At 74.6% G+C, this 55,483-nt stretch carries 51 protein-coding genes (2 of these 51 only partly in view); 27 read left to right on the forward strand and 24 right to left on the reverse strand.

Translation table 11 applies throughout. From position 1 onward, the window contains the following. Nucleotides 1–244, reverse strand: partial view of a PP2C family protein-serine/threonine phosphatase gene (locus OG553_RS31385; RefSeq protein ID WP_405982219.1) — the 5' end (the start) only. The gene continues 1,181 nt to the left of window position 1, outside the view; the window shows 244 of its 1,425 coding nt (coding positions 1–244); its start codon is at nt 242–244; the stop codon falls past the left edge of the window. A gap of 282 nt (nt 245–526) precedes the next feature. Continuing rightward, nucleotides 527–745, reverse strand: coding sequence for an SCO4226 family nickel-binding protein (locus OG553_RS31390; RefSeq protein ID WP_405982220.1), 219 nt, complete (start codon nt 743–745; stop codon nt 527–529). Between the two features lie 257 nt (nt 746–1,002). Between OG553_RS31390 and OG553_RS31395 the strand changes: the two genes are divergently transcribed. Then, nucleotides 1,003–3,234 carry a molybdopterin cofactor-binding domain-containing protein gene (locus OG553_RS31395; RefSeq protein ID WP_405982221.1) on the forward strand — a complete coding sequence of 744 codons (2,232 nt, stop codon included), beginning with the start codon at nt 1,003–1,005 and terminating at the stop codon, nt 3,232–3,234. A 17-nt stretch (nt 3,235–3,251) separates the two neighbouring features. Continuing rightward, nucleotides 3,252–3,707 (forward strand): (2Fe-2S)-binding protein, encoded by a 456-nt coding sequence (locus OG553_RS31400; protein WP_405982222.1) that lies wholly within the window; start codon nt 3,252–3,254, stop codon nt 3,705–3,707. Between the two features lie 30 nt (nt 3,708–3,737). On the opposite strand, the gene OG553_RS31405 is transcribed toward OG553_RS31400, so the two are convergent. Beyond that, on the reverse strand, nt 3,738–4,097 hold the full coding sequence (locus OG553_RS31405; protein ID WP_405983191.1) for an SHOCT domain-containing protein: 360 nt from the start codon (nt 4,095–4,097) through the stop codon (nt 3,738–3,740). Nucleotides 4,098–4,334: 237 nt separating this feature from the next. Between OG553_RS31405 and OG553_RS31410 the strand changes: the two genes are divergently transcribed. After that, a complete protein-coding gene (locus tag OG553_RS31410) occupies nt 4,335–6,269 on the forward strand; it encodes an APC family permease (protein ID WP_405982223.1) in 1,935 nt (644 codons plus the stop codon). On the opposite strand, the gene OG553_RS31415 is transcribed toward OG553_RS31410, so the two are convergent. Continuing rightward, on the reverse strand, nt 6,193–7,530 hold the full coding sequence (locus OG553_RS31415; protein WP_405982224.1) for a helix-turn-helix domain-containing protein: 1,338 nt from the start codon (nt 7,528–7,530) through the stop codon (nt 6,193–6,195). The genes OG553_RS31410 and OG553_RS31415 overlap by 77 nt on opposite strands. A gap of 141 nt (nt 7,531–7,671) precedes the next feature. Between OG553_RS31415 and OG553_RS31420 the strand changes: the two genes are divergently transcribed. The 7 genes from OG553_RS31420 (at nt 7,672) to OG553_RS31450 (ending at nt 14,999) form a co-directional block, all read left to right on the forward strand. After that, the gene (locus OG553_RS31420) at nt 7,672–8,235 is read left to right on the forward strand and encodes a TetR/AcrR family transcriptional regulator (RefSeq protein WP_405982225.1); all 564 of its coding nucleotides are present in this window, start codon (nt 7,672–7,674) and stop codon (nt 8,233–8,235) included. 226 nt (nt 8,236–8,461) lie between these two features. Next, a complete protein-coding gene (locus OG553_RS31425; RefSeq protein ID WP_405982226.1) occupies nt 8,462–8,857 on the forward strand; it encodes a hypothetical protein in 396 nt (131 codons plus the stop codon). Next, nucleotides 8,854–9,645: a transcriptional regulator gene (locus OG553_RS31430; RefSeq protein ID WP_405982227.1), complete on the forward strand. Its 792-nt coding sequence runs from the start codon at nt 8,854–8,856 to the stop codon at nt 9,643–9,645. The genes OG553_RS31425 and OG553_RS31430 overlap by 4 nt, the downstream gene beginning before the upstream one ends. 98 nt (nt 9,646–9,743) lie before the next feature. Next, nucleotides 9,744–10,190: a roadblock/LC7 domain-containing protein gene (locus tag OG553_RS31435; protein ID WP_405983192.1), complete on the forward strand. Its 447-nt coding sequence runs from the start codon at nt 9,744–9,746 to the stop codon at nt 10,188–10,190. A gap of 87 nt (nt 10,191–10,277) precedes the next feature. Next, nucleotides 10,278–10,649, forward strand: a complete 372-nt coding sequence (locus OG553_RS31440; protein WP_405982228.1) for a hypothetical protein — start codon at nt 10,278–10,280, stop codon at nt 10,647–10,649. Nucleotides 10,650–10,834: 185 nt separating this feature from the next. Beyond that, the gene (locus OG553_RS31445; RefSeq protein ID WP_405982229.1) at nt 10,835–14,398 is read left to right on the forward strand and encodes a CDP-glycerol glycerophosphotransferase family protein; all 3,564 of its coding nucleotides are present in this window, start codon (nt 10,835–10,837) and stop codon (nt 14,396–14,398) included. 118 nt (nt 14,399–14,516) lie between these two features. Next, the gene (locus tag OG553_RS31450) at nt 14,517–14,999 is read left to right on the forward strand and encodes a VOC family protein (protein ID WP_405982230.1); all 483 of its coding nucleotides are present in this window, start codon (nt 14,517–14,519) and stop codon (nt 14,997–14,999) included. A 25-nt stretch (nt 15,000–15,024) separates the two neighbouring features. On the opposite strand, the gene OG553_RS31455 is transcribed toward OG553_RS31450, so the two are convergent. Together OG553_RS31455 and OG553_RS31460 are read right to left on the reverse strand one after the other, a co-directional pair. Continuing rightward, on the reverse strand, nt 15,025–16,152 hold the full coding sequence (locus OG553_RS31455) for an agmatine deiminase family protein (protein ID WP_405982231.1): 1,128 nt from the start codon (nt 16,150–16,152) through the stop codon (nt 15,025–15,027). Nucleotides 16,153–16,231: 79 nt separating this feature from the next. Beyond that, entirely contained in the window at nt 16,232–17,770 is a 1,539-nt protein-coding gene (locus OG553_RS31460) for an APC family permease (protein ID WP_405982232.1), read from the reverse strand. Between the two features lie 175 nt (nt 17,771–17,945). Here OG553_RS31460 and OG553_RS31465 point away from each other — a divergent pair, with 175 nt between their 5' ends. Next, complete coding sequence (locus OG553_RS31465) at nt 17,946–18,581, forward strand: TetR/AcrR family transcriptional regulator (protein WP_405982233.1); 636 nt, start codon at nt 17,946–17,948, stop codon at nt 18,579–18,581. 21 nt (nt 18,582–18,602) lie between these two features. On the opposite strand, the gene OG553_RS31470 is transcribed toward OG553_RS31465, so the two are convergent. Beyond that, the gene (locus OG553_RS31470) at nt 18,603–19,325 is read right to left on the reverse strand and encodes an SIR2 family NAD-dependent protein deacylase (protein WP_405982234.1); all 723 of its coding nucleotides are present in this window, start codon (nt 19,323–19,325) and stop codon (nt 18,603–18,605) included. A gap of 173 nt (nt 19,326–19,498) precedes the next feature. Between OG553_RS31470 and OG553_RS31475 the strand changes: the two genes are divergently transcribed. Genes OG553_RS31475 through OG553_RS31485 form a run of 3 tightly spaced genes read left to right on the forward strand, consistent with a single transcriptional unit; the run spans nt 19,499 to nt 21,764 of the window. Beyond that, nucleotides 19,499–19,960, forward strand: coding sequence for a hypothetical protein (locus OG553_RS31475; protein ID WP_405982235.1), 462 nt, complete (start codon nt 19,499–19,501; stop codon nt 19,958–19,960). 16 nt (nt 19,961–19,976) lie between these two features. Then, on the forward strand, nt 19,977–20,861 hold the full coding sequence (locus OG553_RS31480) for an ATP-grasp domain-containing protein (RefSeq protein WP_405982236.1): 885 nt from the start codon (nt 19,977–19,979) through the stop codon (nt 20,859–20,861). Nucleotides 20,862–20,903: 42 nt separating this feature from the next. Next, complete coding sequence (locus OG553_RS31485; RefSeq protein WP_405982237.1) at nt 20,904–21,764, forward strand: GNAT family N-acetyltransferase; 861 nt, start codon at nt 20,904–20,906, stop codon at nt 21,762–21,764. An 80-nt stretch (nt 21,765–21,844) separates the two neighbouring features. Here OG553_RS31485 and OG553_RS31490 read toward each other — a convergent pair whose 3' ends face one another. The 3 genes from OG553_RS31490 to OG553_RS31500 form a co-directional block, all read right to left on the reverse strand. Continuing rightward, on the reverse strand, nt 21,845–22,288 hold the full coding sequence (locus tag OG553_RS31490) for an SSI family serine proteinase inhibitor (protein WP_405982238.1): 444 nt from the start codon (nt 22,286–22,288) through the stop codon (nt 21,845–21,847). 248 nt (nt 22,289–22,536) lie between these two features. Further along, the gene (locus OG553_RS31495; RefSeq protein ID WP_405982239.1) at nt 22,537–23,001 is read right to left on the reverse strand and encodes a Crp/Fnr family transcriptional regulator; all 465 of its coding nucleotides are present in this window, start codon (nt 22,999–23,001) and stop codon (nt 22,537–22,539) included. 195 nt (nt 23,002–23,196) lie between these two features. Then, nucleotides 23,197–23,499 carry a hypothetical protein gene (locus OG553_RS31500; protein WP_007262440.1) on the reverse strand — a complete coding sequence of 101 codons (303 nt, stop codon included), beginning with the start codon at nt 23,497–23,499 and terminating at the stop codon, nt 23,197–23,199. 240 nt (nt 23,500–23,739) lie between these two features. Here OG553_RS31500 and OG553_RS31505 point away from each other — a divergent pair, with 240 nt between their 5' ends. Beyond that, nucleotides 23,740–25,686: a glycoside hydrolase family 5 protein gene (locus OG553_RS31505; RefSeq protein ID WP_405982240.1), complete on the forward strand. Its 1,947-nt coding sequence runs from the start codon at nt 23,740–23,742 to the stop codon at nt 25,684–25,686. A 16-nt stretch (nt 25,687–25,702) separates the two neighbouring features. Here OG553_RS31505 and OG553_RS31510 read toward each other — a convergent pair whose 3' ends face one another. After that, the gene (locus tag OG553_RS31510; RefSeq protein ID WP_405982241.1) at nt 25,703–26,374 is read right to left on the reverse strand and encodes an HAD family hydrolase; all 672 of its coding nucleotides are present in this window, start codon (nt 26,372–26,374) and stop codon (nt 25,703–25,705) included. 161 nt (nt 26,375–26,535) lie between these two features. Here OG553_RS31510 and OG553_RS31515 point away from each other — a divergent pair, with 161 nt between their 5' ends. Continuing rightward, nucleotides 26,536–29,268 carry a DNRLRE domain-containing protein gene (locus tag OG553_RS31515; protein WP_405982242.1) on the forward strand — a complete coding sequence of 911 codons (2,733 nt, stop codon included), beginning with the start codon at nt 26,536–26,538 and terminating at the stop codon, nt 29,266–29,268. Nucleotides 29,269–29,298: 30 nt separating this feature from the next. Here OG553_RS31515 and OG553_RS31520 read toward each other — a convergent pair whose 3' ends face one another. After that, nucleotides 29,299–29,616: an ArsR/SmtB family transcription factor gene (locus tag OG553_RS31520; protein WP_405982243.1), complete on the reverse strand. Its 318-nt coding sequence runs from the start codon at nt 29,614–29,616 to the stop codon at nt 29,299–29,301. A 73-nt stretch (nt 29,617–29,689) separates the two neighbouring features. Here OG553_RS31520 and OG553_RS31525 point away from each other — a divergent pair, with 73 nt between their 5' ends. Continuing rightward, entirely contained in the window at nt 29,690–31,690 is a 2,001-nt protein-coding gene (locus OG553_RS31525; protein ID WP_405982244.1) for a heavy metal translocating P-type ATPase, read from the forward strand. 229 nt (nt 31,691–31,919) lie between these two features. Here OG553_RS31525 and OG553_RS31530 read toward each other — a convergent pair whose 3' ends face one another. Beyond that, nucleotides 31,920–32,384, reverse strand: a complete 465-nt coding sequence (locus tag OG553_RS31530; RefSeq protein WP_405982245.1) for a hypothetical protein — start codon at nt 32,382–32,384, stop codon at nt 31,920–31,922. 89 nt (nt 32,385–32,473) lie between these two features. Here OG553_RS31530 and OG553_RS31535 point away from each other — a divergent pair, with 89 nt between their 5' ends. Then, entirely contained in the window at nt 32,474–32,791 is a 318-nt protein-coding gene (locus tag OG553_RS31535; protein WP_405982246.1) for a hypothetical protein, read from the forward strand. Here OG553_RS31535 and OG553_RS31540 read toward each other — a convergent pair. Then, the gene (locus OG553_RS31540; RefSeq protein ID WP_405983193.1) at nt 32,760–33,593 is read right to left on the reverse strand and encodes a MerR family transcriptional regulator; all 834 of its coding nucleotides are present in this window, start codon (nt 33,591–33,593) and stop codon (nt 32,760–32,762) included. The genes OG553_RS31535 and OG553_RS31540 overlap by 32 nt on opposite strands. 69 nt (nt 33,594–33,662) lie before the next feature. Next, nucleotides 33,663–34,130 (reverse strand): hypothetical protein, encoded by a 468-nt coding sequence (locus tag OG553_RS31545; protein WP_405982247.1) that lies wholly within the window; start codon nt 34,128–34,130, stop codon nt 33,663–33,665. A 256-nt stretch (nt 34,131–34,386) separates the two neighbouring features. On the opposite strand from OG553_RS31545, the gene OG553_RS31550 reads away from it, so the two are divergent. Further along, nucleotides 34,387–35,727, forward strand: coding sequence for an MFS transporter (locus OG553_RS31550; protein ID WP_405982248.1), 1,341 nt, complete (start codon nt 34,387–34,389; stop codon nt 35,725–35,727). A gap of 172 nt (nt 35,728–35,899) precedes the next feature. Continuing rightward, nucleotides 35,900–36,619, forward strand: a complete 720-nt coding sequence (locus tag OG553_RS31555; RefSeq protein ID WP_405982249.1) for a peptidoglycan-binding protein — start codon at nt 35,900–35,902, stop codon at nt 36,617–36,619. A gap of 54 nt (nt 36,620–36,673) precedes the next feature. Here the strand turns inward: OG553_RS31555 and OG553_RS31560 are convergent, their stop codons facing one another. Beyond that, nucleotides 36,674–37,417: an SDR family NAD(P)-dependent oxidoreductase gene (locus OG553_RS31560; RefSeq protein ID WP_405982250.1), complete on the reverse strand. Its 744-nt coding sequence runs from the start codon at nt 37,415–37,417 to the stop codon at nt 36,674–36,676. 139 nt (nt 37,418–37,556) lie between these two features. On the opposite strand from OG553_RS31560, the gene OG553_RS31565 reads away from it, so the two are divergent. Together OG553_RS31565 and OG553_RS31570 are read left to right on the forward strand one after the other, a co-directional pair. After that, complete coding sequence (locus tag OG553_RS31565) at nt 37,557–38,633, forward strand: RNA ligase (ATP) (RefSeq protein ID WP_405982251.1); 1,077 nt, start codon at nt 37,557–37,559, stop codon at nt 38,631–38,633. Nucleotides 38,634–38,758: 125 nt separating this feature from the next. Next, nucleotides 38,759–39,676, forward strand: a complete 918-nt coding sequence (locus OG553_RS31570; RefSeq protein WP_405983194.1) for an NADP-dependent oxidoreductase — start codon at nt 38,759–38,761, stop codon at nt 39,674–39,676. A 21-nt stretch (nt 39,677–39,697) separates the two neighbouring features. Here the strand turns inward: OG553_RS31570 and OG553_RS31575 are convergent, their stop codons facing one another. The 4 genes from OG553_RS31575 to OG553_RS31590 all read right to left on the reverse strand — a co-directional run bounded on the left by OG553_RS31575 (nt 39,698) and on the right by OG553_RS31590 (nt 45,387). Continuing rightward, nucleotides 39,698–42,544 (reverse strand): poly(A) polymerase, encoded by a 2,847-nt coding sequence (locus OG553_RS31575; protein WP_405982252.1) that lies wholly within the window; start codon nt 42,542–42,544, stop codon nt 39,698–39,700. Beyond that, nucleotides 42,544–44,286, reverse strand: coding sequence for an RNA ligase family protein (locus OG553_RS31580; protein ID WP_405982253.1), 1,743 nt, complete (start codon nt 44,284–44,286; stop codon nt 42,544–42,546). The genes OG553_RS31575 and OG553_RS31580 overlap by 1 nt, the downstream gene beginning before the upstream one ends. Nucleotides 44,287–44,393: 107 nt before the next feature. After that, entirely contained in the window at nt 44,394–44,837 is a 444-nt protein-coding gene (locus OG553_RS31585) for a hypothetical protein (protein ID WP_405982254.1), read from the reverse strand. A 67-nt stretch (nt 44,838–44,904) separates the two neighbouring features. Further along, nucleotides 44,905–45,387 carry a hypothetical protein gene (locus OG553_RS31590; RefSeq protein WP_405982255.1) on the reverse strand — a complete coding sequence of 161 codons (483 nt, stop codon included), beginning with the start codon at nt 45,385–45,387 and terminating at the stop codon, nt 44,905–44,907. 254 nt (nt 45,388–45,641) lie between these two features. On the opposite strand from OG553_RS31590, the gene OG553_RS31595 reads away from it, so the two are divergent. Beyond that, nucleotides 45,642–46,649: an NUDIX domain-containing protein gene (locus OG553_RS31595; protein ID WP_405982256.1), complete on the forward strand. Its 1,008-nt coding sequence runs from the start codon at nt 45,642–45,644 to the stop codon at nt 46,647–46,649. Between the two features lie 70 nt (nt 46,650–46,719). Next, the gene (locus OG553_RS31600; protein WP_405982257.1) at nt 46,720–47,226 is read left to right on the forward strand and encodes an SRPBCC family protein; all 507 of its coding nucleotides are present in this window, start codon (nt 46,720–46,722) and stop codon (nt 47,224–47,226) included. Here the strand turns inward: OG553_RS31600 and OG553_RS31605 are convergent. The 3 genes from OG553_RS31605 to OG553_RS31615 are packed head-to-tail and all read right to left on the reverse strand — an operon-like array spanning nt 47,215 to nt 51,733. Further along, on the reverse strand, nt 47,215–48,186 hold the full coding sequence (locus OG553_RS31605; RefSeq protein WP_405982258.1) for an antibiotic biosynthesis monooxygenase: 972 nt from the start codon (nt 48,184–48,186) through the stop codon (nt 47,215–47,217). The genes OG553_RS31600 and OG553_RS31605 overlap by 12 nt on opposite strands. Beyond that, on the reverse strand, nt 48,183–50,909 hold the full coding sequence (locus OG553_RS31610; protein ID WP_405982259.1) for a molybdopterin-dependent oxidoreductase: 2,727 nt from the start codon (nt 50,907–50,909) through the stop codon (nt 48,183–48,185). Before OG553_RS31610 ends, OG553_RS31605 begins: the two co-directional genes overlap by 4 nt. Next, nucleotides 50,906–51,733 carry an FAD binding domain-containing protein gene (locus OG553_RS31615; RefSeq protein WP_405982260.1) on the reverse strand — a complete coding sequence of 276 codons (828 nt, stop codon included), beginning with the start codon at nt 51,731–51,733 and terminating at the stop codon, nt 50,906–50,908. Before OG553_RS31615 ends, OG553_RS31610 begins: the two co-directional genes overlap by 4 nt. Before the next feature lie 282 nt (nt 51,734–52,015). Between OG553_RS31615 and OG553_RS31620 the strand changes: the two genes are divergently transcribed. The 3 genes from OG553_RS31620 (at nt 52,016) to OG553_RS31630 (ending at nt 54,482) form a co-directional block, all read left to right on the forward strand. Continuing rightward, nucleotides 52,016–52,768, forward strand: a complete 753-nt coding sequence (locus tag OG553_RS31620; protein ID WP_405982261.1) for an SDR family oxidoreductase — start codon at nt 52,016–52,018, stop codon at nt 52,766–52,768. A 77-nt stretch (nt 52,769–52,845) separates the two neighbouring features. Further along, nucleotides 52,846–53,379 carry a hypothetical protein gene (locus OG553_RS31625; RefSeq protein WP_405982262.1) on the forward strand — a complete coding sequence of 178 codons (534 nt, stop codon included), beginning with the start codon at nt 52,846–52,848 and terminating at the stop codon, nt 53,377–53,379. A 245-nt stretch (nt 53,380–53,624) separates the two neighbouring features. Then, the gene (locus OG553_RS31630) at nt 53,625–54,482 is read left to right on the forward strand and encodes a class I SAM-dependent methyltransferase (RefSeq protein WP_405983195.1); all 858 of its coding nucleotides are present in this window, start codon (nt 53,625–53,627) and stop codon (nt 54,480–54,482) included. A gap of 60 nt (nt 54,483–54,542) precedes the next feature. On the opposite strand, the gene OG553_RS31635 is transcribed toward OG553_RS31630, so the two are convergent. Beyond that, nucleotides 54,543–55,483 carry the 3' portion of a DEAD/DEAH box helicase gene (locus OG553_RS31635; RefSeq protein ID WP_405982263.1) on the reverse strand. It continues 568 nt past the right edge of the window, so only the last 941 of its 1,509 coding nucleotides appear in the window; its start codon lies off the right edge, out of view; its stop codon occupies nt 54,543–54,545.

Genomic DNA, 55,483 nt, shown 5'->3' on the forward strand with positions numbered 1-55,483 from the left:
CGGGGGCGGGCGGCAGCCCCTCCTTGAGCTGGCCGAGGTGCTGGCCGAGGTCGTCGAGGTGGTGCACGGCGAGGTCGCACAGCGCGCGCTGCCAGCGGCCCTGGGCGTCGTCGTCGTCCACGACGGTGTCGCGGCGGACCGCGTCCACCTCGCCGCGCAGCCGGCGGGTCTGCGAGATCAGTGCGTCCACCGATCCCGGCTCGGGCGGCTGCGCGGGACGGTCCGCGTACAGGTGGGACGGCATGATGACTCCGATGCAGGCGCGGCGATACAGACGCGGCTCGGCCAGGTCCCGGAGGACGACCGGTGACGGCTGTGGACCGACTACGACTGTGGCACAGCCGCAGAGTGCCCGTAAGGCGTTTGGCAACATCCGTAACGGTCTTGCTCGGGGCATATGCCGAAGGCCTCCCGGTTACCTCCAGTCCGTACGAACATTTCCGGACAGTCGTGGTGGTCGTTCCGTGCCGTTCCTGCCCGCTCCGGGCCGTGTTCACGCCGTGTCCGGCCGGAGTCGACCGCTCCGTCACACCATCGGCGGCACCGGGTGGATCTCGTCGGCGGGGTGTCCCGCGCGCTCGTGGATCCGGCGGATGGCGTCCGCCGAGGGGGCCTCGGACAGGCAGTAGACCTCGCCGGAGGCGGGGTCCGCCCATGCGCGCTCGAACTGCACCTTCTCGTCCGCCCGGATCGCCAGGTCCGCCCGGTGGGCGGCCATCAGCTCGTCCGCCGTGATGCCCTTCATCCCGTGGTGCGCCCGAGGCCGGAAAAGAGCCCTCCGGCGCCAGGCGGTCGATCGTACGGTCGACGTGTACGAGCCCTCCGCGTCCCGGATCCCGTCACCCGCCGGAGTCCCCGGCCCGTCAGGGGCACCACTCGAACGAAGGACCCCGTTCCGCACCGCGCTTCCCACCTCTCCCGGTGATCGCTACCCTACGTGTCGGTAATGAGCCGGGGGAGGTCCGTTTCCACGGACCCTGGGAGCGTTGGGGACACGACCGGATGACCGAACAGAGCAGCACGCCGACCGGGCGCAGCCGCCGCTCCTTCCTGACCCACCTGGTCGCGGCGCCCACGCTGGCCCTGGTCACCCGGGCCGGGGCCGACCTGCTCGCGCCCCAGGCCGCGCACGCCGTGATACCGACCCTGCCGGCCATCGCCGACATCGTGGACCTGGGCGACCTGTTCATCCTGGCCGGCGCGCCCACCTCCGCCCTGCTGGCGCTCGCCGTGGAGAAGGACGGCACCGTCCGCTTCCGGCTGCCGCGCGAGGAGGTCGGCCAGGGCCTCACCACCGCCGTGGCCATGCTGGTCGCCGAGGAGCTGGACGCGCCGCTGGACACCGTCCGGGTGGAACTGGACGACGCCCGCCCGGAGCTGCTGTTCAACCAGCTCACCGGCTCCTCCAACTCGATCCGCTCGCTGTACGGGCCGGTCCGCCAGTGCGCCGCCACCGCGCGGGCCCGCCTGGTCGCCGCGGCCGCCGCCCGCTGGGGCCTCTCCGCCGCCGCGCTGACCACCGCGGGCGGCGCCGTACGGGCCCCCGACGGCCGCACCGCGGGCTACGGCAGCCTCTCCGCGGCCGCCGCCGCGCCAGGCCTGCTCGTCCTGGGCGCCTCCCCGAAGCCGGCGGCCAAGCACGCCCTCATCGGCACCCCGACCCGGCGGATCGACGCCCGCGCCATGGTCACCGGCGCCCAGAAGTACACCCTCGACCTCGACGTACCGGGTGCCAAGCCCTGCGTGCTGCGCCGCCCGCCCTCCCTCGGGGGCACCGTCCGCGCCGTCACCAACCTCGCGGCGGTGCGGGCCATGCCGGGCGTGCTGGACGTGGTGACCGTCAAGACCGGTGTCGCCGTCGTGGCGGAAACGTTCGGGCAGGCCCTCACCGCCAAGGCCGCCCTCACGGTCGACTGGGGCCCGGGCCCGGCCGACCAGCTCTCGGACGCGCAAATCCGTACGAAGCTGCGCGCCGCCACCCCGCCGCTGCTGGTGCCGCCGCTGCTCACCCCGTACGTGGACGCCGAGTTCGACTTCGCCTTCGTCAGCCACGCCCCGATGGAGACCAACTCCGCCGTCGCCGACGTCCGCGACGACCGCGCCGAGATCTGGTCCGGGCTCAAGTCCCCGATCGTCGCCCGGGAGACCATCGCCGCGGAGCTCGGACTCCCGCTGGACAAGGTCAAGGTGCACGTGGTCCAGGCCGGCGGCTCCTTCGGCCGGCGGCTGTTCTTCGACGCCGCCCTGGAGGCCGCCCGGGTCTCCAAGGCCTGCCGCCGTCCGGTGAAGCTCATGTGGACCCGCGTGGACGACACCCGGCACGGCCGGATGCGCCCCGCCACCCACCACCGGATCCGCGCCACCCACCTGCTCGGCGAGGTCCTCAGCTTCGAGCACCGGGTGGCCGCCGCCGAGACCGACTTCCGGCACGGACTCGGGGAGATCATCACCGCCACCGCCGCGAGCCTGCCCTCCGGAATCGGCAACGCCACCCTCGCGCAGACCCTCTTCCTCACCACCGTGAAGTCCCCGTACCACTTCGGGCTCACCACCCAGGCCCTGACCGAGGTGCCGACGGGCATCCCCACCGGTTCCTGGCGCTCGGTGTACTCGGCCAACACCCGGGGCGCCGAGGAGATCGTGGTGGACGAACTCGCCGCCGCCACCGGCAAGGACCCGTACCGCTTCCGCCGCACCTTCCTCAAGACCGACGCCCAGCGCGCGGTGCTGGACAAGGCGGCCGCCGAAGGGGAGTGGGGGCGCGCCATGCCGGCCGGCTGCGCGCAGGGCATCGCCTTCCACGAGGAGTACAAGTCCCGCACGGCCTGCCTGGTGGAGATCGACGCCCGCGACCCGGAGCGGGTCCGCGTCACCAAGGCCGTCATCGCCGTCGACGTGGGCCTGCCCGTCAACCCGCGCGGACTGGAGGCCCAGATGATCGGCGGTCTCACCGACGCGATCTCCACCACCCTGCGGGCCGGGCTGCACCTGGACAAGGGGCTCCCGCTGGAGGGCAGTTACAGCCAGTTCCACTGGGCGCAGCAGCGCGACACCCCGCGTGACGTACGGGTCTTCGTGCTCCCGGCCACCGGCACGGAGCCGGGCGGCGCGGGCGAGCTCGGGGTGCCCGCCGCCGTGGGCGCCATCGCCAACGCCTGGGCCCGGGCCACCGGTTCCAAGCCCCGCAGCTTCCCCCTCGACTTCGACGTCGACTTCACCCCCTACCCGCGCTGACCGCTGGAGTACGCCCCGTGCCTCTGCACACCTTCATAGTCAACGGCCGGAGCGTCACCGTCGACGCCCCCGACGACCTGCCCCTGCTGTGGGTGCTCCGCGACATGCTGGGCGTCACCGGCCCCAAGTACGGCTGCGGGGTGGACGTCTGCAAGGCCTGCACCAGCCACCTCGACGGCGTAGACGTCCGCCCGTGCGTGGTGCCCGTGTCCGCCTGCGCGGGCAAGCGGGTCACCACCATCGAGGGGCTCGCCGACGGCGACCGGCTGCACCCCGTCCAGGAGGCCTGGCTCGAACAGGACGTAGCCCAGTGCGGCTTCTGCCAGCCCGGTCAGATCATGGCCGCGGTGGCGCTGCTGAAGCGGACCGCCGAACCGACCGACGAGGACATCGACGCCATCGCCAACATCTGCCGCTGCGGCACCTACTTCAAGATCCGCGAGGCGATCCGCGCCGCGGCCGCCAGGATGTGACGGCCGCGGCGCGGGCGGGAGGGGTTCCGGTCAGGCGAGCAGCTTCTGCTTCGCCTTCTGGAACTCCTCCTCGCTCAGCTCGCCCTTGGCCTTGAGCTCGGAGAGCTTGAACAGGTCGTCGGCACCGGCCTTGGCGGGAGTCGCCGAGCCGGCGGTCTCCCGGATGTAGGCGTTGAAGGCCTCCTGCTGCTCCTGTGCGTGCTTGATCTCCCGCCTGCCCATGTCCCGGCCGCGGGCGATGACGTACACGAGCACGCCCAGGAACGGGATGAGGAACAGGAACAGCAGCCAGGCCGCCTTGACCCAGCCGCTCATGTCGTGGTCGCGGAACACGTCCACCACGACCCTGAAGAGCAGGATCAGCCACATGACCCACAGGAAGATCCACATCACGGTCCAGAACGCGCCCAGCACCGGGTAGTCGTACGCCAGGTCGACAGCTGCGTACACGGCCGTCTCCTTCCGTCGGGGCGGTCGCCGGGTTGGGGGAAGATCGCGCGACAGCCGACCCGATCACCATCGCAGCGCCCCCGCAAGATCGCCACTGGGCCGTTCGGCGCAACGCCCCGCCCCGGGACACAGCCCAGGAACGCCTGCTGTCCGGTTGAAATGGATGATTATGCCGGAATGAGGCGAATCAATGCGAAACGCGTGCTGGTCGGTGAACCCCTCGACACCGCGCGCCTGGGCGAGACCCTGCTGCCCAAACGGCTCGCGCTGCCGATCTTCTGCAGCGACCCGCTCTCCTCCGTGGCCTACGCCACCGAGGAGATCCTGCTGATCCTCGCCCTCGGCGGAGTCGCCCTGCTCCACCTCACCTGGTACGCGGCCGCCGCCATCGTCTTCCTGCTCGTCGTCGTCATCGCCTCCTACCGGCAGACCTGCCACGCCTACCCCGGCGGCGGGGGCGCCTACGTCGTCAGCTCCGAGAACCTGGGGCCGACCGCCGCCCTCACGGCCGCCAGTGCCCTGCTCGTCGACTACGTGATGACCGTCGCCGTCTCCGTCGTCTCCGGGGTCGCGGCCATCACCTCGGCGATCCCCTCCCTCAGCGACCACGAAGTCGCCCTGTCCGTGGGCTTCGTGGTGCTGCTCACCCTGATGAACCTGCGCGGCGTGCGCGAGTCGGGGCGCGTCTTCGCCGTCCCCACCTACGGGTTCGTCCTCGTCATCTACCTGATGTTCGCCGTCGCCGCCGTCCGGCTCGCCACCGGGGACACCATCAGGGCCGAGTCCGCCCACCTCCCGATCACCGCCGCCGGTACCTACACCGGCCTCGCCGTGGTGCTCCTCGCGATGCGCGCCTTCGCCTCCGGCTGTACGGCCCTCACCGGCGTCGAGGCCATCAGCAACGGCGTACCCGCCTTCCGGAAGCCCAAGGCCAAGAACGCCGCCACCACCCTGGCCGCCATGGGCGCGCTCTCCGTGACCATGTTCGCCGGCATCACCGTCCTGGCCATGGTCTACCAGGTGCACGCGGCCGCCGACCCCACCGAACTGGGCCTGCCCGCCGGCACCCCGATGTCCACCGCGCTCGCCCAGATCGGCCGCGCCACCTTCGGGAGCCGGCACTTCCTCTTCTACCTGCTCCAGGCCGTCACCGCCGGCGTCCTGATCCTCGCCGCGAACACCGCCTTCAACGGCTTCCCGATGCTGGCCTCGATCCTCGCCAAGGACCGGTACGCGCCCCGCCAGCTCTTCAACCGCGGCGACCGGCTCGTCTACTCCAACGGCGTCGTCCTGCTCGCGCTCGCCGCCATCGCGCTGATCGTCGCCTTCGACGCCCAGCTCACCCGACTCATCCAGCTCTACATCATCGGAGTCTTCGTCTCCTTCACCCTCTCCCAGTCCGGGATGGTCCGGCACTGGCGGCGCGAACTCGCCTCACCCGCCACGCCCCGGTCCGGACGCGTCCACATCCACCGCCGCCTCGCCATCAACGCCGTCGGCGCGGTCATGACCGCCCTCGTCCTCGTCATCGTCCTGATCACCAAGTTCACGCACGGGGCCTGGCTGGTCGTCATCGCGATGCCCGCCCTCTTCCTCGGCATGAAGGGGGTGCGCCGCCACTACGACCAGGTCGCCCGCCAGGTGGCCGTGGCCCCCGGGGTCAAACCCCGGATGCCCTCCCGCCACCACGTCGTCGTCCTCGTCGCCAACGTGCACGCCCCGACGCTGGGGGCCCTCGGCTACGCCCAGGGACTGCGGCCCGACACCCTGACCGCCCTGTCCGTCGCCGCCGACGAGGAGGACGCCCGGCAGCTGCGCGAGGCCTGGGCCGAGCACGACCCGGGCGTCCCGCTCAAGGTGCTGCACTCCCCCTACCGGGAGGTCGTCGGACCGGTCCTGGCGTACATCGAGGAGGCCGCGGCCGCCGAGGGGACCGACGCGCTCTCGGTGGTCATCCCGGAGTACGTGGTCGGGCACTGGTGGGAGCAGCCCCTGCACAACCAGAACGCGCTGAGGCTGAAGGCGCGCCTGCTGTTCACCCCGGGGATCGCGGTGATCGACGTTCCGTACCTGCTGGAGTCGGCCCGCAACGAGGAGCCGCAGGGGCGGTAGCCGCGGCGGGGACCTGGGCCGCGGCCGCGTGGGCCAGGGCCAGTTCCACCACGTGCGCCGGGTCCGAGAGTGCGCGGCCGGTGAGCCGCTCCAGCCGGCGCAGCCGGTTCGAGACGGTGTTGCGGTGGCAGTACAGCCGCTGGGCGGCGTGCGTGGTCGAGCCCTGGCAGGCCAGCCAGGTGCCCAGCGTGGTCAGCAGCAGCCGGGCGTCCTCCGCGGGCAGCTCCAGCACCGGCCCCAGCACCACCCGCCGCAGCCGGGCGGCGAGTTCGGGGTCCGCCGCCACCAGCGCCGCCGGGAGCCGCTCGTCCAGCAGGGCGGCCCCGGGCGCGGCGGCCGGCGCGGCGGTGCTCAGGGCGAGGACCGCCAGCCGGCGGGCCCCGGCCAGCTCGGCCGGGGTCCCGACCACCGGGCTGACCCCGGCGCGCACGCCGAGCGGGGCCAGCAGCGCGCGCAGGGACTCCAGCGGCTGGTGGCCCAGATCGGCCAGCCCGCTCTCCCCGTCGGCCCGCACCCGCCAGAGCACCCGGGGGGACCCGGCCCCCGAGCCGGGCCCCGACCCGGCCCCCGAGCCGGCCCCCGACCCGGCCCCCGAGCTTGAGCCCAATCCGAGTCCCGCGCCGGGCCCTGAGCCCGGTCCCGCGCCCGGACCGCCCTCCGGCGGGGGCGGGCCGCCCCCGCCGGCCGGGGCGAGCGCGATCACCGCGAAGCGTCCCCGCTCCGGCAGCCCCAGCTGCGCGGCCGCCTCCGCCACCGGGCCGGAGCCGTCCAGCAGCGCGTCCAGCAGGGCGGCCCGGCGCTCGCGTTCGCGCCCGGCCCGCTCGGCCTCGGCCAGCCGGTACGCCTCCGAGGCCGCCTCCGTCATCTGGTCCAGTACGTCCCACAGCGCGCCCGCCCCCGGCAGCAGCCGGGGCAGCGCCGCCCGGTCGTGCGCGGCCACCGCCTCGGTCAGGCTCTGCCACAGCAGCCGCCCGCCGTACCGGTAGGTCCGCCGCAGCGATTCGAGCGGCAGCCCCTGCCCGGCGCGCAGGGCGCCGGTGGCCCGGGCGCCGGCCAGCTCGACGGGCAGCCCCCGGGAGCTGCGGACCAGGCCGTCGACGGCCTGGTGGAGGGTGTGGTGGATCCGCTCGCGCAGCTCGGCGCGCCCGGTCAGGGCGGCGTAGGCGGGATCCTCGGTCAGCGTCCGGTCGGCGATCCGGTCCGCCGCGACGGCGATCCGGCGGCTCAGGTCCTCGCGTATCTCCTCGATGATCCGGTCCATGACGGGCAGGGTGACACGGCGGACGCCGCCGTGGGGAGGCTTCGGAGCCCTGTGGTCCGGTCCTTGGGCGGACGCAGAGTACTGTGGGTGCAGTGCTCACGGGCACGCGCTCCACGCCGACAGCAACCCCCGGGAACCCCCATGCGCCAGAATCCGCAGCGCCGAGCCGCGCTCCTCGACGCCGCCATCGAGGTCCTGGCCCGCGAGGGCTCCCGCGGCCTGACCCTGCGCGCCGTGGACGCCGAGGCCGGGGTGCCGACCGGCACCGCCTCCAACTACTTCGCCAACCGGGGCCAGCTGCTGGTGCAGATCCTGCACCGCACCCGCGAACGCCTCACCCCCGAACCCGCGGAGCTGGCCGGCCCCCTCGACACCGAGGTGCTGCTCGGCCGGCTCCTCGGGCGGATCCGCCGCGAGCGCAGCGTCCACACCGCCGTGCTGGAGCTGCGCCTGGAGGCCACCCGCCGGCCCGAACTCCAGGCGGAGCTGTCCGCCTTCCTCGCCGCCGAGCTGGAGGAGAACATCGCCTGGCACCTGGACGCGGGCCTGCCCGGGGACCGGGCGGGAGTCGCCCTGCTCTACTTCGCCATGCAGGGTCTGATCGTCGACGACCTCACCATCCCCGCCCTGCTCGAATCCCACCCCGTGGGCGAGCTCCTCGGCGTGATGGTGGAGCGTCTGCTCCCGGAGCGGCCCGCCGGCTGACCGGCGTGTCGGCGGTGGGACGGGTGTTCGGCGGGGGTGGGGCGGGCGTCGGATTTACAGTCTTGATCAAAAACGAACGGGTTCCGGCCAAGGTGTCGCGCGCTACCGCGCATGTTCCAGCGGAAAATGCCAGAACCCCCGTCCACAGTGTGGAACTTGAGTAAGTTCCCTCCTGTCACGCCGTACGACCGTGCGACCAGCACGTCCGGCCGGGAGGGGAGCCCGCGTGCCTGGGATCGACGAATGCCTGCTCGAAGCCATGGCGCTGCCCGGTGCGCGGGGCGCCGCGCTCGTCGACTGGAGCAGCGGACTGGCCCTGGGCACCGCCGGCGACTCGCCCGTCGGCGACCACGAGACCACGGCCGCCGAGACCGCGGAACTGGCCCGCGCGGCCGCCGAGTACGAGTCCTTCGCGCCCGGTCCGGACGACGCGGACGCCCCCGGCCCGCCCGTGGAGGACCTGATCGTCACCACGCGCAGCGGCTACCACGTGCTCCGCTTCGTCGAGACCAGCTTCGACAGCAGCGTCTTCCTGCACCTGTGGCTGGACCGCACCGACGGCAACCTCGCCCTCGCCCGGCACCGACTCCGCGCCCTCGCCGAAGGACTGGTCCTGAGATGACCGCCGCAACCGCCGCCGCCACCGCGGTCTCCCCCCTGCTCACCCGGCTCGCCGCCGAGCGCGCCACCGGCGCCCTGCTGCGCGACCGGGGCACCCTCTTCCTGGAGGACGGCCGCGTCGTGCACGCCGAGAGCCCCTCCACCCCGGGCCTCGACGTCCTGCTCACCGCCGGCGGGGGCCTCGCCCCCGAGCGCTGGACCGAGGCCGTGAACGAGGCCGGCGCCCGCCGCCAGGTCGGCCGCTTCCTCGTGGACAACGGCCGGCTGGCCGGCGGGGAACTGGAGATCTGCCACCTCGCGGCGATCTTCGACGCCGCCTTCTTCGCGCTCTCCCCGGGCAGCGGCCCCTCGCGGTTCCGCCGCGGCGCCACCCACTGGATCGGCTCCGTCCGCTCCGTCCCGGCGGCCGCCGTGGAACGCGAGACCTGCCGGCGCCGCGAACTGCTGGACTCGGTGTGGCCCTACCCGCTGCTCGACATCTGTCCGGTGGTGCCGAGGCAGGCCGCGCCCGGCCAGACCGTCACCGCCCGGCAGCGCCTCCTGCTGGAGCAGGCCGACGGCGTACGCACGCCCGCCGACCTCGCGTGGGTGCTGGGCCGCCCCGCCTTCCACACCCTGCTGGAGGTGCGAAGACTCGCCGCGGCCGGCCTCGTCGAGACCCCGCACCCGGCCGCGCCGGCCACCGTGCCGCCGCCGCCCGAACCCCTGCCCGACTGGATGACCCAGGCCCAACCCCCGGACGTGGCGCTGCTCCGCCGGTTACGCGACGCACTGGAGGCAAGCCTGTGAGGCTCCCGCTGCGACCGGTTCTGCGAGCCGACCGCTCCGAGCGGAGGCAGCCCGAGGAGAGGCGGCCCGAAGAGAGGAAGGCCGACATGAGCCCGCCGATGGTGCCCGCCGAGGCCGAAGCCGACATACTCGCCGAGCTCCGGCGGCTGCGGGCCCGCGTGCCCCAGCTCACCGGGGTACTCGCCGCCAGCGCCGACGGCCTGGTGCTCGCCAAGGAGAGCGCCGACCAGGCCGAGTCCCTCGCCGCCCTGACCGCGGCCGCCCTCGGCGTGGCCCAGCGGCTCAGCGACTGCACGGGGCAGGGCGGCTTCCGCGAGCTCCTCGTACGCGGCGAACACGGATACGTCGCCACCTACGCCGCCGGGGACGCGGCCGTCCTCACCCTGATCGCCGACCCGCGCGTCAACGTGGGCCGCCTCCACCTGGAGGCCCGGCGCTCCACCCTGCGGATCACCGAGCTCATAGACGACACCCTCGGCCGCCGCGGCCCCGAGGGGCCGCCCGCGGGCGCCGCGCCCCCGGGCCGGGTTCCCGAAGGCCCCTGACCATCTACGGCAGCAAACAGGTAGTACGCGAAAGCAAACCATCCGGCCCGTACCGGTACGGGCCACTGCGGAAAGAGGAAGAATTCCATGATCAACGTGGAGACCGCTCTCAAGGAAGCCGCCGGCATCGAGGGCACCCTCGGCGCGGCCCTCGTCGACTACGGCAGCGGCATGCCGCTGGGCACCGTCGGCGGGAACAAGGACCTGGACCTGTCGGTGGCCGCCGCGGGCAACACGGACGTGGTCCGGGCCAAGGTCCGGACGATGGAGATGCTCGGCCTGAAGGACGAGATCGAGGACATCCTGATCACGCTCGGCAGTCAGTACCACCTGATCAGGCTGCTGAAGGGGCGCAGCGGCGAGGGCTTCTTCCTCTACCTCGCGCTCGACCGCGGGCGGGCGAACCTCGCGATGGCCAGGCTCCAGCTGAAGAAGATCGAAGCCGATCTGGACATCTGACGACGGCCCCGGGGCCGTGACGGCGCGGTGGCGGGCGGCGGAATTCTTTGCCGTCCGCCCCGGCGGACCTGGGGATATGTCCGAGATGGGCGGACTTTATCATCCTGTTACAGAGTAAGATGCTGTAATCAGCTGATCTTCGAGCCCGTCGACAAAGCCAAAAAACGCTGGAGAACCCGCCACCCATGCCCCCGCGCCTGAGCATCGTCGTACCCGTCTACAACGTCGAGCTCTATCTCGACGAGTGCCTGGAATCCATAGCAGCCCAGACGTTCACCGACTTCGAGGTCGTGATCGTCGACGACGGGTCCACCGACACCAGTACGGTGATCGCCAAGGCCTTCGCTGAGGGTGACAAGCGGTTCCGGGTGGTCCTCCAGGAGAACGCCGGCCTCGGTGCCGCACGGAACGTGGGCTTCCGCCACGCGACCCCGGGCAGCGAGTACATCGCCTTCGTCGACAGCGACGACACCATGCCGACGTACGCCTACCAGCGGATGATCGACTCCCTCGACGAGACCGGCTCGGACTTCGCCGCCGGCAACGTCACCCGCTTCCGGTCCGTCGGCATGCAGCAGTCCTGGGGCCACCGGGTCGCGTTCGCGAACGACCGGCCCAAGACCCACATCTCGAAGTTCCCGGCGCTGGTCACCGACCGCACCGCGTGGAACAAGGTCTACCGCCGCGGCTTCTGGGAGGAGCACGGCTTCCAGTACCCGGAGGGCATCCTCTACGAGGACGCCCCCGTCAGCATCCCCGCGCACTACTTCGCCAAGAGCGTCGACATCATCAGCGACGTCGTCTACCACTGGCGGGTCCGCGAGACCGGCGAGCGCTCCATCACCCAGCGCTCCACCGACCCGGTCTCCGTCATCGACCGCGTCACCTCGATCCGGCTGGTCCGCGAGGCCCTGCTCGCCAAGTCAGGCGAGAAGTACGCCCGCTACCTGCGCGACTACGACTACAACGTGCTCAGCGAGGAACTGCCCCTCATCTACAAGTACGTGGGCGAGGGCGGCCCCGACTTCCGCGCCGCCTTCGTCAAGGAGGTCGGCGGCCTGGTCCGGGAGATCGGCACCGGGCCGTGGTCCGAGCTGACCGTCGCCGACCGGCTCAAGGCGTACCTGGCCCGCGAGGGCCGGGTCGAGGAGTTCATCGCCCTCACGCGCCACCAGAGCGACTTCAGCTACAGCGTCCCGGTCAAGGGACTGGCCCGCCCGCAGGCCGACTACCCCTTCCTCAAGGCACCGGTCCCCCAGAAGCTGCTGACCCTCGGCGCGCGCGAGCGCCGCGTCGTCAGCCGCCTGGAGCAGGCCGTCTGGAGCGACGGCAAGCTCCTGCTGCGCGGCTACGCCCTCCCCGGCCACATGGGCGCCGAGAGCCGTCTCGGCTCGCGCAAGATGCTCGTCTTCCGCGAGCAGGGCAAGCGCCGCCGCAACGTCGTCAGCGCCCGCACCGTCGCCTCCCCGATGGCCACGGTGAACACCCCGCACCTCGCCCTGCGGCACGCCGACTGGGCCGGCTTCACCGCCGTCGTCGACCCCACCGTCTTCCAGTCGGGCGGCAAGTGGCACGACGGCATATGGACCACCTCCATCGCCGTCACCGGCGCCGGAGGACTGCACCGCGCCCGCCTCAAGGGCGGCGAGCACGACAGCGGCATGGCCCCGCCGGCCCACTGGGCCACCCCCGACGTCCGCATCCTGCCGACCGTCGCGAGCTCCCTCACCGTCCGCGTCGAGGTCGTCCGGGCCCGCGTCCTGGACGTCCGCCGCGGCGACGGCACCCTGGAACTCGTCGGCGAGCTCGCCGCCGAGGTCGGCGCCGGCGCCACCCTGCACGCCCAGCACACCCTCACCGGCACCGCCTTCACGGTCCCGCTGACCACCGGCGCCGCCGCGTCCGGCGGCCGGACCGCCTTCACCGCGGCCGTTCCGCTCGCCGAGCTGGCGGCCGTCCCGGCCGCCGAGACCAAGCCCGGCGGCTGGACCCCCGAGCCGTGGGAGCTCACGGTCGTCCGCGCCGACGGCACCCGCCACCCCCTGGCCCACGACGAGCGCGGCGGCTTCGCCGGTCTCGTCGCACCGCTGCCCGGCACCGCGGGGGAGCGCGCCGTCTTCGCCAAGCGCGGCACCACCGGACACCTCGTCCTCTCCGTCCAGCCCACCCCGCCGCTGGTCGACACCGTCACCGCGCGCGACGGCACCCTGACCCTGGCCGGCGTCCTCCACGCCCCGGAGGCCCACGCCGACGAGGCGTACGAACTGGTCTTCCACGACCAGCACGGCACGGAGTTCTGCTACCCCGTCACCCGTGACGGCGACCGCTTCGAAGCCTCCTTCCAGCCCGTGCTGCCCGAGGCGTACGCCGGCCGCACCACCATCCCGGCCGGCCGCTGGTGGCCCACCATGCGCCCGGTCTCCCAGGGCGGCACCACCGCGGGCCTGCTCGGCGTCGACCGCGGCGCGCCCGTCCAGCTGATCGCGCCCGCGCTGAACTCCGGCCCGCACGCCGTCACGGTCCTGGGCCGCCGGATGCGCGTCGAGGCCCGCCTGCGCGACCGCATGGTCCTGGTCAGCGACCCGCTGATCAGCCCGCACGACCGCTCCCGCCACTCCCAGCGGATCGCCCGCGACGAGACCTACCCGGCCCAGCGCCGGCTGCCGGTCAAGGACATGGTCGTCTACGACACCTTCCAGGGCCACGCCGCCGGCGACTCCCCGCGCGCCATCCACGAGGAGCTCGTGCGCCGGGGCGAGAAGCTGGACCACGTCTGGCTGGTCCGCGACGGCCGGGCCGAGGTCCCGCCGACCGCGCGCGCCGTCCAGTACGACAGCCTGGAGGCCTGGGAGGTCCTGGCCCGCGCCCGGTACTACGTCGTCAACGACAGCGTGCCGTCGCACTTCCTGCGCCGCCCGGGCCAGACCGTCGTCCAGACCTGGCACGGCACGCCGATCAAGCAGATCGGCTACGACTACACGCACGACTACTACACCAGCCCCGAGGTCCTGGAGGGCCTGGAGCACGACAGCGGCCAGTGGACGCTGCTCGCCTCCCCGGGCTCGTACGCCACGCCCGTCCTCCAGCGCGCCCTCGGCTACAAGGGCGAGGTCATCGAGGTCGGCAGCCCGCGCACGGACGCCCTCGTACGCCCGGACGCCGAGCGGATCAAGGAGATCCGGCGGCGGCTCGGCCTGCCGGAGGGCAAGAAGGTCGTCCTGTACGCGCCCACCTGGCGCGAGAACCGCGAAGGGTTCTCCGGCGGGTACAAGCTCGACCTGCGGATCGACCTGGACGCGGCCCGCCGCGAGCTGGGCGAGGACCACGTCCTGCTGGTCCGCGGCCACTACCGGGTGACCGAGCAGCTCCGCGACGACGTGCGCGACGGCTTCGTCGTCGACGTCTCGCGCTGGCCCGACACCACGGACCTGCTGCTCGTCGCCGACGTCCTGATCTCGGACTACTCGTCCGTGCTCTTCGACTTCGCGCTGACCGACCGGCCGATCCTGCTGTTCACGTACGACCTGGAGCACTACCGCGACACCCTGCGCGGCTTCACCTTCGACCTGGAGGAGAAGGCCCCCGGCCCGCTGCTGGCGGACTCGGAGAGCCTGATCGCGGCCGTGCGCGACGTGGACTCCGTGGGCGCCGAGTACGCGCGGGCGCGGGCCGCGTTCCGCGAGGAGTTCTGCGACCTCGCCGACGGCCACGCCGCCGAGAAGGTCGTCGACCGCATGCTCGGGATGTAGCCCTCACGGGTGAACGTACGGACCGGTCCCGCGCCCCCCGATGAGTTTCGGGCGCGGGACCGGTCTGTATGTGAGGGACGGCGTTCCAGCCCCCTCACCCACCCGCCCGGAGGCAGTCATGACCACCCAGGGTTTCACCACGTGCCTGTGGTTCGACGGCGTAGCGGAAGCCGCCGCCGACTACTACCTGTCCGTCTTCAAGGACGGCCGGATCCTGCGCACCCTCCGCTACAACGAGGCCGGCCCCGGCCCGGCCGGCACCGTGGTGACCGTCGAGTTCGAGATCAACGGCCAGAAGTTCGTCGGGCTGAACGGCGGCCCCGAGTTCCGCTTCAGCGAGGCCGTCTCCTTCCAGATCCACTGCTCCGACGAGCAGGAGGCGGACTACTACTACGCCGCGCTGACCGCCGACGGCGGCCAGGAGTCCGCCTGCGGCTGGGTCAAGGACCGGTACGGCCTCTCCTGGCAGGTCGTCCCGCCCGGCGTCATCGAGCTGATCAGCGACGAGGACCCGGGCCGCGCCGCCCGTGCCACGGCCGCCATGCTGGAGATGCAGAAGCTGGACGTGGCCGCGATGCGCCGGGCGGCGGACGCGGGTTAGACCGGACGGGGCCGGCGCGCGCGGGTCAGCGCACGCGCGGAACGTGCTGCGTCACGCAGTGGACGCCCCCGCCGCCCCAGGCGAGGTTGCGGGCCGGGGCGCCGACCACCTGGCGGCCCGGGAAGAGCACGGCGAACTGGGCGAGTGCACGGGCGTCGGCCGGTTCGCCCGCCGTCGGCACGACGACGTTGCCGCCCGTCTCGTAGAAGTTGGTGTAACTGAACGTCCGCACCATCAGCCCGTTGTGCCGGAACTTCGGCTGGTGGTGCATCTCCACGATCTGGAAGGGCCGCCCGCAGGCGTCGGTCGCGGCGTCCAGCACCGCCTTGTTGGCGGCCATCCGGTCGTGGTTGGGGTCGGCGGGGTCGGGCTGGGTGTGCAGCAGCAGCCTGGCCGGGCCGAGGTAGGCGGCGACGAGGTCGACGTGGCCGTTGGTGATGTCGTCGCCGGCCAGGCCGTACGGCAGCCAGACCACCTTGACCGCCCCGTACGAGGCCAGGAGCGCGGCCTCGATCTGCGCACGGGTCATGCCCGGGTTGCGGTTGGGGTTCAGGAGGCACTCCTCGGTGGTGATGAGGGTGCCCTGGCCGTCCGTGATCACGGATCCGCCCTCCAGGACCATGTCCACGGGCTGCCGCGGGACGCCCAGGTACGTACAGACGCCGACCGGCAGGAAGTCGTCCTTGTCGTACGGGTACTTCCCGCCCCAGCCGTTGAAGCCGAAGTCCAGGCCGGCCGAGCGGGTCCGCCCCTCGTTCACGGTGAGGACGGGGCCGGTGTCGCGGGCCCAGCAGTCGTTGACGGGGTGCTCGATGACGGTGACCGAGCTGCCGCAGCGGGCGCGGGCCTGTGCCGCCTGGCCCGGCTCGGCGACCATCACGACCGTTTCGAAGCGGGCGACGGCCTGTGCGATGCCCGCGATCTCGCCCTGGACGTCGGTGAGCAGCCCGCCCCAGCCGACGTTCCTGTCCCACGGCCAGGCCATGACGCAGGCGGAGTGCGGCTCCCATTCGGCCGGGGCGTGGTACCGCTCGGCGCCCTTGGCCTGTGCGTCCTCGGCGAAGGCGGGGGCCGGGCCGCCGAAGACGGGGTACGCGGCGGCCGCAAGGGCGGCGGCGCCGAAGCCGCGCCGGGTCACGCGTGGCAGGTGCATGACATTTCTCCTTCTGGTGGAGGGGAGGGGGCGGGGCCGGCGGGTGTCCGGCGGCAGGTGTGCCGGACACCCGCCGGGGTCAGGCGGTTTCGGCGGCGGGTGCGGCGGGGGCCGCCGTTGCCCGTTCCTCGCGGGCCCGGGCAGCGCGCAGCGTGTCCTGCGGCTTCTTGAGGGTGAGGTAGAGAAGGCCGGCGGTGATCACCGCTCCGATGCCCAGCAGGCCGGCCCAGATCTGGTACCAGGGGGCTCCCGGCGGGGCCAGGACCGCACGCGGCCAGCAGACGTTGGCCACCTCGAAAGCGGTCCAGAGCACCGCCAGCACGTTGAGGAAGGTCCCCTTGCGGCCGAGCCTGATGTGCCCGGACGGGGCCCACGTGCCGCGCAGCCGGGCGATCAGGGCGGCCAGGGTCACCAGGAAGAACGGCAGGAAGGTGGCCGCGGTCCCGAAGGCGATCAGGCTGCCGATGGCGGTGGCGTTCAGGCCGAGCAGCAGGCCGGTACAGCTGACGAGGGTGGCGGTGACCAGCCCGCCGATGGGGGCCCGGCGCCGGTTGACCCGGCGGACCTGCCGGGAGAAGGGGAACACCCCGTCCCTGGCCAGCGAGTACACCCCGCGGGCGGCGCCGCCCTGGGAGGCCATGGCGCAGGCGAGGAAGCCGATCAGGACCACCGCCACGAAGGGCTTGTCGGACCAGGAGCCGAAGGCGGTGACCACGGCGGTGGTCACCGGGTCGAGGTCCTCGCCCGCGACGACGGCCCGCGGGTCCGGGTGGGCCAGGGCGACCGCCATCGCGTTGAGGATGACGACCAGGCCGACGCTGAGCAGGGCCCACCACATGGCGCGCGGCACCTGGCGCCCGGCGTCCTTGGTCTCCTCGGCGGTCGAGACGCAGGCGTCGAAGCCGATGAAGCCCCAGCCGGCGACGGCGAGGACGGCCAGGAAGGCCGTCACGGTCGACCCGCCGGACAGCTCCTCGGCGCCCAGGGTCTGCGTGAAGATCGAGAAGCCGTGCTGGCGGAAGAACAGCAGCAGGGTGAGGCCGACGAGCACGGAGGCGACGGCCTCGGCGGCGATGCCGAGCGAGACGAACCAGCTCAGGATCCGGATGCCGTACGCGTTGACCAGCATGCAGGCCACCAGGATCCCGGCGGCGACCGCGACCAGGGCGCCCGGCGAGGGCACCACGCCGACGAGGGCGAAGACCCAGGGGGCCGCCAGGTACGCCACGGTCGTGTTGCCGAACATCACCGCGAACTGCCAGACCCAGCCGCTCATCCAGCCGAACGACGGACCCAGCAGCCGTCGGCCCCACTGGTAGGGGCCGCCGGCCAGCGGCCACTGCGAGGCCAGCTCGGCGTAGACGTTGACCACCAGGCACTGCCCGAGCAGGACCACCGGCAGCGCCCACACCCAGGCGGGCCCGGCGATCGTCGTGCCGACCATCGAGACGGCGTACAGGGCCACCACGGGCGAGACCACGGCGAAGCCCATGGCGATGTTCCCGAGGACGCCGAGACTGCGGCTCAGCTCCTGCTCGTAGCCCAGGTCGCTCAGGCGGGCGGCGTCGGTGTCCCGCGGGGCGTCCGGGCTGGGGACGACGGGGGAAAGGTCTGGCATGCGCACCTCTGGAGGAGGGGGAGCGCCGGCGCCCGCACCCGGGCGGGCCGGAGTGCTCCGGACGTAAATCTAACGTTGTTAGGTATCGGGAATGCGGGGACCATAACCCGGCCCGGACCTCTTGGGAACCCCTCCCTCCCGGTAACCTGGCGGCGGATCAACGAGGGGGATCACCGTGGGCCGACCCAACCAGCCGCTGCTCAACCGCGGGAACATCGCGCGCGCGGCCCTGGACCTGCTCGACGAGGAGGGCCCCCAGGCCCTGAAGATGCGCACCCTGGCCGACCGCCTCGGCGTGCGCGGCGCCTCGCTCTACCACCACGTCGCCTCCAAGGACGACGTGCTGGACGCGGTCTCGGAGCTCATCAACGAGGAGATCGACCTCGGCCCGCTCGACGGACCGCGCTGGCGCGAGGGGATCGCCGCGTACGCCCGGGGATACCGGCAGGTCTACCTGCGCCACCCGAACGCCATCGCCCCGGCGGCCCGCCGGCAGGTCGCCGCCGACAAGGCGCTGCGCGGCTACGACGCGCTGCTCGCCGCGCTCGTCCGGGCGGGATGCACCCCGGACCGGGCCGCCGAAGCCGCGGCGGCCGTCGACTACCTGGTCCTCGGCTCGGCCCTGGAGACCTTCACGGCGGGGTTCGGCCGTGCCCCCGCCGACTACCGCCCCGACTACCCGGCCCTGGCCGACGCGCTCACCGGCGCCGCCGCCACCGGCTCGGGCCTGGCCGGGCTCGACGACCGGGGCTTCGAACTCGGCCTCGGCCTCCTCCTGGACGGGCTCGCCGCCCAGCTGGACACCCCCTGAGCCGAGCGCCGGGCCGGGCCGCTACGCGAACCGGGCCAGCAGGGCCGGGAGGGCGGTGCCGATCGGCTCGCGGACCAGTTCGTCCGCCAGCGGGTCGTACGGGGTCTCCTCCGCGTTGACGATGATCAGCCGGGCTCCGGCCTCGGCCGCCATACCGGCGAGCGAGGCGGCCGGCTGGACCTGGAGGGTCGACCCGACGGCGATGAACACCTGGCACCCCTTGGCCACGGCCACGGCCCGCGCCAGCACCTCGGCGTCCAGGTGCTGGCCGAACATCACCGTCGCCGTCTTCAGGATCCCCCCGCACGCCAGGCAGGCGGGATCCGGTTCCCCGGCGGCCACCCGGGCCAGCGCCTCCTCCGTGCCCGACCGGGCGCCGCAGGCGGTGCAGACCACCTCGCGGGCCGTCCCGTGCAGCTCGAACACCTTCCGCGCGGGCATCCCGGCGAGCTGGTGCAGGCCGTCCACGTTCTGGGTGATCACCCGTACCGGGGTGCCGGAGCGCTCCAGCCCGGCCACCGCCAGGTGCGCGGCGTTCGGCCGGGGCGCCAGGGCCCAGAGCTCGGAGCGCATCAGCCAGGAGCGGCGCCGGATCTCCGGGTCGGCCATGTAGTACTCGTACGTCACGAGCTTCTCGGCGTCCGGGTCGGCGCGCCACAACCCCTGCGGCCCCCGGTAGTCCGGGATCCCGGAGTCGGTCGACATCCCGGCCCCACTGAACACTGCGACGAGCGGCTTCCCCATGCGCCGACCCTACGCAGAACCGCCCCGGCGCGGCGAACGGATTACCGACCGGGCCGCGCGGGGCCGGTCGGCGCAGGGGGAGGGTCGTTTCTGCGGTGAATCTCCACGCCCACCGGAGTGAGCCCGCGCCGCGCCCGTGAATGCCGACGGGAACGGGCGGCTACAAACCGGACATGACGCTCATCCCCTACCGCCCGGGTGCCCTGCTGCTCGCACTGTCCGCCGCCCTGTTCCCCGTGATCGCGTCGTCGGTCCCGGCAGCCGCCCTCGCCGACCCGGTGCCGCGCTGGTCCCTCCACCACCACGGTCACCACCACCACACCGCCGAGGAGATCACCACCTTCCTCACCGCCTTCTACGGGGACCACGGCCCCTCCGCCGGGGACCGCAGCCAGCGGATCTCGCAGCAGCTGAAGGAGAAACAGGCCCACAGTCCGGACGCCGACGTCGTGCTCTGCGCCCACGGCGTCCCGCGGGACATCGCCATCGGGCCGGCCACGGTGGCGCAGGCGGCCGGTGTCGGCTGGGCCACCGTCACCACCACCTGGGACTCCGGCGCCACCGACACCTTCACCGCGTACGTCCGCCTCGACTCCCGGCCGATCGCGCTCGACGACGTGATCTGCGCGGGCTGATCACTATCGTGGGGGAGTGAACACGACAGCCACCGTCCTCTACTGCCACGACCCGCTGCACGAACGCCGGGCCGACGCCCACTTCGCGGCCGAGGCCCGGCAGTTGCGGGCCGCCGGCGGGACCGTCGCGCTCGTCGACCACGACGCCCTCCTCGCCGGGGACGCCGAGCGGGCCGTGGCCCGGGTCCCGGCCGGGGCCGGGGCCGTCTGGTACCGGGGCTGGATGGTCCCCGCCGAGCGGTACGCCGCCCTCGACGCGGCCCTGGGCGGGCGCGGAGCCCGGCTGGCCGTGACTCCCGGGGCCTACCGGCGCGCCCATGAACTCCCGGGCTGGTACGAGACGTTCGCCGGGCTCACCCCGGCCAGCCGCTGGCTGCCCGCCGCGCCGGGGCGGGTCCCGGACGGGGAGCGGCTCGCGGCCCTCGCCGCCGCACTCCCGGCGGGGGCGGGCATCGTCAAGGACTACGTGAAGTCCCGCAAGCACGAATGGGACGAGGCCTGCCACCTCCCCGACCTCGCCGACCGCCCCGCCGTGCACCGGGTGGTGAGCCGGTTCGTCGAACTCCAGGACGAGTTCCTCGCGGGCGGGATCGTCCTGCGCGCCTTCGAGCGCTTCACCGGTCCCGAGGTCCGCGTCTGGTGGTTCGACGGGGAACCCCGGCTGGCCACCCCGCACCCCGACCACCCCGGTCACGCCGAGCCCGCCGCCGGGGTCTCCGACCCGGCCCTCGGGCCGGTCCGGTCCGCCGTCGCGGCGCTCGGCTGCCGCTTCGTCACCACCGACCTCGCGCTGCGCGAGGACGGGGTCTGGCGGGTCGTCGAGGTGGGCGACGGCCAGGTCAGCGACCTGCACCCGGCGGTCGACCCGGCCGCCCTCGCCGGGCTGCTGACGGCCGGATAGCGCTCCTGCGCACGCCCCCGGCGTTCTGGTACAACACCGCCCATGACGGGATTCGAGATCACCGGCGCGAGCGCCGCCGACATGGAACTGCTGCGCACCTGGGCGGACCAGGAGGGGTGGAACCCGGGGGACAGCGACCGCTTCGCCTTCGCGGTCGCCGACCCGGAGGGCTTCCTGGTCGGGCGCCTGGACGGGGAACCGGTGGCCTGCATCTCCGCCGTGCGCTACGGCACCGGGTTCGGCTTCATCGGCTTCTACATCGCCCGGCCCGACGTACGCGGCCGGGGCTACGGGATCCGGCTGTGGCAGGCCGGGATGGACCGGCTCAAGGGGCGGCTCGTCGGACTCGACGGGGTGGTCGAACAGCAGCACAACTACCGCAAGTCCGGCTTCCGTTCCGCCTGGACCACCATGCGCTACGAGGGCGTGCCCGGGCCCGCCGGCAGCGGTGCGGACGCCGCGTCCGGCGGTGTGGAGATCGTGGACGCGGCCTCGCTGCCCTTCGCGCGGCTCGCCGCCTACGACCGCCGTTTCTTCCCCGAGCCGCGGGACGCCTTCCTGGCCGCCTGGACCTCGCTGCCCGGCCGGACCGCCCTCGCGGCCGTCCGGGACGGCCGGATCGAGGGCCTCGGCGTGGTCCGCCCGTGCAGCGGCGCCGCCCGCGTCGGCCCGCTCTACGCCGCGACCCCGCAGGTGGCCGCCGCCCTCGTCCGACGGCTCGCCGGGCACGTCCCTGGCGGGGAGGTGGCCGTGGACGTGCCCGACGCGAACCCGGAGGCGGCGGCGGTGGCCACCGGCCTGGGGCTGACCCCGTCCTTCGAGACGGCCCGCATGTACACCGGCCCGGCGCCGGACGTCGAGCTGGCCGGGCTGTACGGGGTCACCAGTCTGGAACTGGGCTGAGCGGCCGGGGCGGGGGCCGGACGGCGGTCGCACGGCGCCGCCCGGCCCCCGCCCCGGCCCCGGCTCCAGGGCGCGGGGCCTCAGATGCCGAAGAGCACCCCGGTGGTGCTGCGCAGCCCGCAGGGGTTGCCGAAGGTGTACGTGTAGCTCAGCCGGCGGCCCTGCCACACGCCCTCGGCGGTGACGGTCACCGGGTTCCACTCCCTGGTGCAGGCGCTGTTCGGCCGCGGAGCGGCGAGGGCGTCCAGTGAGGCCCCGGTGGCCCGCAGCTCGGCGCAGGCCGCCGCCGGGTCGGGGTGCGTGCCGCCGGGCCGGGGCGCGCACACCAGCGTGGCCGCGCGCAGTACCGTCCCGTTGACCGTGTCCTCCCCGGCCGTCACGCTGACGACGAGCGCGGACGGCGAGTACAGGCTCTGCGTTCCGGTCGGTGCCGCGTCGGCGGCTCCGGTCCCGGCCAGCGCGGTGAGGGCGGTGAGGGCCATTGCTCCGGAAGCCAGTCCCAGACTCCTGGTGATGGACCGCATTTCGAACACTCCTCGGGTCGACGTTTCGGATAACGGACGGGAGTCTTGCCGATCCGGAGCGTGAACGCCCGTTCGTACCGCCATTTCTCGTCACTGATCGTGAGCGCATGAGCGCAGTCCGCAGTCGTATCCGTCCGTCCCGTGCCGCCGTGACCTGCGGGGGAGGGATTCCGGGAAACGGCCGAACACCCCTCCCCGAAAGGTTTGGAGCGCCCCTCGGCGGTTCGTGCCCTCGCTGGACCGGCCGCTCAGCGGCCCGCACCCGAGCGCGGGGAGTAGAGGTCGAGGAGCCGGGTGCGGGTCTGGTGGAGCCGGACGGCGAGGACCCGTCCGACCCAGTGTCCGATCGCGGAGCCGAAAGCGGGATCGGCGTCCATCAGCATCCGGACGGTCGCCCCGTCGAACTCGTAGGCGCGTACCGGGGTCATGGCCTCGGCGCCGAGCTGCCACACGTACGGCGGGAACAGCCACGACCACCCGACGAGCTCCCCGGGGCCGAGGCTCTCGACGGGCGCGGGGGTGCGGCGGCCGGGCAGCGGGATCTCCAGGGTCACCGTGCCGGAGCGCACGATCCAGAACGTCTGCGCCGGCCGGCCCTCGTCGAAGAGCCGCGCGCCCTCGGGAAAGTTGACCTCACGGGCGTGCGACATCAGGCGGCCGCGGTGCTCGGCCGACAGGACGGCGGCGATCCGGATGGGGGAAGGTGTGCTCACGACGGCCTCCGATCACGACCCCCCACAAGCCTCTGGTCTCCCCAGTGTCGCCGACCCGGGCCCGGTTCAGGGCGTGCCGCGGTACGGGAACGGTCGGTCGTCCGCCGTCCACCGAGGGTGGCGGACGACGGGCCGGGTTGCCCCGGAGCGTCACCCGCACCCCGGCGGAAGAAACCCCTCCGTCCCTTCCGGCCGCTACTCCTCGGCATTGGCCTCCAGACAGGCCAGCTCCATCGCGTCGAGCACCGCCTCGTGGCTGCGCCCGCTCAGCTCCGCCACGTTCTCGATCTGCGCGGTCGCCCAGGCGGCCAGCGTCATCACCAGCACCCGCAGCCCGTCCGTGCCGTGGTCGTCGAGGATCGCGTCGGCGACCGTCATGGCGTCCTCCGGCACCTGCTCCGGCGGCTCCAGCCCGGCGAGCCCGCGCAGCATCGCCAGGGTGCGGCGGGAGATCTCCGGTGTGATCCTCGCCAGCCGCATGTCCTCGTCGTCGTCCATCAGCCCCGCCCTCCCGTTGCCGGTGTCCCCTCAGGGCACGGTAGAGGCGCCGGAGCGTGCGCGGGGCGGTTTCGGCCGGGTGGCCGGGTGTGAAGGGATGGCCCGCGAGGGGCGGAATTGACGCCTCCGCCCCGGAGGGTGTGCACCGGGGCGCTCCCGTGCCTTCCGCCCGCTGCGACCGGCCGGTAACTTGTCCGCCGCAGCCGCCCGGAGCGGGCGGCCGGAGCGGGTGGGAGCGAGATGAAGAGCCTCGTACGGGTGCTGCTGAGCGTGCTGTTCCTGGCGGCCGGAGCGCCCCCGGCCGCCGCCGCCCCCGCACCACCCCCGGCCCGTCCGACCGCGACATCCGCGACGGCCGCGACATCCGCCCAGTCCGCCCCGGCCGCCGACACCGCCTGGACGCCCCCGCTCTCCACCCGGGGCCGCTACGTCGTCGACGCCCGGGGCGAGCGCTTCCGGCTGCGCTCCGGCAACTGGGACGGCGCCCAGGGCTCCTGGAACGGCTCCGGCGACCGGACCGACCCCGCCACCCACCACAGCGGCCAGGACTCCCACGGCATCCCGATCGGCCTCGACCGGGTCCCGATGCCCGCGCTGCTCGCGGACTTCCGCGCCCTCGGGCTCAACAGCATCCGGCTGCCCTTCTCCAACGAGATGCTCCGCACCACCACCCCCGTCCCGGACGCGGCCGTCGCCGCCAACCCGGCCCTGCGCGGGCGCACCCCGCTCCAGGTCTTCGACGCCGTCGTCACCGCCCTGACCGACGCGGGCTTCGCCGTCATCCTCAACAACCACACCGGAACCACCCGCTGGTGCTGCGGCCTCGACGGCAACGAACGCTGGAACAGCGGCCGTTCCACCGCCCAGTGGGCCGACGACTGGGTGTCCGTCGCCCGCCGCTACCGCGCCAACCCGCGCGTGGTCGGAGCCGACCTCTACAACGAGGTCCGCCGTGACACCTGGGACGACCCCAACTGGGGCCTCGGCGACGGCCACGACTGGCAGGCCGCCTCCCAGGAGGCCGCCGACCGGATCCTCACCGAGGCCAACCCGGACCTGCTCATCGTCGTCGAAGGCATCAACTGGACCGGCATCCCCCTCGACGGGTTCCCCCACGAGCGCCCCACCCTCACCCCCGTGCGCACCCTCTCGCACACCCTGGTCGTTTCCGACAAGCTGGTGTACTCGGCCCACTTCTACGGATACACCGGCCCCCGCCACAGCGGCGCGACCGGCCTCGGCGAGACCCACGACCCCCGCTACCAGGACATGACCCGGGCCCAGCTCGAACAGACCCTGTACGACCAGGCCTTCTTCGTCTCCGCCGAGACCGGCACCCACTTCACCGCCCCCGTCTGGATCAGCGAGTTCGGCATCGGCGCGGACGAGACGGGCGCCGCCCCGCGCGCCTGGTTCCAGAACCTCGCCTCCTACCTCACGGCCGCCGACGCCGACTTCGCGTACTGGCCGCTCGTCGGCTGGAGCACCACCGCCCAGGGCGCCCCCGGCGGCGACAGCTGGGCCGTGCTCCGCTACGACTCCGCCGGCCGCCGCACCGGGGTCCTCGACCCCGCCGACTGGCGCACCGCCACCTGGACCGCCCTGGCCGGCACCCCCGGCCGCACCGGACCCGTCCCCGCCACCCCGGCCTGGTACCAGCTCAGCACCGACCACCGGGACCACGACGCCTCCCTGCTCACCCGCGCCGCCGGGGACTGGGACAGCGGCGCCCGCAAGGCCGTCTGCCCCGACGGCGCCCGGCTGGCCGGCCTCTCCCACACCGGCGGACGCGGCCTGTGCACCACCTCGGACCTGCGCGCGGCGGCCGGCGGGCACACGGTGGTCCGCGACGAGGCGTACGTCCCGCCGGGCGGCGACTGGGCCACCGGCTACACCAAGCTCCAGTGCCCGGCGGGGCAGTTCTTGATCGGGTACAGCCTGCGCGGCGAGCGCGTCTCCGCCGCCCTGTGCGCCCCGGCCCGCACCGCCCTCCCGACGGGCGCCGGCCGCACCCTCTGGTTCGACCGGGCCGACAACCGCCCGGCGGGAGCGGGCGGCGGCGACTACGCCCGGGGCCACTACAAGGGCCAGTGCGCGCCCACCGAGTACGCGGCGGGCATCGCCTTCACCACCCGGGCCGGCTCGCGCCCCTCACCGGCGGCCCTGCTCTGCCGCCCGCTCTCCTAGCGGAACCCGGTGGGGATCAGGCCATGCCCTCCAGCAGGGCGGGGAGTTCGCGCATGTCGGTGAAGACCACCGTGCCCGGACCGGCCAGCACGTCCGCCGGGGTGAGACCGCCCGCGTAGCCCAGCGAGCGCATCCCGGCGGCGCGCGCCGCACGCACGCCCGGCAGGCTGTCCTCGACCACCACGCACGCAGCCGGTTCGACGCCCATCCGCCGGGCCGCGTACAGGAACACGTCCGGGGCGGGCTTGCCCCGGGGCACCTCGGTGGCGCTGTGGATGCGGCCGGCGAAGCGCTCGTAGAGGCCCGTACGGCCCAGCGTGTGCCGCATCTTCTCGTGGGAGCCGCTGGAGGCGACGCAGGTCGCCAGGGAGATCCGGTCGAGGGCCTCGGGCAGCCCCTCGACCGGCCTCAGCCCCGCGTCCACCGCCTCGGCGTGCAGGACGGCGAAGCGCTCGTCCCACTCCTCGGCCGTCGCGGCCCCCAGCCGGGCCGCGACCTCCTCCCGCACGTGTGCGGCGGAGCGGCCGATGAAGCGCTCGATCACCTCGGCCTCGGTCAGCGGCCAGCCCAGCTCGGCGCCGAGGGCCACCTGTACGCGGGCCGCGAGGGGCTCGCTGTCGACGAGGACGCCGTCGCAGTCGAATATCACCAGGCGCACGGGCGGCACGGGCTCAGTTGAAACGATCATGTGGGAAGGGTAGGCGAAGGCTCCGCCACGCCCGGGGCGTTCGGCAACCGATGGGTCAAGTGTGGTGACCGGCACGGAGATCCGCCCTAGGGTGCGCCCGTACGAAGAACATCCGTGCGCCTGCCGTACGGCAGCGCGGCGCACGACGAACTGGGGGGTTCATGCGCAGATCCAGAGGCCTGGCGGCCGCTCTCGCCCTGTCACTGGCCGGCACCGGCGCGGTCGTCGGCCTCGGCCTCGTCCCGGACGCGGCGGCCGTCACCCCGCCAGTGGCCTTCACCGCCGACCCGCTGCCCACCTGGCAGCCCAACGGGGTCGTCTGGGCCCTCGCCGAGGCGGGCGGCACCGTCTTCGCCGGCGGAACCTTCTCCGCCGTACGCCCGCCCGCCGGGGCGGCCGGCACCGAGCGCCAGGCGGTCAACTTCGCCGCGCTCGACGCCGCCACCGGCGCCCCGACCTCGTGCGAACTGTCCTTCACCGTCGCGAGCGGCACCGCGACCGTCAGGGCGCTCACCGTCTCGCCGGACAAGAAGACCCTCTACGCGGGCGGCTACTTCGGCGCGGTCAACGGCACCCCGGTCTCCAGCATCGCCGCCATCGACGTGGCCACCTGCACGGTGAAGCCCTCCTTCCGGCCGGCCTTCGCGGCCACCGTACGGGCCATCGCCGTCACCGGCGACACCGTCTACGCGGGCGGCGACTTCCTCACCGTGGCCGGCCAGCCGCGCCGGCGCTTCGCCGCCGTCGCCGCCGCGGACGGCGCGCTGCGCCCCTTCCGGGCCGACGCGGACGAGCCGGGCCGCGCCGTCGAGGTCACCCCGGACGGCAGGAACGTCCTGCTCGGCGGTGACTTCTTCACGCTGAACGGGACGGACACGCACGCGCTGGCCGTCGTCGACGCCGCCAGTGGAGCCCTCACGAAGGCCTACCCGGGCTTCATCGAGACCAACTCGGTCGTCAAGGACATCGCGACCGACGCGACCGGCTTCTACACCGCCAACGAGGGCACCGGCGGCGGGGTCTTCGACGGCCGCATCGCCCTCGACCTGGCCGGCTTCGGGCAGCGCTGGCGCGACACCTGCCTCGGCGCCACCCAGGCCGTCCTGCCGTACCGGAACGTGCTCTACAGCGCCTCGCACGCGCACGACTGCTCCGGCGTAGGCGAGTTCCCCGACGGCCAGCGCCACCACCTGCTGGCCCAGCCGACCACGAGCACCGGCAAGCTCGGCTGGTCCCCCGACACCAACGACGGCATCGGCGAGGGCATCGGCCCGCGCGTGATGGCGGTCGGCGCCAAGGCGGGCGTCCCCTACCTCTGGCTGGGCGGCGAGTTCACCACCGTCAACGGGGCGGCGCAGCAGAGCCTGACGCGCTTCTCCTCCACGAACGACACGGGCGCGCCCACCGTTCCCGTCGCGAGCGCGGCGGCCTTCAAGTCGGGCGAGGTGCAGGTGCGCTGGCGGACCAGCCTCGACCTGGACGACAGCGCGCTCACTTACCGGATCCACCGCAACGGCTCGGCCACCCCGGTCGGGACGGTCACCGCCGACTCGCTGTTCTTCAAGCGCCCGCAGGCCTCCTGGACGGACACCACCGCCCAGGCCGGCCAGACGTACACCTACCGGGTGACGGCCACCGACGCGGCGGGCAACACCAGCGCCCAGTCCGCCCCGGTGACCGTGACGGTACCGGTCACGGCCGACGCCTACCCGAGCCGGGTCCGCGCGGACGGCGCCCAGCTGTACTGGCGCTACGACGACGCGGTCCTGCCGTACGCCGCCGATTCCTCGGCCGGCGGCAACGAAGCGGGCGTCCACCAGGGCGGCCCGGCCCTGCGCCAGTCGCCGGGCGCGGTGGGCGGTGCGAGCACGGCGATCGGTTTCAACGGCACGGACGCCCACGTGTACGGCGACCGCCGGCAGACCGTGGGCGGCACCTACAGCATCGAGACCTGGTTCAGGACGGGCACCACGCAGGGCGGCAAGCTCGTCGGCTTCGGCAACCAGCAGGCGGGCGGCAGCAGCAGGTACGACAAGCACGTCTACATGACCGATGACGGCCGGCTGGTCTACGGCGTCTACACCGGAGCCACCCGCACCATCACCACCGCCGCCGCCTACAACGACGACAAGTGGCACCACGTCGTCGCCGCCCAGGGCCCCGGCGGGATGGCCCTGTACGTGGACGGCGTCCTGAAGGGCACCCTGGACGTCACCACGCACGAGGACTTCGCGGGTTACTGGCGCACCGGCTTCGACGGCCTCGGCGGCTGGCCGGACCGCCCGGGCAGCGAGCACTGGGCGGGCCGGCTGGACGAGACCGCGATCTACCCCGGCGTGCTCACCGCGGCGCAGGTGAAGGACCACTTCACCCTGGCCTCCGCCCCGGCCGACTCGGTCGTCACGCTCACCGCGGCCGAGGACACGTACGCCAACGCGGGCGCCCCGGCCGCCAACTACGGCACCTCCGGGTCCCTCGCCGTGCGCGGCACCCCGCTGTACACGAGCTACCTGCGCTTCGAGCTGCCCGCCGCGCCCGCCGGGAAGGTCCTCAAGTCGGCTGCGCTGAGCGTGAAGACCAGCACCATGGCGGGCGCCGGGACCACCGACGCCGTCTCGGTCGTCCCGGTCACCGGCGCCTGGTCGGAGGCCGGGACCAGCTACAACAGCCGGCCGGCCACGGGCTCCCCGGCGCTCGGGAGCTTCCCCGGCATCCCGGACGGCTCGGCGGTCCACACCGCCGGGCTGAACGCGGCCGCCCTCGCGGGCGCGCTGGGCGGACCGTACGGCCTGGCGCTGACCGCGGCCGGGACCGACGCCCTGTGGCTGTGGTCCTCGGAGGCCGCGGCCAACGAGGGGACGCCGCAGCTGCGGCTGACCTTCGGGGCGCCGTAGCGGGCCCGGCCCGATCCGAAGGGCGCGGCCCTAGCCCCGACGTCCGTGGTGCACGTGCTCCAGCACCTGCCGGAGCAGGGCGGTGACGTGCTCGTCGTGCAGTTCGTAGACCACGCTGCGCCCGTCGCGCCGCCCGGCCACCAGGTCGAGGTGGCGCAGCAGGCGCAGGTGGTTGGAGACGGTGGGCTGGCCGAGGCCGAGGGCCTCGGCCAGCCCACCGACCGAGCAGGGCGCGTGCAGGAGCCGGGCCAGGATGCGGATCCGGGCGGGTGAGGCGAGGCCCTGCATGACCTCGGCGACCGCGGCCGCGTCGGGCTCGGTGAGCGTGGGTTCCACGGCTGGTTCCATGGGGGCCACCTTAGATCGGGAGATCAGGACGTACACACGTCTACATATTTCGATGTGCTGATATATTGATGTCATGAATGACGTGATGCGTGACGCCATGCGTGACGTGGCGAAGAAGGCCGGAGCGCGCGCGGAGCTGGTCAGCGCCCTGCTCGCCCTCACCGTCTACCTCACCGGGCTGACCCTCCAGCTGACCGGCAACGCAGGCTCCGCCTCCCAGGCGCTCTTCGTGGCCGCCTACGTCTTCGGCGGGTTCTTCACCCTCCGCGAGGCCGTCGCCACCCTGCGCGAGGGCCGCTTCCAGGTCGACTTCCTGATGCTCGTCGCCGCGGCCGGAGCCGCCGCCATCGGCCGCTGGGAGGAGGGCGCCGTCCTCCTGGTCCTCTTCAGCCTGGGCCACGCCCTGGAGGAGTACGCCATGGGCCGCGCCCGGCGCTCCATCGAGGCCCTGGGCGCCCTCGCCCCCCGCACCGCCCTCGTCCGGCGCGGCGGCGCCGAGGCCGTCGAGGTGCCCGTCGAGGAGCTGGCCGTCGGGGACACCGTGCTGGTCCGCCCGCACACCCGGGTCCCGGCCGACGGGTTCGTCGCCGCCGGCAGCAGCAGCGTCGACCAGTCGCCGATCACCGGCGAGAGCGTCCCCGCCGACAAGACCCCGGTGGCCGACCGCGCCGCCGCCCTCGCCGACCCCGCCGCCACCGACCCCGGCAGCCGCCTCTACGCCGGCACCGTCAACGGCTCCGGCTCCCTCGACGTGGTCGTCACCCGCCTCGCCGCCGACAACACCCTCGCCCGCATGGTCCGGATGGTCCAGGACGCCGAGGAACGCACCTCGCCCACCCAGCGGTTCACCGACCGCTTCCAGAAGGTCTTCGTACCCGGCGTCCTCGTCCTGGTCGCCGCCCTGCTGGGATTCGGCGCCCTGTCCGGCGAACCCTTCACCGACACCTTCTACCGCGCCATGGCCGTCCTCGTCGCCGCCAGCCCGTGCGCCCTCGCCATCGCCACCCCGGCTGCCGTCCTCAGCGCCGTGGGCCGCGCGGCCCGCGGGGGAGTGCTGGTCAAGGGCGGGGCACCGCTGGAGGAGTTCGGCCGCCTGAGCACCCTCGCCTTCGACAAGACCGGCACCCTCACCGAGGGCCGCCCCCGCCTCACCGAGGCCCTGGCCGCCGACGGAGCCGGCCGCGAGGAACTGCTGCGCACCGCCCTCGCCACCCAGCGGCTCAGCGACCACCCCCTCGCCCAGGCCGTCGTACGGGACGCGCCGGCCCTGCTGGCGGGCACCCCGGCCGCCCCGGCCGCCGCGACCCCGGAAGCCGTCGGCCTCCGCGCCGTCATCGGCCGCGGGGTCACCGCCGAACTCGACGGCGAGACCGTCCACATCGGCAGCCTCTCCTACGCCGACACCCTCGCCGGACCGCCCGTACCGCCCGCCCTGCGCGAGCGCACCGAGGAGCTGGCCCGGACCGGCCGCACCACGATGCTGGTCCGCCGGGGAGAGCGCTGGCTGGGCACCCTCGGCCTGATGGACGCCCCCCGCCCGGAAGCCGCCGAGACCGTCGCCGCCCTGCGCGCCCTGGGCGTGACCCGCACGGTGATGCTCTCCGGCGACGACCAGCGCGTGGCCGACGCCGTGGCGCGCGAGGTGGGCATGGACGAGGCGCTCGGCGGCCTGATGCCGCAGGACAAGGTCACCGAGGTGGCCCGGCTGCGCCGCACCGCCCGCACGGCCATGATCGGCGACGGGGTCAACGACGCCCCCGCCATGGCGGGGGCCACCGTGGGAGTGGCCATGGGCGCGGCGGGCTCGGCGGTGGCCCTGGAGACGGCCGACATCGCCCTGATGTCCGACGACCTGCGCCGCCTCCCCTTCATCACCGGCCTCAGCCGCCGCGCGAGCCGGATCATCCGGCAGAACCTGTGGCTGAGCCTGGGCATCGTCGCCGTCCTCGTCCCGGCCACCGCGCTCGGCCTGGGCATCGGCCCGGCCGTCCTGGTCCACGAGGGCTCCACCCTGGTCGTCGTCGCCAACGCGCTGCGGCTGCTGCGCCACCGGGACCCCGTCTCCGGCGCCTGACGGCACCTCCGAGGGCCTCCGCCGGTCAGGCGGAGGCCCTCAGGCGACCGCGCCGGACGTCCCGCACGAGAACGGCGACCGAGCCCAGGAGGAACAGGGCGGCGGCCGCGGCCCAGAGCGGCGACCCGCCGGCCCGGTGGTCCCGCAGGGCTCCGGCCGGCAGCGGTGAACAGGCGGGGACCCCGAGGGCCGAGACGCGGTACCGATGTGGCGGCTCATGGCGCCGTCCTCACCGACGGCCCCCGGCCACCCGCCCACCGGGAGCCTCCACCTCCAGGAACCGCCGCCCCCGCGGCCCCCGGTAGAGGAGGCACTCCCAGCCGTGCCGCTCCAGTTCCGCCGCGCAGGCCTTCAGACGGTCCTGCTCCTCCCCGGCGGCGCCCCCGCCCGGCGGGCCGGTCCAGGTCACCCGCACCCCCTCCGCCCCGTCCGCCACCCGGTAGCCGGTGCGGACGCGCAGGCCGGCCGGGTCCACCGCCGACGGCGGGAATCCCGCCGCCTCCAGTACCAGGGCCACCGCGCGCGGCATCAGCCGCAGCTCCCAGGGGGCCGGCGCCCCCGCCCCGCCGGCCAGCAGCCGGCGGATCTGCAGCATCCCCTCGTACGCCGTGCGCACCTCGGCCGCCCGGCCCGCGCCGGCCGCCCCGGGGCCGTCGCCGGTCGCGGGCTCGAAGCCCTGGGGTTCCGTCTCCACCGCAGCCCTCCGCCGTCTGAGTACCCGTGCCGGGCGGACTGAGTATCCGCCCCGATCCACCGGCGCCGCGCCGCTGCTGGAATGACGGCATGGACACCCCGGCACCCGCAACCCCCCGCCCGCGCCTCGGCCACGTGACCGCCGCCGGCTCCGCGCTCGCGGTCGCGCTGGTGCCGCTCGTCGTCGGCGTGCTGATCGCCAAGGGCGTCGCCGCCGACCCGCACGCCCCCGTCAACGCCCTGATCACCGGCGGAGGCCAGCGCGCCGGCCTGCCCCGCGCCGAGTGGAGCCGGCGCGGGCACGGAGCGGTGCGCCGGCTGCGGACGGCCCGCCGGGGCACCGCCCGGCGCTGCGCGGCCGTCCGCGACCGGGCCCTCAGGAGGCCAGCGGCTCCTGGAGCTCGGTGACCCACTCCCGCGGGTCCTGCGGGCAGGCCAGTGCCAGCTCGCGGGCGTAGCCCGCCGAGCGGTGGCCGTGCGCGTCGATCCACCGGGCCAGGGCCTGCGCCGTCGGCAGCACGCCGTCCATCGGGCCCCGGTGCACCACGGTCGCCGCCCGCTCGACCCCGGGCAGCTCGACGATCCGCACCCCGGCCCCGAGGTCCTCGGCGCGGACCGCCGCCGCCACCGGGAGCCCGGCGTGCACCAGGACCGCTCCGGGCCCGCCGTCCGGAGCCTCCTCGTAGTAGGCCAGACCCGGACCGGCCGGAACCACCCCGGCGGTCTCGATCCGGCGGCACAGGTCCTCGTACAAAGGACCGATGACCGGCCCGATGTCCTGCGGGGCGAAGCTCGCCGCCACCCCGCTCAGTTCGGCCAGCCGTACCGGCGGCAGGCTCTTCACGACGATCTCGTCCGCGGACATGGTCCCCTCGCTCTCGATGGTCCGGAGCCTCGTCTCGACCTGGACCAGGCGGGCCGCAGCCTCGGCCGCGGCGGTCTCCAGTTCCGCCCGGCGCAGCCGCAGCATCCCGCGCAGCTCCTCCGCGGTCACCTTCTCGTCGAGCACCGCCCCCACCTGTTCCAGGCTGAAGCCGAGCTCCTTGAGGGCGATGACGCGGTTGAGGCGGGCCAGCTGGCCCGCCTCGTACGAGCGGTAGCCGGTCACGGGGTCGACACGTGCCGGGCGCAGCAGTCCGAGCGCGTCGTAGTGACGCAGCATGCGGACCGACACCCGGCCGTGCTTGGCGAAGTCTCCGATGTTGAACATGACGTGCTCCAGTGCAGGGCCTGACACCGTGTGAGGGTCAAGTCTGCCCGGCGGAAGGATCCGCTCCGGTCAGCGGCCGTACTGGCGTACGCACAGGTCCACGATCGACGGCGGGACCGCGCCCTCCGCCGCCTCGCACAGCTCATCGCCGCGCGGCGGACGCGGCACGCGCGGCGCCGACGGCTCGGCGGTCCGGGCGCGCCGGGGCGCGGCGGGCTTCGCCGGGCGCTGCGCGGGCGGGCGGGCCCGGCGGACGGGCGGCGGCACCCGCGGCGGCGCCGCGGGGACCGCCCCGGACTCCGGGAGCTCGCCCAGCGGCAGGGGCGGCTCCGGCGGCGGATCGTGCGCGTGGCGCGCACCGGTGGCGTCCGGGGCGTCGGGGGAGTCCGCCGCGTGCGGTGCGTCCGGTGCGTCCACTGGCGGTACGGAGCCCCGTGCCGGGTCCGGGCCGCCGGACCCGGGGCCCACGGACACGCAGCCGGCACTCGCGAGGAGCGCGAGGAGGGAGAGGGGCAGGGCGGCCCGGCGTAACTGCATCCGACCACCATGCCGTAGTCCGGGGCCCGGCGGATTCGGATCCTCACGCGTCCGGGTGATGCCGGGAACCGGGCCGGACGTTGCCGAATCGATCCTTCGGGAGGCGGCCGGAAACGGCCCCGGCGGTCGCAGAATGGGCGGGAACGCGATCGGCGCGGCACGGCAGTGCGGGCGACGGGGGAGGCGCGACCCCCGGGGTCTGGTGCCGCCGTGCCCTCGTGCACCACTCGCCCGCCTGCCGTACGGAGTGCCGAGCATGACCGAACCAGCCGCGTCCAGCGTTCCCGGACCCACCCCGCCCGCCGGGCCGCCCGCCCCGCCCGCCGGGCCGCCCGCCACCCCGCCCGCCGGGCCGCCCCCCTCCGGGCACGGCCCCGTCAGGGGATGGGCGGCCGTGGCGGCCGTTTCCCTGGGGATCTTCTGCCTGATCACCTCCGAGCTGCTGCCCATCGGCCTGCTCACCCCCGTCGGCGCCGACCTCGGGGTCTCCGACGGCACCGCCGGGCTGATGGTCACCGTCCCCGGCCTCGTCGCCGGCCTCTGCGCACCCCTCGTCACCGTCGGCGCCGCCCGGACGGACCGGCGCCACGTGCTCTGCGTGCTGATCGCCCTGATGGCCGCCGCCAACCTCGCCGCCGCGTTCGCCCCGGACTTCACGGTGCTCCTGGCCGCCCGGCTGCTCATCGGCATCAGCGTCGGCGGGTTCTGGGCCATCGCGGGCGGGCTCGCCGTCCGGCTGGTCCCCGGCCACCACACCGGACGGGCCACGGCCCTGATCTTCGGCGGTGTCCCGACCGCCTCCGTCCTCGGCGTCCCCGCCGGCACCCTCCTCGGCGAACTCGGCGGCTGGCGCACCGCCTTCGGCGCCGTCGGCGTCCTCGGCGCGCTCACCGCCGCCGCCCTGCTCCTGCTGCTCCCCGCGCTGCCCCCGTCCGGGCCCGTCACCTTCCGCGAACTGCCCGCCCTGCTGCGCCGCAACCGCGGGGTGCGTGCCGGAGTCATCGTCACCTTCCTGGTGGTGACCGGCCAGTTCGCCGCGTACACCTTCGTACGGCCGATCCTGCGGGACGTCTCCGGCGTCGAGTCCGGCCTGGTCAGCACCCTGCTCCTCGGCTACGGCCTCGCCGGGGTCGCGGGCAACTTCCTGGCGGGGCCGCGCGACGCCCGCCGTACGCTGCTCACCGTCAGCGCCACCCTGACCGCCGTGCTGGCGCTGATCGCCGTCGTGCCGGGAGCCGCCGCCGGGACCGCGCTGCTGCTGGTCTGGGGCCTGGTCTACGGCGGGGTCTCCGTCAGCCTCCAGCGCTGGATGCTGCACGCCGCGCCGGGGGCCGCCGAGGCCGCCTCCTCCCTCATGGTGGCCATGTTCAACTTCGCCATAGCGGCGGGCGCCCTCGCCGGCGGTCTCGCGGTCGACCGGCTCTCCGTGCCGGCGGCCCCGCTCACCGGTGCCGCGCTGATGCTTGCGGCCGCCCTCACGGTGGCGGTCACCTCCCGGTCCGGCGGCGGATCAGAACGGATGGATGGGGCGGAACGGACACCCGGCTTGACGAAGCGGTCGCGGACGGAAAGAGTCCGCTCAAGAGCCACCGAATGAGCCGTACTTCGGAGAAGTCCCACATGCCGATATCCGCCCGCGCCCCGCTGACCGTGCCGGCCCCGGGGGCGGGCACGGCCCTCGCCGCCCGGCGGCGCAGGGCCTGACCGGCTGGACAGGGGGCCGGTCCCGCACCGCCGCACCGGCCCCCTGTCCGCGCCCGGAGACAACCGTGTCCCCACACCCCGATGAGAACGGGCCCGAGCCCGACGACCGCCACTTCGTACGGCCCTACGTCGCCGTCTCCGAGGACCCCCACGACCCGGCGTACCCCGCCTGGCCGTCGCTGCCGGAGTCACTGGAGGAGACGACGCAGCCGCTGCCGCGCGTCCCGTCCGCGCCCCCGGCCGGCGCCGCGGCCCCGGACCCCGGACCCGCTCCCGCGCGGCGGGGCGGCCGGCTCGCGCCCGCCGCCCTCGGCCTGCTGGCGCTGGCCGGGGCGGGCACGCTGGTGTTCCTGCTGAGTGGGCCCGAACCGGAGCCCCCGCCGGCCGCGGCCCGCCCCGACCTCGCCCTGCCGGCACTGCCCGCCCGCAGCCCCGGCGCCGGGGAGAGCGAGATCCGCAACCAGGCGGCCACGGCGAAGCCCTCGGCAGCCTCCGCCACCCGCGCCCCCTCCGCGTCCCCGTCGAGGCCGGCGACCGGCTCCCCGACCCCGGGCAGGCCGACGAAGCAGCCGGACTCCTCCGGGACGCTGCGCCCGGGGGACAAGGGGCCCGAGGTGAGGGCCCTCCAGGAGCGTCTGTACGGGCAGGGGTTCACGTACGTCAAGGTGTCCGGGGTCTACGACGGCCAGACCAAGCGCGGCGTCGCGCAGCTCCAGCGGGACCGGGACATCAAGGGCGACCCGAGCGGCGTCTACGGCCCCGCGACCCGGGCGGCCTTCGGCTGAGCCGGAGGGCCGGAGGGCCGGAACCGGTTCGGGCTGGTCCGGTCCGGTCCGGGGTCACCGCCCGCCGGAGACCCGCAGCACCGCGCCCGTCGTGTACGAGGCGTCCTCGGACAGCAGCCAGGCGATGGCCCCGGCCACCTCCTCGGGCTGTCCGGGGCGTCCGAGCGGGATCCCCGCGGCGGCCTTGGCCGGCCGGTCCGGGTCGCCCATCGCCGCGTGCATGCCGGTCTCGATGATCCCCGGCGCGACCCCGTTGACCCGGACGCGGTCCGGGCCCAGCTCCTTGGACAGGCCCAGGGTCAGCGCGTCGACGGCCGCCTTCGTGGCGGCGTAGTGGACGTAGTCCCCGGGGCTGCCCAGCGTCGCGGCCGCGGAGGAGACGTTCACGATGGCCCCGCCGCCGGCCGCCGCCATGTCCCGGGCGGCCCGCCGGCAGCAGAGCAGGTACCCGAGGAGGTTCACCTCCACCACCCGGCGCAGGTCCTCGGTCCGGGCGTCGGCGAGCCGGCCCAGGGGGCCGGTCACCCCGGCGTTGTTCACCAGCCCGGTGACCGGGCCCAGTTCCGCGGCGGCGGTGTCGAAGAGCCGCTCGACCGCGTCCTCGCGGGAGGTGTCCCCGCGTACGGTCACGCACCGCCCGCCCGCCGCCCGCACGCGCTCGGCGGTGGCCTCGGCGGCCGCCGCGTCGCGCGCGTAGCCGAGCACCAGGTCGTGCCCCTCGGCGGCGAGGCGCACGCAGGTCGCGGCGCCGATGCCGCGGCTGCCTCCGGTGACGACGGTGACGGGGCGGCATGACATGTGAACCTCCTTGCGGGGAACGGCGGATGCCGTTCGCGCGGCGCAGGCTAACACCCCGAAATCCGCTGGACCAGCGGAAATGGCGGCGCCGAGAGTGGCCGGGAAGCCCGAGTCCGTCCCCGCGTCCCAGGAGGCGCCGATGTCCACGCTGCGTGTCACCGTCGAAGAACTGACCGTCCACCACCACCCCGATGCCGACGCGCTGGAGCTGGCCCAGGTGGGCCTGTACCGCGCCGTCGTCGCGAAGGGGGCCTACCGGACCGGAGACCTGGCCCTCTACATACCCGAGCAGGCGGTCCTCCCGGCCGCCCTGATCGAGGAGCTGGGGCTGACGGGCCGGCTGGCCGGGAGCTCCAAGGACCGGGTCAAGGCGGTCCGGCTGCGCGGGGAGCTCTCGCAGGGCCTGGTCTGCCGGCCCCGCGCCCTGGAGGGCGTGGACCTGGCCCTCGCCGCCGAGGAGGGCACCGACTTCGCGGAGGCGCTGGGCATCGTCAAGTGGTCGCCGCCCGTCTCCACGACGATGGCCGGAGACGTCGAGCCGGCGCCCGACCTGCTGCCCTGGGTGGACATCGAGAACCTCCAGCGCTACCCGGGGATCTTCGAGGAGGGGGAGCCCGTCGTCCTGACGGAGAAACTCCACGGCACGGCCTGCCTGCTGACCTACCCGGCCGCCGACGGGCAGGTCCTCGTCTCCTCCAAGGGCGTCGGTGCCAAGGGGCTGGCACTCAAGGAGGACGGGCGCAACGTCTACTGGCGCGCGGTGCGCGGCCACGGCGTGGCGGAGGCCGCGGCCCGGCTCGCCGAGCGGCTGGGCGCGAGCCGGATCGGAGTCTTCGGCGAGGTGTACGGAACCGGGGTCCAGGACCTGGCGTACGGGGTCCCGGCCTCGACGGCCGACACCCCGCCCGGATACGCCGTCTTCGACGTGTCCGCCGAGATCGACGGCCGGGTGCGCTGGCTGGATCCGCAGGAGGTGTTCCCGGACGGCGAACTCCCGCTGGTGCCACGGCTCTTCGAGGGCCCGTACGCCCTGGACGCGGTACTGGGGCTGGCCAGTGGCCGGGAGACGGTCTCCGGGCGGGAGCTGCACCTGCGCGAGGGGGTCGTCATCCGCCCGGCGGCCGAGCGGTACAGCCCCGTGACCGGCGGGCGGGCCATCGCCAAGGCGGTCAGCCCGGCCTACCTGACGCGCAAGGGCGGCACCGAGTACGAGTGACCGGGCGGCGTTGCGCTCGGCGGTGCGGGCGGCGTTCCGTGGTGGGATGGGGAAGGGGCGATTTCCACCGGTTCGGGTAGGCAGACGGAGAGGCCGCATCCATGGCGCAGGACACCGAAGGCACCATGCGTGCCATGGCGTACGGGACGTACGGCGGGACGGAGGTGCTCGCCGAGACCCGGCTGCCCGTGCCCAAGGTCGCCCCCGGCGAGGTCCTCGTACGGGTCCGCTGCGCGGCCGTCAACCCGGTCGACTGGAAGATCATGTCGGGCGGGCTGGACGGCCTCATGGACGTCGTGTTCCCCGTCGTACCGGGCTGGGACGTCTCCGGCACCGTCGAGCGCGTCGGCATCGACGCCCCCGAGTTCGCGGTGGGCGACGCGGTCATGGGCTACGCCCGCAAGGACTGGGTGCACGGCGGCACCTTCGCCGAGTTCGTCAGCGTCCCCGTACGCTGCCTCGCGGCCAAGCCCGTCTCGCTCGACTGGCGGCAGGCGGCGGGCCTGCCGCTGGCCGGCCTCACCGCCCACCAGCTGCTGACCCGCCTCGGCACCGGCGGGGGCGACACGGTCCTCGTGCACGGCGCGGCGGGCGGCGTCGGCTCCCTCGGCGTCCAGATCGCCGCCGCCCTCGGCGCCCGGGTCATCGGCACCGCCTCCCCGCGCAACCACGACCGGCTGCGCGGCCTCGGCTGCGAACCCGTCGCCTACGGGGACGGCCTGACGGAACGCGTCCGCGCCCTCGCCCCCGAGGGCGTCACCGTCGTCGCCGACTTCGTCGGGGGCGTCCTCGACGTCACCCGCGCCGTCCTCGCCGAGGGCGGACGCCACGCCTCCATCGCCGACCACACGGTCCTGGGGGCGGGCGGCCAGTGGATCTGGGTCCGTCCCGACTCCGCCGACCTCGCCGCCCTGGGCCGCCTCGCCGACGAGGGCCGCCTGGAGGTCACGGTCGCGGAGACCTTCCCGCTCGCCGAACTCGCGGCCGCCTTCGCCCTCAACCAGGAGGGCCACACGGCCGGCAAGATCGTCGTCGAGGTGTGAGACCGGCCGGGCGCCCGCCCCTCACGGCAGGTCCGGCACCTCGCCCGGGCCCGCCCACCCGACCTCCACCCCCGGCAGGGCCGCCGCCCAGGGCGCGGCGAGCGCCGACAGGGCGGCGGCGTCCGGCGGCGTCCGGCCCAGACCCACCGCGTAGCGGGCCAGGGTCGCGGTCCGCTCGAACGGGCGGGGCCAGGCGTGCGCGTCCGGGAGCCCCGCGAGCAGGGCCCGCAGCCGGCCCCGCGCCCGGCCCAGCCGCTCCTCGAACTCCCCCGCCGCACCGGCCCGTACGGTCACCACCGCCCACGCCGCGTGCCGCCGGTGCAGCGGCGGCGGCGCCGTCAGCCGGCCGAGGCCCTCCGGATCCTCCTCCAGCACCTCCCACGCCCGGTACAGCTCCCGGACCAGCAGGTCCCGCGTCCCCGGCCCCACCTGCGCGGTACAACTGCGCACCGGCGCGCACGGGGTCAGCACCGTGACCGGGTCCGCCGAGGTGCCGCCGCCGTCCGCGGGAAGCAGGGAGACCGGCTCGCTCCAGTCCCAGGCGGCCCAGGTCCCGAAGAACTCCCGCCGCAGCGCGGCGGGGGAGAGGTCCCCGCCCTCCCGGACGGCCGCGCCGACGGTCCGCGCCGCGAGGACCGCCCAGGCCAGCCCCGGCAGCCCCCCGAACGGCGCCGAGTCCAGCCCGCGCGCCCGCGCCCAGGCCTTCACCTCCCGCGCCAGCCCGGCGAAGGCGGCGTGCGCCGCGCCCACGGACTCCCGTACGGCGTGGGCGTCTTCGAGCGCGCTCAGCGCCACCGACGCCGCCTCGCCCAGCTCCGCCCGCCGGGCCACGGCCTCCCCCGGGGCCAGTGCCCCGGAACCGACCACCACCAGGTCCACGTCCAGCCCGGACGCGTGCAGCCGCAGCCCCGGCACCCGGGCGCCCGTCACCTCCCGCAGCCGCCGCGCCCCCGGCAGCGCGGCCGCCACCCGCGCCCGCACCCCGGCGGCGTCCGCCGGACCGGGCACCACGGCCACCAGGTCCAGGTCGGCCCCCGGCAGCGCGCAGCCCATGCGGCGCGAGCCCGCCGTCAGCACCAGCGCCCCGGGCAGCGCCGCCGCGATCCGCGAAGCAACCTCCTGCGCCGCCCCCGGCTCCTCCGCGGGCGCCGCCGGGGCCGCCCCGGGCCGGGGAGCCCGCACCGCACCGGTGCCGAGCTCCACCACCGCCCGCACCCGCATCGGCCCGTCCCCGCGCCGCGACAGCACCGCCAGCTCCCCGACCCGGGCCGTACGCCCGCCCGGCCGGAGCCGCTCGGCGAACTCCCGCTCCGCCCGCCGCGGCTCCGCGCTGCGGCCCAGCGTCAGGTGCGGGGTCCAGCCCTCCGCGCGCCCCCGGCAGCCCGGGAACCGGGCGGCCAGGGCGCGGCGCAGATCCTGCCACGGCGCGTCGCCGTCCGGGCCCGCCGCGGGGTCCAGCCAGAGGGTGGCGTCGTCCCGGTGTCCGAAGGAGTGCACCCCCGCCAGCCGGGCGGTGAACGGCCCGCTGCACGCCGCGGCCTCCGCCAGCAGGGGCAGCGCCTCCTCGAAGGAGGACTCCGGCACGAAGCCGAAGAGCAGGTTCACGTGCGCCGGCCAGCGGTCGACCGCCGGGTCGTGCGCCCGGCGCAGCTCCCCGACCGCCGGGTCGTGGGGCGCCAGCCAGGCCACGGCCGTGCGGGCCGTAGCGGGTACGCCGCAGCGCGCGGCCCCCGTCCCGGCCGCCGCGTCCGGGGCCGCGTACTCCACGGTGGCCTCCACCCCGAAGTGGTCGGAGACGAACAGCCCGTCCGGCCCGGGGGAGTCGCCCCGCAGCCCCGCCGACCGCACCCGGGCGCCGTCGGACGGGCGCAGCAGGATCCGGTCCAGCCGGGCCGCCCGCCCCGTCAGCGAGCCCACCGCCGCCAGCGGATTGACCACGGGGTCGAAGGTCGGGGAGCCGTCACCGGGCCCGTGCACCTCGGTCCAGGCGTCCCGCAGCCCCAGCGCGGCGGCAGGGCCCTCGGTTCCGGAGCGGCCGTCGTTGAAGTCGCCGAGCAGCGCGACCTCGGTTTCGATCCCGCCCAGCCCCTCGGCGAGGCGCGCGAGTTCCCACTCCCGTCGGCCGGCCCCGTCCTCGGTGTGGTCGCTGGTCAGGTGCGTGGCGGCGACGACCAGCGGGCCGCCCGCGGTGTCCACGGTGACGGCGGTGACCGCCTTGTGCGCGCGCAGCGCGTGCAGCCCCGCCTCACGCACCGGCAGCCGGCTCAGCACCAGCAGCCCGTGGTCCGGGACGTCCGTGCCCCGCGGATCGGTGCCCAGGGTGTATCCGGCCCGCACCCACGGCTCGGCCAGCAGCATGGCCAGCAGCGCCGGTTCGACCTCCTGGAGGGCGATCACGTCGGCGTCGGCCACCGCCAGGTCGGCCAGCAGCATCGGCCTGCGCCGGGCGGTGGCGATGCGCGGGGCGTCGTAGCGGTCCCACAGGGTGTTCCAGGTCAGCAGCCGCACGCTCGCCGGCGGGTGCGCGGCCGGCCCGGCCTGCACGGGCCGCCAGCCGTCCGCCGCCGGGTCCCAGGCGTGCGGGGTGCGGGCGGTGAAGAACGGAGCGCCCAGCAGCCGTTGTTCCCGCACCCGCCCGGCCGGCGTCGAGTCGATCCGGTCGACGCCGGTGGCCCGGTCCCACACCAGCTCCCCGTCCGCCTCCACGAACAGCACCCGGTGCCAGGGGATGTCGCCGCCGGGCACGAAGGAGGGCAGCGGTATCCGCTTGGGCGCGGCCCCGCGCTGGAGCAGACCGAGGGTGAACCTGGCCGGGTCGAACCGGGGGTCCCAGCGGACCTGGTGGTAGAGCTGCTCACTGGTGCGCATCAGGCCTCGTCCCCCTCGTCGGCGTCCCGGAGGGAGCCCGTCGTGTCCTCGATGGTGCCGGCCGCCCCGAGGTACCGGGTGCGGTGCGCCCGGCCGGGGTAGGGCGGGCTGAACCGCCGCAGCTGCGCGGCCAGTACGGCCTCCGGCACCGGGTGCGGGCGTACGCCGTTGCGCCGCGCCAGCTCCGCCTCCCCGACCAGCGCCACCACCCGGGTGACCAGTGCGTCGCGGCGCCGCGCGACCGCGCCCGCCAGGCCGCGCTGCTGTTCGGTGAGGGAGGTGGCGTCCCACACCACGGTGCCCCCGGCGGCCAGGGCCCGGTCCAGCCGCTCCAGACCCTCGCGCAGCACCTCGGGGTTGGCCCGCTGGTCGGCGCGGGAGCCCCGGGCCTCGCGCAGGTCGTCCAGACAGACGTACGCGTCCACCCCGGTCAGGCTCCGCGCGTAGCTGCTCTTCCCGCTGCCCGAGGGCCCGCACAGCTGTACCAGGCGCGGGTACGCCGACCCGTCCCGCCAGCGCCAGGTGGCGGCCACCGCCGCCTCGGCCGTGGCGAGCGAGCCCCGCCCGAACGCCTCGCGGGCCTCGGCCCAGCAACGGTCGGCGGCGTCCGCGTCCAGCCCGCCGAGGGCCTCGCGCAGCCCGGCGCGCAGCCCGCCGAGCGGGTCCGGGCCGAGCAGTCCGGCCTCCTCGGCGCAGAGCGCCGACCATTCGGCGCACTCCAGTTCTGCGGGCGCCGCCGGGAGGCCCGCGGCCAGCGCGTGCAGTACCCCGAGGTCGGCGGCCGCCGCCATCCGCACCAGCCCGGCCCGGCGCTCCTCCTCGGGGAAGGGCCGCCGCAGCGCCGGGTACAGCCCGACCAGGTCGGCCACGCGGCGGGCGGTCCGCATCCCGAGGGGTCCCGCCGCGAGCCGCGCCCCGAGGGCGGCCCGGGGCTCCCGGTGCAGGGCGGCGGCCAGTACGCCGGCCAGCCGGGCCTCCCCGGTGCGGCCGGCGCCGTCGATCCGGGCGGTGACCTCGGCGACGGCCCGCTCCGCGACCGCGTCGGCCGGCTCCGGCGTCCCGAGGGCGGCGAGCAGCCCGGCCGGGTCCGGTTCGGAGCCGGAGCGGACGGCCCACAGCGGCGCGGCCGGGCCGAGGCCGTTGGGGACGACGGGCGCGTACATCCAGTGCGTGTCGGTCTGCACGTGCCCGCCCCGCACCCACTTGGCCACGTACCGCCCGAAGTCGGCGCGGTCGAAGCCGGCCGTCGTCCGTACGACGTAGCCCTCCTGGCGGGCGGTGTCCACCCGCAGCCGGCGCAGGGCCCGTTCGTCGTAGACCCCGCGCCACAGGACGCGCGGAGCGGGAACGCCGAGCCGGCCGAGGAAGCGCAGGGTGCGGTCCCAGTCGAGGCAGTGGTCGCCGTCCCACACCGAGAACCCGTAGAACCAGCTGTCGAGTTCGCCGTAGGCGAGGGAGTGGCGGGCGTACAGGTTCTCCCCGCAGACCCGCCAACCCGCCGGTATCTGCGCGCCGATGCGGCCCTGGAGGCCCTTGACCCAGGCGCGGGAGGGGTGGTGGGCGGAGTCGAGGGAGCGGGCGTGCAGCCCGTCCGCGTACAGGGTGGTGTTCTCCCCGTCGAGCTTCTCGGTGACGACCACCTCGCGCCCGGCCAGCGCCGAGGTCCCGCCGGCGCGCACGTCGTCGGCCGTGGCACCGGGGGACCACGGCAGGTGCGCCGTGCGGGGGTAGTGCGTACGCATGTCGGTCTCCGGATCGGGTGACGGGGGGCCAGGTCACTCTAGGTATCCGGAGGTGGGGCATCCACCGGATTACGGGCCCGGTCCACGGGCGGGTGCCCGCGGGCCGGTCAGGTCGTCGTCCCCCCGGTGAGCCGCACGCGGGCGAGGCCGTCCTCCTCGGGGCCGATCTCGACGCTGACGTGGTCCGCGAGGTCGTGGCCCCCGTCGCCGGTGACCTGGGGGTGCGCGCAGGCGTCGGCGGCCGCGCAGCCGTGGCGGACCTCGGCCCCCGGGTAGGAGGAGCGCAGCCACGCCTCGGCCTCGGCCCGCGGGATCCGGAAGTCCACGGTGTACCAGGTGGTCTGCCACTGGCCGCCGGTGCAGCGCTCCTCGCGGGCTTCTTCGGGCAGGCCCTCGGCCTGGAGGAAGCGGACGGCCTCGGCGCAGGGCACGGGTGCCCTGCCGGTCATCTGGAGGTCGGCCTGGTGGAGGAACCGGCCGACGAGCAGGAGCAGGGCGAGCGGCGCGGCGATCGCGAGGGCGGTCGCGGCCTTCTTGCGGCGGGTGGACAAGGGAACTCCCCGAACGATGATCATTGAACATGTTCAAGGATGTCTGGAGGGTCCGATCGGTTCCCGGTCAGCGGCACATGGCGACGATGGCCGGGTCCACCACCCCGTGGGCGGCCTCGCACAGGTGACGCATGTCGTACGAGCGCTGCGGCGCGGGCCGGGGTGCGGGGCGCGCCGGCTGCCGCTTGCGGGGCTTCGGTGCGGGGGCGGGCGCGCGGCGCGCCGGGCGGGCGGGCCGGTCGGCGGAGGCGCGGTGCGGCGGGTGGTCGTCGGAGCGGGGCTCGGGCCGGTGCGGGGCGACCGGCGGCGGCGCTTGTGCCGGCGGCGCGGGGGCGGCCGCCCCGGCGGGCGGCGCGGTCGTCTCCTCCGGCTCCGGGGCGGGCCCCAGCGGCAGGGCCTCCACGGCCGGCTGCCGGGGCGCCCACGCGGTCCGGTCCGGCGCGGGCGCGGGCGTCCGGTCCGGCGCCCGGACCGTCACGCATCCGGTGGCCCCCACCAGCACGGCGAGCAGCAGGGACAGGGACGGCGGCAGGGCCCGGCGCGACGGCATCCGCCCACCCTGCCGCAAACGGGCACCCGCGGTCGCGCCCGCTCACACGGACGGGTGAGCGTACGTGGTCGGACCAGCCGCTTTCACACCACCGGTCCGCAGGACGGACCGTAGCAAGATCGACATAACGCGGCAATAAGCAGGTATGGCGCAGGTAAAGGAGAACCGTCGTGAGCCGGGGGAACCGCCGTAACCAGGCGGCCCGGCCCGCTGTTGCACAGGCGGCTGGTCCACCCACGGTGAACGGAGTACCGATGCCGCAGTTGACCGACGACCCCGGACGCGCGGGCACCTGGATGACCCCGGCGGAGTACGGGGCCTCGCGCGCCGCCCTCTGGACCGGAGCGACCGTCCTCGTCACCGACCCCGACGGGCGGGTCCTGGTCCAGACCGTCGACTACCGCCCCGACCGGCTGCTCCCCGGCGGCGCGGTGGACGCCGGGGAGTCGCCCGCGGCGGCCGCGGCCCGCGAGATGCGCGAGGAGCTCGGCGTCGAGGGCCACTACCCGCGCGGGCTCGCCGTCGACTGGATCCCCGCCGACGTGCCCGGGATCCCGCCCGAGATGCGCTTCCCCGGCGAGATCCTGCACGTCTACGACGGCGGCACCTGGACCCCCGAGCGCATCCGGTCCGTCCGCCTGCCCGCCCAGGAGGTCACCGGCATCGACTTCGCCGAGCCCGCCGACCTGCCCGCCCTGATGGACCCCGGAGACGCCCGCCGCGCCCTGTCCGCCCTCCGCGCCCGGATCAACGGCTCCGGCCCCGCCCTGCTGGAGGACGGCCGCCCCACCACCCCCACCGCCCTCGACCGCCTCGGGGTCCTGCGCAGCCGGCGCACCCCCCAGCACGGCACCTGGCACCCCGGACCCGTCCCCGCCCACCTGCCCGTACGGGACCACGCCGGCTGGCTCTTCGCCCCCGACGGGCGGGTACTGCTGCTGGTGGCCCGCGCCACCGGCGCCGCGCACCTGCCCGGCCCCCGGGCGGAGCCCGCCGTCGGGGCGCTGCCGCTCGGCTACCGCTACGCCGACCGGGGCGCCCTTGCCCGTACCGCGGCCCGGCTCACCTCCGTGTCCCCGGCCGCGGACCCCGCGTACGCCCGGCTGCTGGCCACCCCCGAGCAGGTGCGGGAACTCAGCGACTGGGGCCCGGCCGGCCGGGACGAGCTCGCCGCCGTGCACGCGGCCCGCGCCCAGCTCGGCCTGCCCGCGCCGCTGCGCACCCCGCCCGTGGAGCTCCCGGAGCAGGGGCTGCGCTGGTGAGGGCCCCGGCCGGCCCAAGCCCGGCCCGCCAATGCCGGGCGCGCGGCGGCCGGTCCCGCAGCATGGGGCCATGACCGACAGCGTGATCGACTACACCGTGTACATCCAGGCCGACCCCGCCCGGGTCTGGCAGGCCCTCACCGACCCGGCGTACACCCGCCGCTACTGGGGCCTGACCTTCGACACGGACTGGGCGGTGGGCTCCACGATGGACTGGGTCGAGCGCGGCGCCCGCACCAGCGATCCCGAGCAGGTGGTGCTCGACTGCGTCCCCGACCGGCGGCTCTCCTACACCTGGCACACCTTCAGCACCCAGTGGGCGGCCTCCGCCGGGATCGCCGAGGAGCTGCGGGCCGAGCTGGCGGGCGAGCCGCGCACGAGGGTGACGTACGAGATCGAGCCGGTCGGGGACACCCTCGCCCGGCTCACCGTCCGCCACGAGGGGTTCACCCCGGGCGGCACCCTCATCGGCATGTGCTCCGGCGCCTGGCCGATGCTGGTCTCCAGCATCAAGACCCTGCTGGAGACCGGCGCGCCGCTGCCCGAACCGGGACCGGGCCCCGGTTCACGGCAGTGACCAGAACCGGGTCGTCACCAGGTAGAACACGATCACCCAGAACGCCATCAGCGCCACGACGGTCCCGACGCCGAGGAGGTTGGTCCGGGCGGGGGACTCGTTCGCGGCGGGCCGCAGCCACCGCCCTAGCAGCGGGTTCACGTAATGCGGCATCGTCACGAAGCTCATGATGAAGCTGGACAGCAGGTTGCCCACCAGCAGTCCGAGCCACAGCGGCATCCCCAGCGGGTGCAGGGCGAGCGTCAGCAGCACCACCGTCGGGTACAGGCCGACCCACACCGCGACGGAGGTCTTCGTCTCCGAGGGCGGCGGGGCCTCCTTGCCGTTCTCCGCGAAGGCGAACCAGCTGCCGAAGGAGTTGTCGATGGTGCGCAGCTTGAACTCGTTGAACTTCCTGCCCTCGGCGAGCACCTCCTGCCGCTTCTCCGAGGTCAGCCAGGCGTCTAGGTGCTCGGCGTTGTCGTAGCGGTACAGGGTGGTCCACTCCTCCTGGAGGCCCTCCACCGGCCGGAACACCTCGCTGCCCCGGTAGCCCTCGAACTTGCTCTCCTCGTGGCTCATGCGGCGCTGCCAGGCGAGGAAGTCGCCGACCTGGTCCGGGTGGACGCGGTGGGTGACCACGACGGTCACCAGCGGGTCGGTCGGCTGCGAGCCGCCGCTGATGACCTGCTGGGTCGCGGGTCCGTCGAAGTACTTCGCGCCGACGTCCAGGAGCCGCTGCCGGGTCGCCCCGTTCATCCACGCCTGGAGGTGCGCGATGGAGTCGAACCGGTAGACGACCACCCAGTCGGGCTGGAGCGCCGTCGGCGGGGACACCTCGGCACCGAGGTGCCCGGGGTAGTCCGCGGCGGCGGTGTTGACCCTGTACTGCCACTTCTCGTACTCCCGCTCCCTGCCGGGCAGCACCTTCCGGCAGATGATCACCGTGGCGGAGGCGTCCGCGTGCGCGCCGGTGCTCATCGTCTCGGACCCGTCGGCGCCGCACTGCTCTCACCCAGCCGGCTGTAGATCCGCTCGGGGGTCAGCGGCAGTTCGCGGAAGCGGACCCCGGTGGCGTCGCGCAGCGCGTTCGCCAGCGCCGGGGCCACCGGGTTGATGCAGCACTCCGCCATCCCCTTCGAGTGCATCGCCCCGACCGAGTCCGCCGAGCCCACGAACAGCACCTCGGTGCGCGGGGCGTCGGCGTAGGTGGGGATGCGGTAGTTGCGCAGGTTCGGGTTGGTCATGGCGCCGTCGGCGTCGACCATGTAGTTCTCGGTCAGCGCGAACCCGATGCCCTGGGTGACGCCGCCGTCGACCTGGCCCCGGACCTGCTCGGGGTTGATCAGCACCCCGGCGTCGGCCGCCTGCACGCTGTAGAGGATCCGGATCTCGCCCGTCACCGGGTGCACGGCGATCCGGAACCCGTGGGTGTTGGAGGTGACGCTGCGCGGCGAGCCGTACGCCTTGCGGGCCGCCGTGAACCGGATGCCGCGCGCCCGGGCCAGGGCGACGAGCTCGGCCAGCGGGACGCGGTCGTCGCCGCAGACGACGTGGTCGTCCTCCATCGTGCACATGACCACGTGGACCCCGGTGTGCGCGGCGGCGAACTCCACGATCCGGTCGCGCACCGCGTTGGCCGCCCGCAGGACCGCGTTCCCCGCGACGAACAAGCCGGCACTGGCGAAGGCGCCCGTGTCGAACCCGGTGCGGTCGGTGTCGGACTGCACCAGGCGGATCCGCGACGGCGTCGTGCCCAGCTGGTTGGCCGCGATCTGGACGTGCGCGGTCGAGGTGCCCTCCCCGAACTCGACCGTCCCGACGGCCAGTTCGTACACGAGGTCGTCGCCGAGGGTGATCCAGGCCTCGGAGACGTGCTCGGTCGGGGGAGCCGTCTCGTGCAGCGAACTCGCCACACCGGTCCCGACGAGCCACCCGGGGCCGGGCGCGGGCTGGTCGGCCGTACGTGCCAGGGCGCCGGCCACCAGGTCGATGCACCTGCCGAGCCCGTCCTCGTTGAACATCACGTCGTCCGGGCCGTCGTGCATCGCGACGAGCGGGTCGCCGGGCCGCACGATGTTGCGCCGCCGCAGCTCCAGCGGATCCATGTGCAGGGCCAGCGCCAGCTCGTCCATCGCCGACTCGACGGCGAACGCCGGCTGGGTCATCCCGTAGCCGCGCAGCGCCCCGCTGGGGACGGTGTTGGTGTAGACGGAGTAGGCGTCGTACTTCTTGTTGGGGCAGCGGTACACCATGACGGCGGCGCCGCCCGCGTACAGGGTCTCGCCGCCGTGGTTGCCGTACGCGCCGGTGTCGGACATGTTGCGCACCTGGAGGGCGGTCAGGGTGCCGTCGGCCTTCGCGCCGAGCCGGACCGTCAGCTTCATCGGGTGCCGGGGCGAGGCGGTGGTGAACTCCTCCTCGCGCGTGAACTCGTAGCAGACGGGACGTCCGGTGTCGATCGCGGCCAGCGCCGCCAGGTCCTCCGAGATGACCTCCTGCTTGCCGCCGAACCCGCCGCCGACGCGCTTGCAGAACACCCGCAGCTGGTCGGGGCGGAGCGCGAACAGGTAGGCCAGCTTGACCTTCGCGATCGAGGGGGACTGGGAGCTGGTGCGGACGATCAGCCGGCCGTCCTCCATCCACGCGATGGAACCGTGGGTCTCCAGGTGGGCGTGCTGGACGCGCGGTGAGGAGTACGTGCCCTCGTGGACGACGTCGGCCGCCGCGAACCCGGCTTCGACGTCCCCGATGTGCGAATGGATCTCCAGCAGCAGGTTGTGGACGCTGTCGCGGACGAACGGGTCCTCCGAGCCGTGCAGCTGGGGCGCCCCGTCGGCCATGGCCTCCTCGGGGTCGAACACGGCCGGCAGCACCTCGTACTCCACGGCCACCTTGCGGCAGCCCTCCTCCGCCGCGCCGGGCGTCTCGGCCAGGACGGCCACGACGCGCTGGCCGACGAACCGGACGGTGTCGTCGAGGATGTACGTGTCGTCCGGATCGACGAGGTGGTCGGTGTGGATCGCCGTGGTGAACCGCCTCCGGGGGACGTCCTCCCACGTGTAGACGCGGAGCACGCCGGGCACCGCGAGCGCGGCGCTCCTGTCGACGGAGACGATCCGGGCGTGGGCGTGCGGCGAGTGCAGCACCTTGAGGTGCAGCATGCCCTCCATGCGGGTGTCCATCGTGAACTCGGCGCGCCCGGTCACCACGTCCTCGGCCGCCGGGGCGCCGACGCTGGTCCCGACCGCCCTGCCCGGCGCGGCCGTCTCCACGTGCGCGACGCCCTTCACCGCGTCCTCGATCGCCCGGTAGCCCGTGCAGCGGCACAGGTTGCCCTTGAGGGCCCTGGGCAGGTCGGCCTTCTGGGCCTCGGTGAAGGCGGCCGAGGTCATGATCATCCCGGCGGTGCAGAAGCCGCACTGGAAGCCCGGGGCGTCGCGGAACCGCCGCTGGACCGGGTGCAGGTCGCCCGGTGATCCGAGCCCCTCGATCGTGGTCACCGCACGGCCTTCCGCGCGGAACGCGGGGGTGATGCAGCTGTGCACGGGGACGCCGTCCAGCCACACCGTGCAGGCGCCGCAGTCGCCGGCGTCGCAGCCCTTCTTCACGCCGAAGTGGCCGAGGGAGCGCAGGAAGGTGCGCAGGCACTGTCCGGGAGCGGGCTCCTGCCCGAAGTCCCTGCCGTTGACGAGGTAGGTCATGCCGGGCCCCCGGTGAGGAGTTCGCGCCGGATCTCTTCGGCGAAGTGCCGGGTCAGGTGCCTACGGTGGTCGGGGGTCCCGTTGGGGTCGGCGAACCAGACGTCGGCGGGGATGGCGTCGATGCTCTGCCGCAGGGTCAGGGCGTCGGGCATGTGGTCGAAGGCGAACCGCACCGGGCGGGTGGTGCCCGCGGTCACGGTGAGCAGCAGGTTGTCCGTTCCGGGGGAGTGCGTACCGATCAGGAACACCGTCGAGCGGCCCAGCCGGGTCAGCGTGAAGCGGCGGTGCGCGGCGCGCTTGCCGAGGGCGTGCGCCGGGACGTCGATCCGGCGGAGCAGCTCTCCGGGGGCGAGGACGTTGCGGTTGTTGCCGGTCACGAAGTCGAGGGCGTCGACGGTGCGCACGGAGCCGTCGGCGGCCCACAGCTCGTAGCGGGCCTCCAGGGCGACCGTGAGCGTGATCATCGGGCCGGCCGGGAGGGACATGCAGATGTTGCCGCCGACGGTGGCGGCGTTCCAGACCTTGAACGACGACAGGAACGCCTCGCAGGCCGTCTGTACCAGCCCGCCCGCGGTCCACTCGGGCGGCGGCCGGAACGCGTACAGCTCGCGGACGGTGCAGGTCGCGCCGATCTCCAGGCCCGCGTCACCGGGGACGAGGGTCTCCCAGGGCAGTGCCGTCAGGTCGATCAGGCGCCGCAGGTGCGGCTGCTCCGCGGAGAACAGCCACGTCCCGCCGGCGAGCCAGGCGTCGCCCTCGCGCCATTCCCGGCCCGGTGTGCCGGAGGGGCGGCGGACGACTTCGGTGATGGTGTTGAGATCCATGGGGACCGGCTCTCCCTCGGGACGGAGATCGCGGACGTTCACCCGCGGGGCCGGTCGGCCGCGGCGTCGGCGTTCGGACGCCGTGGCCGGAGGTACCCGGGACCGGGACGGCGGCCGGCGGACGCGGAGATCCTTTTTCAGGATAGGGCGGTGGGGACGGCCCCGCCATGCCGGCCGGTCACACCGCCCGGAGCCCCCGTGACGGGTGTGCCCCGGCCGGAATTTCTTGATCGCCGGCCAGGTTCGTGTGTATCGACCACACAACCAGGAGGCCTGACAGGCATGACACTTGAAAACCACCGCGTCGTCATCACCGCGGCCGGCCGCGACTTCGGGCGCACCCTCGCCCTCAGCTTCGCCGCACGGGGCGCCGAAGTGCACCTGTCGGCGCGCACCGCGGAAGCCGCCGAGCGGGTCCGCGAGGAGATCATCGCCCAGGGCCACGACGCCGCCCGGATCCACGCCTACGCCTGCGACCTCACGGAGCCCGCCTCCGTACGCGGCTTCGCCGCGGCCGTCACCGCCCGCGCCGGGCACATAGACGTCCTGGTCAACAACGGCTCCCGCTACCAGCACGGGACGGACCTGCTCTCCGCCTCCGACGAGGACGTCGTCGACACCCTCGCCTCCGGCGCCACCGGCACCGTCCTGGCGACCAAGGCCTTCCTCCCGCTGCTCCTGAACTCGCGGAAGCCGGACATCGTGACCATGGTCTCCAGCTGCGGCGAGACCGGGAACCACCGATCCGACGCCCATGACGCCTTCTACGCGGCCAAGAGCGCCCAGGCCGGGTTCACCGAGAGCCTCTCCCGCCGGCTGCGCGGCCGGGGCGTCCGAGTGATCTCCCTCTACCCCCCGGACTTCGCCAACCACGACCCGCTGTCGCCCGCCTGGGAGGAGGCCCCGCGCACCGCGCAGGACCCGCTCACCGCCCAGTCCCTGGTGGACTGCGTCTTCTTCGCCATCGGCCAGCCCCGGGACTGCTTCATCAAGTCCTTCTACTTCGAGCAGACCGGCACCGAGCTGGCCCACTGACCCCGCCCCGCCTCCACCCCGCTTCCACCCCACCCCCGCCCCGGGCCCGCGCGGGGCGGTCGTGTGGAATGGGTGCCATGGGGAGCCCAGGACAGCAGACACGCCGCGCGCCGGCGGCCGGCCCGACGACCGCGGCCCGGCCGCCGGAGCAGGCCGTCGCCACCGACCGGTGGCGGTACGCCCGCCACCTCGACCGGCTCGCCGCCGCCGGGGCCGCCGGCGTGGCGGGCGAGGCCGAGGTGGTGGCCGAGGTGCTGCGCGACCGCGACCCGGTGATGGCGCAGAGCGCGGTCGTGACCCACCTGGACCGCCGCGCCGTACGGCTGCCCCAGGGCGCCGCCTTCCACGACTGGGCCCGCGCCCTGCACGGCGTACTCGACGGCCACGCGTTCCCGGCCCGGCGGCTGCGCGAGTGGACCCTGCTGAAGGCCGTCGAGGCGGGCGGGGAGTGGTCCCGCGCGGAACTGGCCGCCGCCTCCGACTGGTGCCAGCGCACCGCGGCGCAGCCCTCCGCCCCGGACGAGGCACTGGCCCTGCTGGCCGCCTCCGGGCGGACCCGGCGCGTGCGCAACGCCGCCGCGCGGATCCTGGACCGGCGCGCCACCTCCTGATCCGGGAGGTCCGGGAGAAACGGAAGGTCCGGGACCGTTCCCGGACGATCAAGCGAACGAGTTCTCGCCATAAGGCTGTTCGGGGGTTTAGGGTCTGCATACCCTGCCGGGTGTCAGAGCTGGACCGCTGCCGTTCCGCTGGAGGATGACTCTCCGTGTCGCACGTTTCGCAGGCCCCCGTCACCACCCCCGACGCCGGGTCGCCCGAACCGCCCGCCCCGCCCGCGCCGAAGGCGTTCAGCGAGGTGGAAGGCTGGTTCTCGGCGTATGACCAGGTCCTCTTCGACTGGTTCCTGACCCGCCAGAACGAGGCCGCACCGGTGGCCGGTGACATCCTGGAACTGGGCGCCTTCATGGGCAAGAGCGCGATCTTCCTCGCCGGGTACCTCCGCGCGGGCGAGGCGTTCACGGTCTGCGACCTCTTCGACTCGCCGGCCCCCGACGACTCCAACGTCGAGGAGGTGCGGGACTCGTACCCCACCCTCACCCGACGCGGTTTCGAGACGAACTTCCTCGCCTTCCACGAGGCGCTGCCGACCGTCATCCAGGCCCCGACCTCCGTCGTGGCCGAGAAGGTCCGCCCCGGGAGCTGCCGCTTCGTCCACGTCGACGCCTCCCACCTCCACGAGCACGTCGCGACGGACATAGCCTCCTCGCGGATCGTCGCCGCCCCCGACGCCGTGGTCGTCTTCGACGACTACCGCTCCGCCCACTGCCCCGGCGTCGCCGCCGCCGTCTGGGCCGCCGTGGCCACCGGCGACCTGCACCCGATCGCCGTGTCCGCCTCGAAGCTGTACGCGACCTGGGGCGACCCGGCGCCCTGGCAGGAGGCGCTGCGCGGCTGGCTGGAGGGCCGCACCGACCTGTGGCACGGCGTGGACGTCGTCCACGGCGAGCCGCTCGTCCGCATCGGCGACGAGGGCGTGTCCGCGCCGCCCGCCCCGAAGCTGCTGAACCCGCCGGCCCCCGAGCCCGCCCCGGCCCGTCCGGCACCGAAGCCCGCGCCCCGGCCGGGCGTGCGCTGGCGCAGGCTGGCCAAGGACCTCCTCCCGCCCGTGGTCACCCGCGCCATAGTGGCCCGGCGGCGCCGCGCCCGGGCCTGACCCGGACACCGGCCGCCCGGTGTCCGGCGGGCATCCCCGCCGGACACCCGGTCCCGGGTCTCAGAGGCCCTTGCGGACCCGGGCCGCGCGGCGGGCCTCGGCGGCCTGCCGCGCCTCGATGGTCTTGCGGGACTCCTTGCCCCGGCCCGTCCGGCCCGGACGGGTGCCCAGACCCCGGAAGCCCAGTTCCGTGCCGCTCGGGCGGCCCTTGGCGTCGGTGGGCAGGGCCCCGGACAACGGGACGCCGGAGGGCTTGCGCGCGCCGGTGATCCGGCTCAGCGCGGCCTCGCCGGAGCGCACCTGGGTGATGGTGGGCCGGATCTTCGCGTCCGCCATCAGGCGCACCATGTCGCGCCGCTGGTTGGGGGTGACCAGGGTGACCACCTTGCCGGACTCGCCCGCCCGCGCGGTGCGGCCGCCGCGGTGGAGGTAGTCCTTGCTGTCCGCCGGCGGGTCCACGTTGACCACGAGGTCGAGGTCGTCGATGTGGATGCCCCGGGCGGCCACGTTCGTCGCGACCAGGACCGTGATCAGGCCGTCCTTGAACTGGCCCAGGGTCTTGGTGCGCTGCGGCTGGGACTTGCCGCTGTGCAGCCCCTCGGCCCGTACGCCCATGGCCCGCAGGTGCTTCACGAACTGGTCCACGCCGTGCTTGGTGTCCAGGAACATGATCACGCGGCCCTCGCGGGCCGCGATCTCGGTCGCCGCCGACACCTTGTCCGCCGAGTGGATGTGCAGCACGTGGTGGTCCATCGTGCCGACCGACGCCGACTGCGGGTCCACGGAGTGCGAGACCGGGTCCTTCAGGTACGTGCGCACGAGCTGGTCGACGTTGCGGTCCAGGGTGGCCGAGAACAGCATCCGCTGCCCCGCGTGGTGCACCTGGTCCAGGATCTCCGTGACCTGCGGCATGAAGCCCAGGTCGCACATCTGGTCGGCCTCGTCCAGCACCGTGATCCGTACCCGCTCCAGGTGCACGTCACGCCGTCCGACCAGGTCGC

The sequence above is a fragment of the Streptomyces sp. NBC_00158 genome (assembly GCF_045160885.1).
Lineage (GTDB): Bacteria > Actinomycetota > Actinomycetes > Streptomycetales > Streptomycetaceae > Streptomyces.

What these genes read in the sequence shown, in the direction of transcription:
- OG553_RS31610 (WP_405982259.1), bottom strand. Translation starts at nt 50,909, where the DNA reads ATGACCTACCTCGTCAACGGCAGGGACTTCGGGCAGGAGCCCGCTCCC.
- OG553_RS31420 (WP_405982225.1), top strand. Translation starts at nt 7,672, where the DNA reads ATGCGCCAGAATCCGCAGCGCCGAGCCGCGCTCCTCGACGCCGCCATC.
- OG553_RS31595 (WP_405982256.1), top strand. Translation starts at nt 45,642, where the DNA reads ATGCCGCAGTTGACCGACGACCCCGGACGCGCGGGCACCTGGATGACC.
- OG553_RS31535 (WP_405982246.1), top strand. Translation starts at nt 32,474, where the DNA reads ATGGACACCCCGGCACCCGCAACCCCCCGCCCGCGCCTCGGCCACGTG.
- OG553_RS31435 (WP_405983192.1), top strand. Translation starts at nt 9,744, where the DNA reads ATGGTGCCCGCCGAGGCCGAAGCCGACATACTCGCCGAGCTCCGGCGG.
- OG553_RS31485 (WP_405982237.1), top strand. Translation starts at nt 20,904, where the DNA reads ATGACGGGATTCGAGATCACCGGCGCGAGCGCCGCCGACATGGAACTG.
- OG553_RS31475 (WP_405982235.1), top strand. Translation starts at nt 19,499, where the DNA reads ATGACGCTCATCCCCTACCGCCCGGGTGCCCTGCTGCTCGCACTGTCC.
- OG553_RS31545 (WP_405982247.1), bottom strand. Translation starts at nt 34,130, where the DNA reads ATGCAGTTACGCCGGGCCGCCCTGCCCCTCTCCCTCCTCGCGCTCCTC.
- OG553_RS31415 (WP_405982224.1), bottom strand. Translation starts at nt 7,530, where the DNA reads ATGGACCGGATCATCGAGGAGATACGCGAGGACCTGAGCCGCCGGATC.
- OG553_RS31405 (WP_405983191.1), bottom strand. Translation starts at nt 4,097, where the DNA reads ATGTGGATCTTCCTGTGGGTCATGTGGCTGATCCTGCTCTTCAGGGTC.
- OG553_RS31450 (WP_405982230.1), top strand. Translation starts at nt 14,517, where the DNA reads ATGACCACCCAGGGTTTCACCACGTGCCTGTGGTTCGACGGCGTAGCG.
- OG553_RS31580 (WP_405982253.1), bottom strand. Translation starts at nt 44,286, where the DNA reads ATGCGTACGCACTACCCCCGCACGGCGCACCTGCCGTGGTCCCCCGGT.
- OG553_RS31520 (WP_405982243.1), bottom strand. Translation starts at nt 29,616, where the DNA reads ATGGAACCAGCCGTGGAACCCACGCTCACCGAGCCCGACGCGGCCGCG.
- OG553_RS31395 (WP_405982221.1), top strand. Translation starts at nt 1,003, where the DNA reads ATGACCGAACAGAGCAGCACGCCGACCGGGCGCAGCCGCCGCTCCTTC.
- OG553_RS31565 (WP_405982251.1), top strand. Translation starts at nt 37,557, where the DNA reads ATGTCCACGCTGCGTGTCACCGTCGAAGAACTGACCGTCCACCACCAC.
- OG553_RS31600 (WP_405982257.1), top strand. Translation starts at nt 46,720, where the DNA reads ATGACCGACAGCGTGATCGACTACACCGTGTACATCCAGGCCGACCCC.
- OG553_RS31590 (WP_405982255.1), bottom strand. Translation starts at nt 45,387, where the DNA reads ATGCCGTCGCGCCGGGCCCTGCCGCCGTCCCTGTCCCTGCTGCTCGCC.
- OG553_RS31510 (WP_405982241.1), bottom strand. Translation starts at nt 26,374, where the DNA reads ATGATCGTTTCAACTGAGCCCGTGCCGCCCGTGCGCCTGGTGATATTC.
- OG553_RS31575 (WP_405982252.1), bottom strand. Translation starts at nt 42,544, where the DNA reads ATGCGCACCAGTGAGCAGCTCTACCACCAGGTCCGCTGGGACCCCCGG.
- OG553_RS31470 (WP_405982234.1), bottom strand. Translation starts at nt 19,325, where the DNA reads ATGGGGAAGCCGCTCGTCGCAGTGTTCAGTGGGGCCGGGATGTCGACC.
- OG553_RS31550 (WP_405982248.1), top strand. Translation starts at nt 34,387, where the DNA reads ATGACCGAACCAGCCGCGTCCAGCGTTCCCGGACCCACCCCGCCCGCC.
- OG553_RS31605 (WP_405982258.1), bottom strand. Translation starts at nt 48,186, where the DNA reads ATGAGCACCGGCGCGCACGCGGACGCCTCCGCCACGGTGATCATCTGC.
- OG553_RS31500 (WP_007262440.1), bottom strand. Translation starts at nt 23,499, where the DNA reads ATGGACGACGACGAGGACATGCGGCTGGCGAGGATCACACCGGAGATC.
- OG553_RS31440 (WP_405982228.1), top strand. Translation starts at nt 10,278, where the DNA reads ATGATCAACGTGGAGACCGCTCTCAAGGAAGCCGCCGGCATCGAGGGC.
- OG553_RS31615 (WP_405982260.1), bottom strand. Translation starts at nt 51,733, where the DNA reads ATGGATCTCAACACCATCACCGAAGTCGTCCGCCGCCCCTCCGGCACA.
- OG553_RS31505 (WP_405982240.1), top strand. Translation starts at nt 23,740, where the DNA reads ATGAAGAGCCTCGTACGGGTGCTGCTGAGCGTGCTGTTCCTGGCGGCC.
- OG553_RS31560 (WP_405982250.1), bottom strand. Translation starts at nt 37,417, where the DNA reads ATGTCATGCCGCCCCGTCACCGTCGTCACCGGAGGCAGCCGCGGCATC.
- OG553_RS31460 (WP_405982232.1), bottom strand. Translation starts at nt 17,770, where the DNA reads ATGCCAGACCTTTCCCCCGTCGTCCCCAGCCCGGACGCCCCGCGGGAC.
- OG553_RS31625 (WP_405982262.1), top strand. Translation starts at nt 52,846, where the DNA reads ATGGGGAGCCCAGGACAGCAGACACGCCGCGCGCCGGCGGCCGGCCCG.
- OG553_RS31525 (WP_405982244.1), top strand. Translation starts at nt 29,690, where the DNA reads ATGAATGACGTGATGCGTGACGCCATGCGTGACGTGGCGAAGAAGGCC.
- OG553_RS31570 (WP_405983194.1), top strand. Translation starts at nt 38,759, where the DNA reads ATGCGTGCCATGGCGTACGGGACGTACGGCGGGACGGAGGTGCTCGCC.
- OG553_RS31490 (WP_405982238.1), bottom strand. Translation starts at nt 22,288, where the DNA reads ATGCGGTCCATCACCAGGAGTCTGGGACTGGCTTCCGGAGCAATGGCC.
- OG553_RS31515 (WP_405982242.1), top strand. Translation starts at nt 26,536, where the DNA reads ATGCGCAGATCCAGAGGCCTGGCGGCCGCTCTCGCCCTGTCACTGGCC.
- OG553_RS31410 (WP_405982223.1), top strand. Translation starts at nt 4,335, where the DNA reads ATGAGGCGAATCAATGCGAAACGCGTGCTGGTCGGTGAACCCCTCGAC.
- OG553_RS31430 (WP_405982227.1), top strand. Translation starts at nt 8,854, where the DNA reads ATGACCGCCGCAACCGCCGCCGCCACCGCGGTCTCCCCCCTGCTCACC.
- OG553_RS31620 (WP_405982261.1), top strand. Translation starts at nt 52,016, where the DNA reads ATGACACTTGAAAACCACCGCGTCGTCATCACCGCGGCCGGCCGCGAC.
- OG553_RS31445 (WP_405982229.1), top strand. Translation starts at nt 10,835, where the DNA reads ATGCCCCCGCGCCTGAGCATCGTCGTACCCGTCTACAACGTCGAGCTC.
- OG553_RS31390 (WP_405982220.1), bottom strand. Translation starts at nt 745, where the DNA reads ATGAAGGGCATCACGGCGGACGAGCTGATGGCCGCCCACCGGGCGGAC.
- OG553_RS31455 (WP_405982231.1), bottom strand. Translation starts at nt 16,152, where the DNA reads ATGCACCTGCCACGCGTGACCCGGCGCGGCTTCGGCGCCGCCGCCCTT.
- OG553_RS31540 (WP_405983193.1), bottom strand. Translation starts at nt 33,593, where the DNA reads ATGTTCAACATCGGAGACTTCGCCAAGCACGGCCGGGTGTCGGTCCGC.